Genomic DNA, 57,299 nt, shown 5'->3' on the forward strand with positions numbered 1-57,299 from the left:
CTGCCTGTCACGCAGGAGATCGCGGGTTCGAATCCCGTCAGTTCCGCCATTTTTACTCTGAATAAGGCTCGGTAGCTCAGTCGGTAGAGCAGAGGACTGAAAATCCTCGTGTCGGCGGTTCGATTCCGTCCCGAGCCACCATTCAAAAATTAGCCGGTGTAGCTCAACTGGTAGAGCAACTGACTTGTAATCAGTAGGTTGGGGGTTCAAGTCCTCTCGCCGGCACCAGTTTCATATGGAGGATTAGCGAAGTGGCCAAACGCATCAGACTGTAAATCTGCTCCCTTACGGGTTCGGTGGTTCGAATCCATCATCCTCCACCAGTTTTTAGGGGCATAGTTTAAAGGTAGAACAACGGTCTCCAAAACCGTTGGTGTGGGTTCAATTCCTGCTGCCCCTGCCAATTATAACATTGTAGTATCATGATAAAGAATAATATTATGGCGGTCGTGGCGAAGGGGTTAACGCACCGGTCTGTGGCTCCGGCATTCGTGGGTTCAAGTCCCATCGATCGCCCCATTACATTCTTTATCACTGCTGGGGATTAGCCAAGCGGTAAGGCAACGGACTTTGACTCCGTCATGCATAGGTTCAAATCCTATATCCCCAGCCATTTATTTGCGGACGTGGCTCAGCGGTAGAGCATCGCCTTGCCAAGGCGAGGGTCGCGGGTTCGATTCCCGTCGTCCGCTCCAATATATACGGCGCCATAGCCAAGTGGTAAGGCACAGCTCTGCAAAAGCTTTATCCCCAGTTCGAATCTGGGTGGCGCCTCCATTTTTTTATAAGCGGGAGTGGCGGAATCGGCAGACGCACAGGACTTAAAATCCTGCGGTAGGTGACTATCGTACCAGTTCAAGTCTGGTCTTCCGCATATTTATTTTTTTGCCCTATCTTAGCTAGATAGAGAATTTGACTACGAATCAAAGGTCCGGAGTTCAAAATTCTTAGGGCACATATAATAGAATAAGCCGGTGTGGCGGAATTGGCAGACGCGCGCGACTCAAAATCGTGAGGGAAACCGTGGGGGTTCGAGTCCCTTCACCGGCATAGATCCATAAGGGTGATATTACTGAATTCAGTAATATCACCCTTATTTTGTTTTTTCATAGATCTCATAAATATTAGCTTGTGATTCGTGGGATTTTGTGGTGTATGTGGAACTTAAGAAAGTAATAGGGCATAATCGGTCTATTGGTGTTTTATAAAACGGAGATATGTTTATTGATCTGAGGTTTATTGATCTGAGGTTGGTTTTATTCAAGGTATACCTTGAGATGTCGTGAAGGTCTTGGATGATCCCCGACCTGAGTCTAGGATAAAAAACCGTCCCCGGTCCGTTTTATAAAGCGCAAGAATCACCTAAAATAAAGACATAAGAAACACGTAGTAAACGAAAGAGGCGGTGATAACAAATTATGAGGTATACAAAAGAGAAAAACTTGGCCATCATTTTGATCGCCATCGGAGCATTATTGTTACTTGGTAAATTTATTCCTTTTCTCGGATTTATCTCTGGAACGATTATGAGCTACCTAATACCGGTGATTATGATTGCGATCGGATATTACGGTATTAAAAGAGGGAATGCGCTTTTTGGGTACATCATACTGATTATCGGCGTACTTAGCTTGCTCAGTAAACTTGCATGGCTTCTCGGACCGCTTCTTGCAATCGGGCTTATCATCTTCGGTATATCCATGTTAAGAGGTAGAGGATTAAAACGGTATTAAAGAAAGAGGAATAGAGAAAAGGGAGGTAAACAAGAATGAGTGTGTTTCGCCGAATGCGGGATATAACCGCAGCTACGATTAACGAACATTTAGAGCAAAGTCAAGATCCAGTGAAAATGATCGACCAGTTTCTAATGGATACAAGAAATGAGATCGGTGAGGTAGAAAAACTGCATGCTCAGTATTCACGTCATACAAGACAATTGAAGCAGCAGGTTGATGACGCCAAAGCTATGATTAATAAACGAGAAGAGCAAGCACTGCTTGCACTCAAAGCAGAAGAAGATCATCTTGCTAAACTGGCTCTCCAAGAAAAAATGCTATATGAAGAAAAGTATAATCAATATATTGGACTTTATGAACAGAGCAGAGATGCTTTAACGGAGTTAGAAGAGCAGCTGAATCACTTAAAGACTGAATACCAAACGGTCTATAGCAAACGTCAGTATTACTATGCACGAATGCAGACGATCCAGCTCCAGCAGCGAATGAATGAACGAGCTGGAAAAATGGGAGGCACTCAAATTCCAGGTATGTTTGGAAGACTGGAAGATCGGGTCTCAGATCTGGAGTATGAAGCAAGAAGTCTTCGTGATCTTCGAAGAGATGAGCAAGAACGTAATTCATTACAGCATTCCGTATCTGACTTACTTGAAAGAGAGCTGGCAAAGCTCAAAAAGAAGCTGGATAACGGAGGAAAGGAGTAACTATTCATGAGTAAGCTATATCGCTCTAGACGTGATAGAAAAGTAACCGGATTACTTGGTGGTTTATCTCAGACGCTGGGTATGGATTCAACTCTGCTGCGGGTAATCTTTATTGTAGTCACTTTCTTTACAGGTGTACCGATCTTTCTGTACTTTCTTGCTGCACTAGTTGTGCCGAAAGAACCTTTCCCGCCTTATGATCCATATGCTCCAGGACCTGGAATGGGTGGGTATCCTGGTGGAGGAGGATTCTCTAACCCTCAGGGCTTTGACTCACAAGGTTATGGAACTCCTAGAGATAATCGTTATAACAGCAATCGTTTTGATAGAGGATTCGGGGCTCCAAAAGAAGATCATTTGGACTCCATGATGGAAGATATCGAGAAAAAAGCATTGAAAAAAGAAAATGAAGAACTTCGTAAAAAACTATCAAGGTATGAGAAGGGAGAATTATAAAATGGGAGTATTTAAAAGAATTAAAGATATGACAAAAGCGTCGGTAAATGAGGTTCTTGATAAAGTAGAAGATCCAATCGTTATGCTCAATCAATACATTCGAGACATGGAAGCAGAGATTCGTGAAGCAGAGGTTACGGTTGCAAAACAAATGGCTAACGAGCGCCGTATGAAACAACGTTTGGAAGAAGCAGAGCGTCTTGGTGGACAACGCGAAGCACAAGCAGAATCTGCACTGATCAATGGTCAAGAAGAAGTAGCACGTAAGCTTCTGGAAGAAAAAATTTACTACGATCAAAAGGTATCTGAATATCAGAATTTGCATGCTGAATCTGAGACTCAAGCGAAAGAACTTGTACAACAACTGCATGATATGAAAGATGAGTTCTACAAAATGCGTAATAAACGTAATGAGCTTGTATCCCGTGCCCAAATGGCAAAAGCAAGAAAACAAATGTCCCAAATTAACAGTGTTCATTCCATTGAGAGCGGCAATGCATCACTAGGATTCCACCGTATGGAAGAAAAAATCATGCAACTGGAAGCAGAAGCAGATGTAATGCGTGTACCTTACAGCTCCAGCTCATATACTCCTAATTCTGTAGATCAGGAAAAACAATTCCAAGTCAATGAGCAGCTGGAAGCATTGAAAAGTAAATTAAATGGAAAAGCTTCCTCTTCTGAAGCTCCAAAAGAATAAACTATCCAATGCAACATAGGATATGATATCCTAAGAATCGTGGAAAAGCCATACGGAGTTCATCCTTCGTATGGCCTTTTTACTGAAAACATGAACTGCTATATGGAATACTATTCTTAGCTTTAATTTATGCATGTAAATTAATGATACATATAACAGGTATACATAACATGGATGAAAAGAGGTAACTCTGTTCATCCATAACAAGGGGGTGTGACGAATGAGTAGAGGAAAGTCGCTGTTTGCTGTTCTGGCAATAGGGATTGGCTTAATGATGTTGCTGGGAAAATTTTTGAGTTTCTTTACTATCGTTGCACTGCTCTTATTGATCTTTGGATATTACAAACATAAATCAGGGGACACCAAAAAAGGTCGAACTTGGATGTGGACAGGAACCGCGATCATTATTCTAGACAATCTTATCCTCGTGGTTGGGATAATGCTGATTTCACTCGGTATTTTTTATTGGAAAGGACGTAAAGTCCAGCCACGTGAAGAATATATAATTCATCAGAACTTTATGTCTAATTATGCATGGGATCAAGCACCTTGGATTCTTCGTAACACCAGTATATGGCATGTTATAGGAGAAGTAGATGCGGATCTTTCTCTTGCTCTTCCTGAAGAAAAAGAAACGGTCATTTATTTACAAGGTGTGATGGGAGATATTGACCTGTCGATCCCTGAGGATTACGGTGTAGAAATTGAAGCCTTTGTACTATTCGGTAGACAAAAGTTTGGAAACGATCAGAAAAGCGGTGGAATGAACAGACTTGTCTACCAATCTCCTGGATATGCAGGAAGTGAATACAAAGTTAAATTTGTAATTTCCTATTTAATTGGAGACCTTGACGTAAAACTAACGTAATACTATCTATAAGAGAGGAGGTTCCGGATGCATTCCGAAAAGACAAAAAACATGGTGACTCGCGGCATGGGACAGGGCATTCTGTTTTCTGTACTGCTGGGAGCTGTCATTATCTATATTCTTTCTTCTTATGGCTATTTAACTCCTTGGTCGACATGGGATCGATGGATTCCGTTCGGAGCAACTCTCGTATTATTGTTAGTAGGTGTGGGTGCTTGCTACGGATTCCTTCAAGCTTATCGAACAAAAGTGAAATTGGAGAGGCTGCGAGAGACATTATTGCAGTGGGAAAAGGGCAGTGTAATGAGAGCTGTTCCTGAGCTAGGAAGTGATGAGATCGGAAGACTGGGAGAGCAACTCTCTCGTATCAGCAAAAAGTGGGAGGAGCAAGTGAGTTCTTTACAGCGCTTGTCCACGAATAATGCACAACTGGCAGAGAAGGCCCGGATCTCCGCGATCGTGGAGGAAAGACAGCGACTTGCTCGAGAACTGCATGATGCGGTATCTCAGCAGCTCTTTGCTATCTCGATGACGGCTACGGCAGTCGGCAGGACACTTGATAAAGATTTTAATCGTGCGAAGAGACAAGTGGCGCTTATTGAGGAGATGTCAGCTGTTGCCCAGTCCGAGATGAGGGCATTGTTGCTTCATTTGCGGCCTGTATATTTAGAAGGGAAACATCTTGAACAGGGCCTTAGAGAGTTGGTAAGAGAACTGCAAGCGAAAGTCCCAATGGAAATATTATTTGAGATGGATGAGAATATTCACTTGGTAAAAGGAGTGGAGAATCACCTTTTTCGCATTATTCAGGAAGCGATGTCTAACACCCTTAGACATGCAAAAGCAGAAAAGATGGAAATTCGGATATTACGAAAAGACAAGGCAGTAAAGGTTGTCATTCGAGATGATGGAGAAGGTTTTGAATTAGATGATAAAAAACAGGCCTCCTATGGTCTTTCTAATATGCAGGAACGTGTGAACGAAATTGGAGGGTCTATCCTCTGGATTACAGCACCGGGTAAAGGAACAAGAATAGAAATTACCGTTCCTGTGATGGATGAAGAAAGTGAGGTAACGCCAGGTTATGGAAGATGAATTGATGGAAAGAAATATCAAAGTGCTTTTGGTCGATGATCACGAAATGGTACGGATCGGCCTAGCTGCCGTGCTGGATACCGAAGAAGGAATTGAAGTAATCGGAGAAGCAGGTAGTGGAGAAGAAGGCCTCCGGCTTGCTAAAGAGTACAAACCTGATGTAGTACTAATGGATCTCGTGATGGACGGAATGGACGGAATCGAAACCACTAGAGAACTGCTAAAACTACAGCCCGATTGCAAAGTTATTGTACTTACCAGTTATTTAGATGATGAAAAGATGTATCCCGTTATTGAAGCAGGTGCATTTAGTTACTTACTCAAAACATCACGTGCTACAGAAATTGCAGATGCCATTAGAGCAGCAGATCGCGGGCAGTCTGTACTGGAATCGCAAGTTGCATCCAAAATGATGAATCGTTTTAGGCAGCCTCCTGCGCAAATAAAAGCACATGAAGATTTAACGGATCGCGAAATGGATGTCTTGCGGTTGCTCGCTCAGGGTAAATCGAATCAAGATATCGCAGATACGCTAATCATTGGGATCAAGACTGTGAAATTTCATGTGACCAACATTTTAGCAAAACTCGATGTAGATGATCGTACACAAGCTGCGATCTATGCTTATAAAAATGGATTAGCAGAATGAATATTCACATATGTAGGGTACGATTCTCATCTTCGGAAGGAAGAAAAGAGATTCGTACCTTTTTCATGTTGAAAAGAGCTTAGGAGAGAGCAATTTAATCCACATTAGATAAGGAACAACAAAGCCAGAGCGGTTAAACCTAAAGCCCAGCCCCATCCAGCTCCCCAGCCGCCCCCATAGCCGTAATTGCCATATCTGCCGTAAGAATTAAAACCTTTGATCTTTGCGTTTGGTTTACGTTTCTTTTTCTTCTTTGTTGTTTCTGTGTTTGGATTTGTCTCAAGAATGCTGGATTTGTATGCTCGGCATGGACGATATTGTTGATTACGACGCTCATCTGCCACGAAGACATGTGTATTATTACATGCTTTAAGTCTACCGTAAATACGCCGGCCGTCTTTAGTTACCGCACAAACCATTTTCCCGCAATGGCGGCTTAGTACCTCTGGAGTTAAAGGATTGACAGGATACATCTCGTACACCTCTTCATTAAATAAGATAGTAGTCGAGATATTTATATTCTTGCAGAGTTGAATAGGTTTGGACGATGGACCAGAGAGTGAGAATAACTCTGCTTAAAAGGATTAAGTACGACAATCAAGGTGAATATTAAAATAAAGGCATCAAAGTGAAGGTTTGATGAATGTTTATTGAAAGTAAAAGATTAGCAGAGAAAGTTCGTAGCTTTCGAAGGAACACTTATGCTAAAATGTCTTCAACATAAATGACTTTTGCTTATGTAGAAAAGGCAATAGTTCACTTGAGACACATTTTAATATACTAAAAAATCTATGATATATAGGGGAAAGAAGGGGCCATGAATACGAATCAACCATTGGAATCACTCAAGACTTCGGGTGCCGTATTTTTTATTTTTGGTGCAACAGGAGATCTTGCTCGGCGCAAGCTATTTCCAGCCATTTACAGTCTGTACCGCGAAGGGAAATTAGCACAAGATTTTGCAGTTGTCGGTTTGGCACGTCGCCCGCGTACACGTGAAGAATTCCGACTTGATGTACATACATCCATCCAAGAATTCTGCCGTTATTCCTGTGATTCAATTGAAAATGAAGAATGGTTAACATTTGCAGAACACTTTGAGTATCAGTCGCTTGATATTAATAATGTCGATGGTTTTCGTGAGCTGCGTGTTCTGACTGAGGAACTAGAAACGAAGTTTGATATTCAGGGTAACCGCATGTTCTACCTGGCTTTGGCTCCTGAACTATTCGGCAGTGTGTCCTATAACTTAAAAGAGGGCGGACTTCTAGAGAGTGCTGGGTGGCACAGACTTGTCATCGAGAAACCATTTGGATACGATCTAGCTTCGGCTGAGAAATTGAATGAACAAATTCGGGAAGTATTCCGCGAGGAAGAGATTTACCGTATAGATCATTATCTGGGTAAAGAAATGGTGCAAAATATTGAAGTTATTCGCTTTGGTAATGCGTTCTTTGAACCTTTGTGGAATAATAAACATATTGCGAATATCCAGATCACACTTGGTGAAACGGTCGGAGTAGAAGAGCGCGGAGGATATTATGACGCCGCAGGTGCACTTCGGGATATGGGACAGAATCACATGTTACAAATGCTCACTATGATTGCTATGGAGCCACCTAGCCGATTGCTTCCAGAAGATATTCGTGATGAGAAGGTGAAAGTTCTTCGGTCACTTCGCCCTTATGCAACAAGCGATGATGTGAAGAATAATGTGGTGCGCGGACAATACACAGCAGGTGAAGTGAGAGGCACTGAACTTCCTGGATATCGTCAGGAGGACAAAGTGGATCCTAACTCCAATACAGAGACTTATTTTGCAGCCCGTGTATTTGTAGATAATTTCCGCTGGGCGGGTGTACCTTTTTATATTCGTACGGGGAAACGTCTTCCTGTGAAAACTACAGAGATTGTAGTCGAGTTTAAATCAATGCCAAACAATGTCTATTTAGGTCAAAAACATAAGCTCGAACCTAACCTGCTCGTTATTCGTGTGAATCCAATGGAAGGAATCTACATTAAGATTAATGCGAAAAAACCAGGGACGGACTCACAAATTGAGCCGCTGGCAATGGATTTCTGTCAGAGCTGTATGATTGGAATTAATTCTCCGGAAGCTTATGAACGACTTATTCATGATGCAACGAAGGGGGATTCTACTTACTTTACTCGTTGGGATGAAGTAGCGACAGCCTGGTCATTCGTGGATCGGATCGCTGCCGCTTGGGCAGAGAATCCAGGCGATATTGAGAAATATCCTGCGGGAAGCTGGGGACCGAAAGCAACAGAAGAGTTACTTGCGAAAGATGGATACTTCTGGTGGCCGGTGAATGGTCAGGACGAAGATAATGTAGTGTGGATCAAAAATCATTAATTTGCATTACAATAATGAAAAAGCAGGTCACTCTCTACGGAGAATGCCTGCTTTTTCTCATTATTGTATAAGACTTATTTTTATAAGGTTTTTGTGCAAGATTTATCGTATAAAGTTTAGGAAGACATAGCCATACCGCCATTTACATGGATACACTGACCGGTCATATAAGAACCTTCGTCAGAAGCAAGCAACACGTAAGCTCCTACATGTTCAGCAGGTTGTCCCGGACGGCCCATAGGTACATTTTGCCCAAAACTTTCTACCATCTCTTCATCCATAGTAGAAGGAATGAGCGGAGTCCAGATAGGACCTGGAGCTACCATGTTTACTCGAATGTTTTTCTTAGCAAGACTTTGGGCCATACTGCGAGTAAACCCAACGATGGCTCCTTTGGTTGAAGTATAGTCAATAAATACTTGGTTCCCCACGTAAGGATTAACGGAAGTCGTGCTGATTATAGAGCTTCCTTCTTTAAGGTGCGGTACCGCATATTTCGTCATATAGAAAACGGAATAGATATTTGTTTTAAATGTTTTATCCCATTGTTCACTCGTAATGTTCTCAATTCCTTCCACTACGAACTGAATCGCTGCATTATTGACGAGGATATCAAGTTTACCGAATTCTTGTACTGTTTTATCTACGATTTCTTTACAAGTGTTCTCATCCGACACATCGCCGGGAAGAAGCAGTGCTTTAACACCTTCTGCCTCAATATATTTTTTGGTTTCTTCCGCATCACCTTGCTCTTGATCGGAGAGATAGTTAATGGCTACGTGAGCACCTTCTTTTGCATAAGCTATGGCAACAGCACGACCAATTCCGCTGTCTCCACCTGTAATAAGAGCCACTTTACCTTTTAATTTTTCACTGCCTTTGTAATCTAGAGGCTGAATGGGACGAGGATCCATTTGGGATTCTACGCCAGGTTGACTCGCTTGTGTTTGTTTTGGAGTTCCATTTTTTTGTTGTTCATAGATATTCATAAGTTGTCATCCTCCATTTAGCTAGTAGGTTGTATCGTAAAATTACCCGTCTCATTTGTTCTAAAACAAAATATTTTCAAGAAATTAATATTTATGGGGAAGGAATATAGGTAAATATATTAGTTGAATGTGGTACAATAGGAAAGTTGACTTAGTGGGATATATCATTCTAGGAATGTAAAATTTGCTTTTGTAACGGAAGGAAGGTGGCACCCTTGTGAGTAACCAGCTACATTTTTTATTATGTTATAGAGACTTGCAGAGGGACTCCTTATAGCCTTCTCGTGAAGAGCCTATATGAAATAGATAATACTGATATTTATATTAATTTACTGAAGGGTAAGAGGGATAACAAAATGAGCAAATCACAAGAACAAGTTATACAGAAAGAAGTCGACAAACGTCGTACGTTTGCGATTATTTCTCACCCGGATGCCGGGAAAACGACACTAACGGAAAAGCTCCTTTTATTCGGAGGTGCAATTCGTCTTGCAGGAACTGTAAAAGCACGTAAGGCTAGTAAGCACGCGACGAGTGACTGGATGGAAATAGAAAAGCAACGGGGGATCTCTGTAACGTCTTCTGTTATGCAGTTTGATTATAATGGACACCGTATTAACATTCTTGACACTCCTGGTCACCAAGATTTCAGTGAGGACACTTATCGTACGCTTACTGCAGCCGATAGTGCAGTCATGCTGATTGACGTGGCTAAAGGGGTCGAGGCTCAGACGATCAAATTGTTCCAGGTCTGCGCGAAACGTGGGATTCCCATCTTTACGTTCATCAACAAATTGGACCGTGAAGGTCAAAGCCCGTTTGATCTGATGGAGGAACTGGAGAACGTACTCGGAATTCGTTCGGTACCAATGAACTGGCCAATCGGAATGGGACGGGAACTGTGCGGAGTATACGATCGGATGAAAAATCAGGTTGAATTATTCCAAGGAGATGACCACTCCAACATCCAAGTACAAAAAGTAGACAGTTATGAAGATCCGGTAATTCGTGAGATGGCGGGTGAGTTCCTGCATGAGCAGTTGAAACAGGATCTAGAGCTGCTGGATGTTGCTGGAGACCCATTTGATTATGAGAAAGTATTAAAAGGAGAATTAACTCCAGTATTCTTTGGCAGTGCGGTAAATAACTTTGGCGTTCAAACGTTCTTAGAGAACTTCCTTGAACTTGCACCTAAACCTGAACCACGTCGCAGTACGGAAGGTATGGTAGAGCCGACGAATGAGAAATTCAGCGGATACGTATTCAAAATTCAAGCGAATATGAACCCTGCTCACCGTGACCGTGTTGCATTCCTTCGGATTGTATCAGGAAAATTCGAACGCGGAATGAGTGTACGCCATGTACGAGCAGGCAAAGAGATCAAGCTGTCTCAACCGCAGCAGTTTCTAGCCCAAGATCGAGATATCGTTCAGGAAGCTTATCCTGGGGATATTATCGGTTTGTTTGATCCCGGCATTTTCCGAATTGGAGACTCGCTAAGTCAAGGCGGTAATATTGTGTTTGATGAATTGCCAACATTCTCTCCTGAGATTTTCTCCAAAGTTACGGTTAAGAATGCTTTGAAACATAAACAGTATCAAAAAGGGCTTGACCAGTTAACCGAAGAGGGAACCATCCAGGTATTCCGTACAGCAAGCTTCGATGAAACCATTCTTGGCGTAGTTGGACAACTGCAATTCGAAGTATTTGAACATCGGATGAAAGCAGAGTATGGGGTAGATGTACAGTTACAACGTATGCCGTATCAGTTTGCTCGCTGGATTATTGATGAGAAAATTGATCCAAGTAAGTTCCGGATTAACTCTGTACTTGTTAAGGATAAGAAAGACAATTATGTTGTCCTATTTGAAAATGAATACGCGATGAGAACAGCAATTGATAAAAATCCGACTGCTCAATTCCTTGAAATGGCGCCTTAAGCAGCTAATTCGTTAGAAGAGCAGGGAATCGACGATATAATAAAAAAATCCTCCGTCCCATGAATATGGGCCGGGGGATTTCTTTTTTTTACAGTAAAAGAAACAGATAAGGATCCTAGGTTAGTGGTACGGGTTTTACCGTCTTTAAATGTGCTTGCGCAACTTTGACAAGTTCATCCCGTTTCTCGGCGGAGAGTTGTTTCCAGATCATTTCAAAAATAGAGCCAAGCCCCGGTAATGCTGCTTCGGGACCGTCAATGGAACCTTCAATCATTTCCTTAAGCTCTTGATCAGTCTTACCGTGCACCTTGTGAACAATAGCTTGGCGCAAATCCATTACGATTGGCATTCGCTTGTCCCTCCAAATTCAGTCTTTTCCTGCATCTATACTGTTCCCCGCACTTCTTGCTTACATTCAAGTTTTTCAGACATTGTGGTATACTACGTAGGATGATAGCACCGCAGGAGGTATCCATATTATGGCTAAGAAGCAATATGCCGTCATCGGTATGGGCCGTTTCGGATCCAGTGTCGCAAACGTTCTTAGCGATATGGGTTTCGATGTGCTCGCCATTGATCGGGATGAGCAAAGAACTCAGGAAATATCGAATGTAGTAACCCACGCGGTTTCCGCAGATTCTACAGATGAAGAGGCACTCAGGGCGCTTGGTATACGTAATTTTGACGTAGTAGTTGTCTCTATCGGGGAAGATATTCAGGCCAGCATTCTGACGACGCTGATTCTTAAGGATATGGGGATTACTACACTGGTTGTTAAAGCGAAAACAGAGCTACATGGCAAGGTGCTCGAAAAAATCGGTGCAGATAAAGTCGTTTATCCAGAAAGAGATATGGGCATGCGGGTTGCTCACCATCTGGCATCTCCTAATATTCTAGATTACATTGAACTATCGGATGATTATAGCATTCTTGAAATGAAAGCATCTTCAAATATGGTAGGGCAAAATTTAAAACAGCTTGATATTCGTGCACGCTACGGTTGCAACGTGATCGCTATTCGGCGAGGGACACAGATGAACATTTCTCCGTATGCGGAAGACAGCATACTTCAAAATGATGTTCTTATCATTGTAGGTCATAAAGATAACCTCAGTAAGATGGAGTTGTCTTATTCGAAATAAGAAATAAATGAACTAGTGAAAGACATAAAGAAGGGAACTAAACATGGAAATTGCTTCTGTTAACAATCCTCGTGTTAAGGATTGGGCTCAGCTTCTCGAGAAGAAGCATCGAACGAGACAAGGAAAATACATTATTGAAGGCATACATCTCGTCCAGGAGGCGCTTCTGCATCAAGCTGAGATCGAATGTATTGCATATGATATGGATAAAGGTATCCCGGGTGAACTTAGCAGGTATGAAGGTACAGCGGGTGTAGAATGGATTGGGGTATCGGCTGCTGTTATTGCTAAATGTACAGATACGGTGACACCGCAAGCGGTGTTTGCTGTTATTCGTAAAGATACTAAGCAAGCGGATGAATTACTCCGTAAACCGGATAGTCTCGTTATTGTGCTGGACCGGCTCCAGGATCCTGGAAATGTGGGCACGATTATTCGCAGTGCAGACGCTGCGGGGGCCGATGGTGTTATTCTAGGACGCGGAAGCGCGGATGTGTATAATCCGAAGACCATCAGGTCAACGATGGGATCGTTTTTTCACCTTCCGGTTGTAGAAGCTGATCTTCGTGTAATCCTTCCCGAGGCAAAAGAAGCAGGTGTAACTCTTGTGAGCACTTCACTTGCAGCAGAACACTCCTGTTACTCGTATGATTTCAAAGGTTCACGCTGGATCGTGATTGGTAATGAGGGAAGCGGTGTATCGGAAGAAGTAAACGAGCTTGTTGATGATGCTGTGATTATCCCAAGCAAGGGACAGGCAGAGTCACTCAATGCGGCGATGGCAGCGACGGTACTTTTGTTTGAAGCAATGCGTCAGCGCCATTACTAACAAATGAAAGCTAGTTAATATCGACTATCCTTGAGCAACTCATGCTCTGGATAGTTTTTCTTTTTGTCTAAAATCATGAAATCAAAGAGCTTAGGTCTATATTTATTTTGGAACTTTTTTGACAGAGAATACGTCTTTTATTACAAGCAGGAAGCATCTTAAGGCAGAGCGAAGGACAACCATGGTATACTATGGAGGCTGAGCTAGAGAGAAAAGAGCTCTGCTATATTTTAGAGGAAAGAAAAAACTGATGATTTACGTTAAAAAGGAGAGTTAAAATGAACATTCTGCGTAAATGGACAGCTCTTGTGCTGTCGGCGCTTCTCATTGTAGCTGTATATAGTCCGATAGCAGCTTATGCCGACGCAGCCGAGGGTGATGTAATTATCATTCTAGGAGAAGATTTAACGAATGATCAAAAAGTAAAAGTGTTGGCTGATTTGGAAGCACCAAGTGGCGCTACTGAGTTAACGGTTACTAACAAAGAGGAACATAAATATCTGGGAAATTATTTATCGAAAGCACAAATTGGCACGAGAGCACTTAGTTCTGCCAAGATTGTGATTGGTAAGGCAGGCAGCGGACTATCGGTAACTACGAATCATATTAACTGGGTAACGAGTGATATGTACCTGAATGCGATGATTACAGCTGGAGTGAAAGATGCACACGTGATGATTACAGCTCCATTTGACGTATCAGGAACCGCGGCACTTACAGGAATCATAAAAGCTTATGAAACAACGACAGATACTAAAATACCGGAAGAACAAAAACAAGTAGCAAATGAGGAAATTGTCAAAACGGCAAAACTCTCTGATTCCATTGGAGCGGAAGAAACAACGACCCTGATGACGAATATTAAAGAGCAGCTTGCAGAAAAACAGCCTCAGACAAGAGAAGCAATGCAGTCCTTAGTGGAAGATACAGCTAACAACCTGAATATTGCGATACCAGAGGCTCAATTAAATGGACTTGTCGACCTCTTCATGAACATGAAAGATGCCAATATTAACTGGAATGCCGTAGGGGAACAGTTAGATCAAGCGAAGCAGCAGTTTACTGATTTCATTGAATCAGACACAGGACAAGGAATTATCGCCAGCATTAAAAATTTCTTCGTGGGACTTATTGATGCAATAAAAGGTTGGTTCTCATCCTAATTATAAAATGCCGAAGTACGTAAAAATGATCTAATCTCATTTTACGCAGCTTCGGTTCTTTTTTTGTGGAATTTTAGGTGAAATCATCCTTAACAAATAACAAAAACCTTCCAATTTTCTCATTCACATGGGATTGGGAGGTTCTTGTGTAGGTCTGTTTTATTGATTCAAATATTTTTCATGCGTTTATAACCATTCTTTAGCCCAGCGTCCAACTGCATTAAGTGCTCGGGCAAGTTCGGTTCCCTTTCGAGTTAAGGAGTATTCCGTGCGTACGGGTCGATCTGCAATTACATTTCGGAGAATAATTCCTTCTTCTTCTAGTTCTTTCATTCGTTCTACGAGTACTCGCTTACTTAAATCGGGAATTAGGGCATGTATTTCACTGAATCGCTTTGGTTCTTCCATCAAGGTGTGAATAATGGGTGCAACCCATTTTCGTCCAATGATCTGGTAGGACTGGGTCACTTTTTCACACATCTTCAAGTAACTTGACATGGATTCTTGGTCCATTGTAAAAGCCCCCTTCACGTAGGATTGTTTACTATAAGTAACTGTGAAATTCAATGGACTATATCACACTTTTTTCAAACGATTTATTAGTATATTTAATAGGATAGCATAGGAAACGTTGCCATAACAGAATAAAATCAATGTTCACAGATTGGACATTTTTTATTGACGAATGTTGTCGGAAGGGTGTATTATGGTTACATAATCTTAACTGGTTACATTTAATAACCTAATAAAAAGAGAAAGTTGATGATTCAGCATTCTACTTTCGATGTTATGTATAGACAGAAGGTGCACGTAACGTTCTTCGCATGCTAATGTCGCACACTATAGAGTAAATATCAGGAGGCAATACGCATGGAAGCAATGACATTTGTCCTGTTCGGGGCTACAGGCGATCTAGCCAAAAGAAAAATATATCCGGCACTTTACAATTTATATGTAGATGAGAAGATGCCAAAAGCATTTTCAGTCATCGGTCTGGGAAGAAGAGAAGTATCCGATGTTGATTTTCAAGCCCGAGTAGAGGAATCATTACATACATTCTCTCGCCGGTCGCCAGAAGATGCAGCTAAGGTTCGCGATTTTTTAGGTGCATTTCGTTATACGTCACTAAATAATAAAAACGTAGAAGATTACAAGAAACTGCTTGAGGTTGTGGAACGCCGTGAACAAGAACTGAGCATTCCGCAGAATCGGATGTTCTATTTGTCCGTAGCACCGGAGTTCTTTGAACCCATCGCTGAAAACATTAAAGAAAGCGGTCTGGGATCAGGAAAAGGCTGGAAACGTTTGATTATTGAGAAACCTTTTGGGCATGACCTAAGTTCAGCACGCCGTCTGAATGAGAAACTCAGCAATACGTTTGCAGAAAATGAAATCTACCGGATTGACCACTTCCTTGGTAAACCTATGGTTCAGAATATGGAAGTCTTTAGTGCGACTAACCCTGTTATTCAAGCTCTATGGGGTAACCACTATGTATCCAACATTCAAATTACAGCAAGTGAAACGGTAGGAGTAGAGGAAAGAGCGGCGTATTATGACCAGAGCGGTGCAGTACGTGATATGTTCCAGAATCATATGTTGCAGTTGCTTATGATGATTGCTTTGCATCTACCGAAGAAATCTTCTCCAGAAGAGATTCGTTTTAAAAAGAAAAGCACAGCAGAGGCACTCATCCCTCTCTTACAGGAAAAACTGAATGAGAACATTGTCCGCGCACAATATCGAGCAGGAGAGCTGCAAGGTAAACCTGTGGTGGCATATGTGGACGAACCTGGTGTTGAGGCCTCTTCTCAGAATGATACGTACTTTGCTGCACGTGTATTTCTTGATGATCCGTTCTGGAATGAAGTTCCTTTCTATATTCGCACAGGTAAGCGTCTTAGTGAAAAATCCACACGGATTATTGTTGAGTTTAAACGACCGCTTAACACGGGAATTCCTGTCGATGAAAATCTAGGTGCCAATTTGCTCATTATTGATATTGGTCCAAAAGAAGGAATCCGCATCCAATTGAATGCAAAAAGTCCAATGCACCACGATACGATTGAACCGATGGAACTCAGCTATAGTTCATCTTACGATAATGTTCCAGAAGCTTACGAGAATCTTATCTTTGATGCTTTACGCGGAGATGCAACCTTCTTTGCACATTGGGATGAAGTAGAATTGTCCTGGAAGTGGGTACAGCCTATTCTAGATGCATTTACAGCAAATGAAGTACCACTTCATTATTATGAAGCAGGTACAGAAGGTCCGAAAGCTGCGGAAGAACTTCTTGCTCAAGATGGTAACGAGTGGCATTAACATTGAATAGCTGATCTTACGCGTTATCCAGCTGATTTAAGCTGATGACATATACAGTTTCACTACATTTTAGATTGAGCATAATTTAGGAGGCACTTGGACATGAAAATAGGATTAATTGGTTTAGGTAAAATGGGACTGAATCTTGGTAGAAATCTGATCGACCATAAGCATGAAGTGGTTGCTTATGATTTGAATGAAAAAGCAGTTTCAGAGATGAAAGAATACGGTGCAACAGGCGTTTCTTCTTACAAAGAAATGGCAGACTCCATGGAATCACCAAGAATCCTATGGATTATGGTACCGCACTCTGTAGTTGATGGAGTAATTAATGATTTGATCCCAATATTGTCCAAAGGTGACATTGTTATTGAAGCAGGTAACTCTCATTACAAAGAATCCATTCGTCGTTATGAGCAGTTGAAAGAACATGGCATCCATTTCATGGACGTAGGTACTTCTGGCGGCATGGAAGGTGCACGTAATGGTGCATGTTACATGATTGGCGGAGACGAAGAAGCATGGAATATCGTTGAACCACTATTTAAAGACACAGCCGTAGAGAATGGTTATCTATATGCGGGTAAAGCCGGCAGCGGACATTTTCTGAAAATGGTTCACAACGGAATTGAGTACGGTATGATGGCATCGATTGGTGAAGGATTTGAAGTACTCGAGAAAAGTGACTTTGATTTTGACTACGAAAAAGTAGCACGCGTATGGAACAACGGTTCGGTTATTCGCTCTTGGCTGATGGAACTTACAGAGCGTGCCTTCTCTAAAGATTCAAACCTGGATGAAATTCGCGGGGTTATGCACTCTTCTGGTGAAGGTAAATGGACGGTTGAAACGGCATTTGATCTACAAGCAGCTACTCCAGTTATCGCACTTTCGCTTCTTATGCGTTACCGTTCCCTTGAGAATGATACGTTTACAGGAAAAGTGGTAGCGGCACTTCGGAATGAATTTGGCGGACATGCTGTAGAGAAAAAATAATAAAATGTTAAAATGTGTTTAAAATATATGCCAATGTTTATATATAAATATTGGCATATATTTATATCTATTAAAATGATCACCTATTAAGTAAAACTATGGAGGGCATGTCATTATGAAATTTTTCTTAGATACTGGGAATGTTGAACAAATTAAAAGAATTCATCGTCTGGGTCTGGTAGATGGCGTAACGACGAATCCTTCTCTAATTGCTAAAGAAGGTCGCGTTTTTAAAGACGTGATCAAAGAAATTACTTCTTTTGTAGAAGGTCCTGTCAGTGCTGAAGTTATTGGTACAAAAGCAGAAGACATGTTGAAAGAAGCAGAAGAAATCGCAACTTGGGCACCGAATGTGGTTATTAAATTGCCAATGACTGAGGATGGTCTTTATGCGACGAATGAACTGAGCAAAAAAGGAATTAAAACCAATGTTACATTGGTCTTCTCAGCAGCTCAAGGTCTCATGGCAGCAAAAGCGGGTGCAACATTCATCAGTCCATTTGTTGGACGTTTGGATGATATCTCAGTGGATGGAATGCAACTTATCCGTGATCTGCGTCAGATCTTGGATACGTATCATCTTCCTGCTGAAATCATTGCAGCAAGTATCCGTAACATTAAACATGTAGAGGATGCTGCTCTTGCGGGTGCGCATATTGCAACAATCCCAGGTACACTGGTGCCAACCCTTTGGAAACATCCACTTACAGATAGTGGAATTGAGCGTTTCCTTAAAGATTGGGAGTCCGTTCCTCAAGATGCTAAACCACCAATGAAATAACTTGAAATTTGTTTAATATGATTCAAGGTGGATAAGAAGAGAATTCCTACGGGAGTTCTCTTTTTTTTTAATACTTTTTTGTATACGATAACACAGACCATCAGGCTTGCTTCTTTTTTATGGTCAGGCTGCATAGATTAAAAGAAGAAACCTCTCTCAAGGGAGGAATGCGTGCATGGCATTCAGAAGATCCAGGTGGAGAAATCAGCATCAAAAAACAGGGGGACACTGGAAAAAGTGGTTACTGATCTTTATGCTTGTGATTGTGATTTTGACGGTGCAATCTGCTGCATACATAGAGCGGAATCTGAAGCCTCCGATTATGCATTTAGCTAAAATCAGGGTGAAGCAGCTGGCGACAGAAGCGATTAACAAAGCCATAACGAGTCAAATTGCAGATGGCAAACCGTCTGATGATCTCATTGAGTGGAAAACGGATACCAAGGGAAAGATTAGTGGTTTTATGTTGAATTACGATGAGCACATGAGAATTACGTCAAATGCATTATCCATTGTTCAAACTACACTACAAGATATGGAGTCATTCAGAGATCACATTCCACTCGGGCAAGCGCTGGGAAGTACGATCTTGTCCTCTTTTGGTCCTAAGGTGCCCATTCGAATTGAACCACAAGGCGCGGTAAAAGTAGATCTTAGCACAAGACAGCAAAATGCGGGAATTAATATGATTTTGGTTGAGGTATACATTCACATCATTGCTGAGGTGGCTGTTGTAGTTCCGCTGGATATGGAACCTGAAATTGTAGACACGGAGTTGCCGATTTCCTACTTACTTGTTGTTGGAGATGTGCCTATGTATTATTACGATAATCAAGGACGTCCTGTAGGAGATAATGGAGCAAGTGCACCCAGCTTAGCGCTTCCTTCTTTACCATCAGCTGCAACACCGAGCACGGGAGTCACAACCCCCGATGCAAGCAGCACCGTCCCCAAGAACGAGGGGAATAGTCAGCTCTATCTGGAAGAGCCGGAACCTCTTTTACCGAGTGGTAATGAGTAAGTGAGAAAGTTAAATCCTTTTAATCGTAAAAAAAGATCGTAAAAAAAGAAAGTGACTTGTACAAGAATCGTCTGTTTTCCAGAGGATGCTTACGTAACAAGTCACTTTATAATTAAGGTGAAATTTTCTTTTTCGTTTTGGCTTGTATAGCTTTACGTTCTTCATTCTCCCAGCGATGCAGGGATGGATAGGGATCAAAAGACCATTCAGTAAGCCCTGTATCCCGGTAAATACCATAATGCAGATGAGGAGGGAATTTACCTTGTGTCCCTGGCTTACCATAACCGGAGCTTCCTACCCATCCAATGGTTTGTCCTGGAGTCACAATACTGCCTACGTGGATACCCTTCTCAAAGCCAGATAAATGCGCATAGTAGTGATAGTGGTTGTCTAGGTCCCTAATCCCCACGCGCCATCCTCCAAATGGATTCCAGCCTTTAATTTCAATTATTCCATAACAAGTACTTCGGACCGTCAAGCCATGATGGGCAAAAAGGTCGGTTCCTTCATGAATTCTCCGTCCACCCCAGCTGCGGCTTGTTCCCCAGGTGCTTCGGTAAGAGTACACGGTACCTAAAGGTAAAGGGAATGCATGCTCCGAAAGCTCAAGCGTATCAAAATGCTTATAGATTCTGGCGAATTGCTGTATTCTTTGTACCGCTCTTGTGTTCTGGTAATAGTGCCAGAGAGAGATACCGATATCGTCTGCGGATATCCCATATTTTGAAGCAACACGAGACATCGTATAAAGTACATCCACATTATTCTGTGGGTCTGCTTTCTGGTCACCCGTTCCATCGAGTCCAATTCCACCAAAGAGGGCAATGGACATAGGATTCTTATCCTGCTGATCTGGATTTAAAATTCCTGCCCATCGGCTGGATTCAAAAAAGATACCTGTTAACCGCTCTTCATGTGCGCGGTCCTTCGGATGTGCTTTTGTCATCGTTCGCTCATACTGATCGATCGCTGCAAGATAGTACCAAGGAACGCCGCTCACAACGCTAATTTGGTCATATAATGCCTTGCGTTCTCTATAAGTATCTTGAGCGCTTGGGGGAGTTACTGGTTTCTCCTGAGCCAAAGCATCAGCTGGTGCAAGTGAGGCAAAGAAAGAGAGAGTGAGTGTGACTTTCAGACAAAGCATTCGCAAGTTATGTTTTTTGTACAACCGTAACAACAGATACGCCTCCTTTCTTCGTTTTCGCTCAAAGTTATGTTTAGGTTCACACAACACTCTTGTTTTTATGCCTTGAAATGAAAAAAAGAATCGGAAGCGTAAAGAAGAAATGATTAGAAATGGAGGTTATTTCCATAAAAATCATGTTATAATGTGTCCGTGCGATAGTTTAATACATCTCTATATAGAAAAGAGGGTACTTCCTTGGGGAGCAAAGTGAAAGAACCTAAACCAGAGTGGATTAAGATAAAACTAACCGCAGGTGAACCGTATCAAGAAATTAAAACAATGATGCGTTCAAAAACCCTTCATACGGTCTGCGAAGAAGCACGTTGTCCTAATATTTATGAGTGCTGGGCAAATCGTACAGCAACTTTTATGATTCTTGGAGATATTTGTACAAGAGCCTGCCGATTCTGTGCAGTAAATACGGGGCTGCCTACTGAGCTTGATTTAGAGGAGCCGGAACGTGTTGCTGAAGCAGCAGAACAGATGAATTTACAACATTGTGTAGTGACGAGTGTAGCGAGGGATGACCTAACCGATGGAGGGGCTTCCATTTTTGCCGAAACCATCAAAGCGATACGCAGAAAACTGCCTTTATGTAGTGTTGAGGTACTCATTCCTGATTTTCTAGGGAATAAAGAGGCACTGCAAATCGTCATGGATGCAAAACCTGATATACTTAATCATAATATTGAAACGGTAGAACGCCTGTCTGATCAGGTTCGTGCCAAAGCTAAGTATGAACGTTCTCTTGAATTACTCAAAAGATCAAAAGAAATGAATCCAGATATTCCAACAAAGTCAAGTATTATGCTGGGGCTTGGGGAAGAGTGGGATGAAATCCTTCAGACAATGGACGATTTGAGAGCAGTCGATTGTAATATTATGACGATTGGGCAATATCTACAACCTTCGGACAAGCATTTATATGTAAAAAGGTATGTAACACCTGAAGAATTCGCGGAACTAAAAAAAGAAGGCTTGGCCCGAGGATTCAGTCATGTTGAATCAGGACCTATGGTTAGAAGTTCATATCATGCACATGAACAAGTAAAGTCTGCCGCGAATGCAAATAATGTAGTATAGTAGGAGTAAGCCTTTGCATGAAGAAGAAGGCGGTTCGGATAGAAGGGAAGGAAGACGGTTTTGATTCAGATCAGCGGCAAAACTTATGAAGTCTTGCAGGACTATAGAAACGGTTGGAATCCGGAAGCCTTTCGTGATCGGTATAGCGATGTCCTTGAACGATACGATTATATTATTGGGGATTGGGGCTATAATCAACTGAGACTTAAAGGATTTTACCGAGAGAACCATCCGAAGGCGAATAAAGATACTTCGATTACGGGTATGGTTGATTATATTAACGAATATTGTAATTTTGGTTGTGCCTATTTTGTACTTCATAAGCAAAAAGAGCAAAAAGAACCTAAGGATTCAAAAGAGAAAGAATCTAAGGAGCCTAAGGAATCCCAACCAAAAGAGGCAAAAGAGCTTAAAGAACCTAATGAGCTTAAAGAACCGAAAGAGCCTAAAGAGCCAAAAGAACCAAAAGAACCTAAAGAGCATAAAGAACATAAAGAACATAAAGAACCTAGAGAGCGCAAGCTCTCTAATGAGAACAAGACAAAAGAAGAAGTTACAGCAAAAAGCGGTTCCTGAGCAGGAACCGCTTTTTGCTGCAGCTTAATCCAGAAAGGCTGTACGAACTCGATCCCAAAATGGATAAGGACGATATCTTGCAAAACTAACTTTCTGTCTGGAAACCTGGCACCTTACAGATATAAGATCATCAATTGTCATATTGACGTGATCAATTGTAAGCAGCAGTCTTTGGGATTTTCTGGAGAAAATATCGCAATGATGATGCTTGGGCAGTACGATAGGCGATCCCAGCGTACGGTAGACTCGGTTATTAATGGAGGCAATCTCAGCAATTTGCATCGCTTCAATCGTGGGGTGAATCATTGCTCCGCCAAGTGCTTTGTTGTAAGCTGTGCTGCCGGAGGGAGTGGATACGCAAATGCCGTCACCACGAAACATCTCAAAAGTAATATCATTAATATCGACTTGAGCTACAACTGTTCCATCGACACCCTTGAGGGTAAACTCATTAAGTGCAACCATAGAGGTAACTCCTGATTTTCGGTGGATCTCCAAATCAACTAAAGGATACTCCACAATACGTGGCTGCAACTGCTGACTCGTATCTAGACCGTTACTCATAAGTTTGATCAGCTCATGAAGCTCATCCGCTTTCCAGTCTGCATAAAAACCAAGATGACCTGTATGAACACCAACAAAAGCAATATCCGGGATTTGATCTATAAACGTATGAAAAGCTTGTAGCATGGTGCCATCGCCGCCAATAGAAACAACGATCTCTGGAGATTTGGCATCAAGTATAAATCCCTGCTCTTCAGCGAGGCGGTGGAATTGCTCGGCCAAATCCATAGATAAAGAGTCTCCTCTGTCCTGAACATAATATCTCAAGATGAAAGCTCCTTTGTAATAAGTATAACTTGATGATATCCAATTTCAGGACAGAAAACAATCGCTGCAACACATTTCCTTTAATCTTGAAATTTTGCAGTGAGCTGTTTAATCCATACATAGACAGTGGTTATCATCATTAATCCGCCAATTAAAATCACAGTAATTGCTAATTGTGATGGAAGCAGATGGATCCCCGTAAGGAGAGAAGCAGAGTCGGAAGGATCAGACCCATTTAACGTATCTACCGTCTTCATTATTGGGTTCCAGCACAAGAATACAATTACGGCTGCAAGGATCGCATGAACCGCTCTTGCAAACATAAACGGTAAATAACGTAGCGGTGTAGAGTTCAGGATGCTTACGACCTGAGCATGAACCGATAACCCTCCCCAAGAAAGAATAGAGGCAGCCGCAGCAGCTTTATAGATGAGGGGGACCCCCTCTAAAGTTCCGGCATACCGAGCACCGAGGGTAACTTCAAACAATCCTCCAACAAGTGACTGAGATAATTCAGTAGGCAATCCAAGGAATAAGAGAACTTGTTCAAGCCAGCGGTACATCCCATTCATCAGTCCAGCTTCCGTAAATAATTCGAGAATGACTGAAAAAAATACGACAAGTCCGCCGACTACGGTCATCAGCTGTAAAGAAGAACGGATTGCTTGCTGCACAAGTTGTCCAAGAGAACGTCCATCGCTCTCACGAGCTTGGTGCATTGCATGAAATGCATGCTTCAGACGGTTAGCTTCCTTAGGTAAAGCTTCCGTATTGAGCTCCGAAGAATCTTTGAGACCATGAAACCGCATGAGAAGACCAACAATAAGTCCAGATCCATAATGAGCAATAGCTAGAACCGCTGCCAGAGCAGGCATGTGAAAAAAACCAACAGAAACTGCCCCGATGAGGAATATAGGGTCAGATGTGGTAGTAAAAGCAACGAGCCGTTCTCCTTCTTCTCGTGTGATTTGTTTTTGTTCCCATAACTTAGCTGTTAGTTTAGCTCCAACAGGGTATCCCGAAGCATAGCTGATCGCGGCAACAAAACCGCCTGTTCCTGGAATTCGAAATACGGGTCTCATAAATGGGTGAAGAAGAGTGCCCATGAAGTGGACGATGCCAAGTCCAAGAAGCAGCTCCGATATGACAAAAAAGGGAAAGAGAGAAGGGAAGAGAACCTCCCACCAAATGGAAAGACCTCGAACGCCGGACTCCCATACGGATAAAGGATAGATCACCATTAACATGCATATACTGAGTAGACCGAAGGTAATCAAAAGTGGTAAGGCTAGACGCTTCATATGCCATGGTTCGCCCCTTTTTCTAAAAGCTGTTCGCTGGTTATGAATACTATATGAGCCAAGGTGGACAAACAGGACAAAAAAAATAGAAAGCGTTTGCAAATTTACTGTAATTTAAGGAAATGTATGCTAATATAAATAGTAATTAGTGAATAGATCTAAAGTCCTCTTTTGATATGCCTGGTTTCTATTATCTAAAGGATGGAGTGATGTCGTGATGGGAGTAATTGCAGGGATACTCGTCTGCGCTATTGTATATGTAATGCGGGAAGCGCATATCCATCCCGGTGAAGAAGACTGGCGGAGTTATTAAGGATCAACTGAAATATATACCTAAGGCAAGAACAGCTGTTATGAGACAAGAGTCCTAGATAGATAGGAGCTCTTGTCTTTTTTTGTTATACTAGAGCATGAACTTTAGCATGAGAAAGAAGGCGAGAGGAATGGATCCGAACAAAACGCTTTATGAGAACTTGGGAGGCGCTGAGGGTGTAAAAGCACTTGTAGAGGCTTTTTATCCGAAAGTACAAAAAAATGAATTGTTATCTCCGCTTTTTCCAGAGGACATTACTCCAGTTATGGAGAAACAGTATATGTTCTTAAGTCAATTTTTCGGAGGTCCTTCTCTGTATTCTGATGCAAATGGGCATCCGATGATGAGAGCAAGACACTTACCTTTTCCTGTTACCGAAGAGCGGGCTCAGGCTTGGTTATCTTGTATGTATGAAGCTTTAAAAGAAATGGATATACCGGAGACGGTTGCCGAATTTACCATTCAGCGATTATCTGGTCCGGCCTATCATTTTATTAATACGCCCTCCTAAATGATGAAGAAAAGCACCAGTTTTCACCGGTGCTTTTCTGTCATAAGGATCTTAAACGCTGATCAGCGAGCAGATAATCCTGATCGTTATCGAGTAATGTTACCCGGTTTTTGCAGCACGGAAAGACAAGCAGGTGTTTCTTCCCTTCATGTATTAAAGAAAGCTGTTTTGGTTTCAACGGAAGTAATACATTCTCAGCCGAGCAGAAGGGACACTCCTGAACATAAATGTCACCCATTACAATGTCATAGGGCCATGTATTTTCAAATGGGATCATATATGGTTATCCTTGTCTTGGTCTGTACTTATATCGGCATCCTCTGCTGCTGGAGAAGATTCTTCCTTAGCCAGTTCAGCCAGCTTTTGCATCAAGATATGTTGCGGCATATGCATAAGATGCTCAATAGGAACACCTAATTTTTTAGATAACGTAACGGCTGTCTCTGCAGAAATCTGTAAAGGTCTCATTTATATTTCCTCCTGAATGTTACACATTGAATTTAGGTAAAGACTGGAATCAATAGAAGCATAATTCTGATATAGTATTAGTTATACACCTTGAACAGGGGTTGTTCAAACCTGTTTCTCGATGTTTTTTGAAAAATAAATAAAAAAGGTGGTAAAAGTATGAGTAAAACACTGCGTCAAACATGGGATTTGGAAACAATTTTTAGCGGGGGTTCCTCATCGGAAACCTTTGCTGTTTATCTTAAACAACTCGAGCAGGATATCGCAAGTCTAAACACACAAGTGGCTGATGCAAAAGTTCCTGTGACAGTGGAAGATACATATGTTTATGATGGAATGATTGATCAGCTTCAAGATATTATTGCACGATTGTCAGAAGGCTCTGCCTTTGTATCCTGCCTTGGTGCAGAGAATCAAGACGATAAAAAAGCGGTACAACTCACCGGCAGAATTGCTTCCCTGCATGCTCAGTTAGCGAGTGTGAAGACTAGGTTTGACAGCTTGCTTCAGCAAACGGATGACGAAGTATGGACAGGGTGGATGAAGCGCCCTGAGATCATGCCCATCTCTTTTGTTATGAATGAGAGCCGCCAAGAAGCAAAAGAAAAAATGGCACCTGAACTGGAAAGCTTAGCACTTGATCTCGCAGTGGACGGATATCACGGTTGGGGAGATTTCTATGACACGATCGTAAGTAAAGTGCGGGTTCCTTATGAAGAGAATGGGGAAACGACATACTTGTCGGCGGGACAAGCGGCGAACAAATTACAGCACCCTAATCGCGAAGTACGTGAATCGATGCTGGTGAATTGGGAAAAAGCTTGGAGTGAGGCAGCAGACTATTGTGCTGACACCCTAAACCATCTCGGTGGTTTCCGTTTGAAACTATATGAGAGAAGAGGATGGGATTCCGTTCTCAAAGAACCACTTGCGATTAACCGAATGTCTGCTGAGACTCTTGATGCAATGTGGGATGTGATTACGCGCGCGAAACCAGCTCTTGTAAAATATCTGGAACGCAAAGCAAAGCTTCTCGGCGTTGAGCAGTTATCCTGGGCTGATGTATCTGCACCTATAGGTGAATCTACAGGAACAATTACTTATGATGCAGCAGCAGAGAGTATTGTGTCTCAGTTCCGTAAATTTAGCCCACGCATGGCTGACTTTGCACAGATGGCCTTTGATAAACATTGGATTGAGGCAGAGGATCGCCCAGGTAAACGTCCAGGTGGATTCTGCACATCACTTCCTGTAAGCAAGGAAACGCGTATTTTTATGACGTATGCAGGTACTGCCTCTAATGTGTCTACACTAGCGCATGAGCTCGGACATGGTTATCACCAGCATGTAATGGATGATATGGAGATCTTGAATCAAAGCTATGCTATGAACGTTGCAGAAACGGCTTCTACTTTTGCAGAGCTGATTGTAGCAGATGCACTGATCCAAGAAGCAGATGAAAAAGAGAAGCTTGCGTTACTGGAAGAAAAAATTCAAAATACCGTTGCTTTCTTTATGAATATTCATGCACGGTTCCTTTTCGAGACACGTTTCTATGAGAAACGTAAAGAGGGTCTTCTTAGTGCATCTGATTTGTCTGAGTTGATGGAAGAGGCGCAGCGTGAAGCATTCTGTGATTCTCTTGGTTCCTATCATCCTACATTCTGGGCATCGAAGCTGCATTTTTATATTACAGGAGTCCCTTTTTATAATTTCCCTTATACATTTGGATTCATGTTTAGTACTGGGATTTATGCACAGGCACAAAAAGAAGGAGCCACATTTGCTGAGAAATATGACAATTTATTGCGGGATACGGGCCGGATGACCGTAGAGGAACTTGCTGAAAAACATTTAGATACGGATGTAACAAAACCTGATTTTTGGCAGGGAGCTGCTGACTTATGTATCGCTGATATTGAGCAATTCCTTCATATGACCGAAAACCTGCAATAGACTTCGAATAAATAGGACCTTAGCAGCAATGCTGAGGTCTTTTTTTCATTAAAGTTATTGATTTTCGCCATAATTTTGTCGAAATATGATTATAGAATAAAAAAACCATTATTTTTCGCATAAAATTGTTGTAAAATAGAAAAATTTGACATATACTGAGTCACAGGCCCTATACCTATATAGGCTAAAAGTATAAGAGGATGGTGTATATGATCTCACTTGATCAGCTTTCTCTACCTAGACAATTGGATATTGTCTTTAGAGCACTTGATGAGGAACTTACAGGTCTTGATTCAGGAATCGTTTTTGTGCAAATTCGAAATAATGTAATAGGTAAATTCGGAATTAGGCATTATCCGGTACCTATGAAGAAAGTGATGGAGAGTTCTTCCAAGGGACTTACAGAAACACAGCGGTCTTCTTTCCGTCTTATGGCCCTGGAATCACTAAAGTTAAAAAAGCACTGGACACATGGAGAAATTACTTATGATTTTGCCGTTAGAAATAACATGATTGTTGTAGATTCAACTTTAGAGTCCAATTATAATTTGGCTAGTTTAATGATTCGCTACCCGCGTACTACATACACAGACATTCAAATAAATCCATCATAATAACAAAGCGGCCCTCTCTTATAAAGAGAAGACCGCTTCGTTTAACCCGCTTAGATTCCTCGCGTGGAACCTAGCTAGATTTATGAGAAAATAACGACATTATTGACGACCAGACAATTGCTGTTCAGCGATTTGTACCAGACGTTTTGTGATATAACCTCCGAGAGATCCAGTCTCACGGGAAGTATAGTTACCGTAGTAACCATCTGCAGGAATTGTTACGCCCAGCTCTTGTGCTGCTTCCAATTTCAGTTGTTGAAGTGCAGCATTCGCTTGTGGCACTACCAAATTATTAGAACGAGATCCTGATGCCATGTGTTGTCACCTCCTTTTGTGCTTTGTGAGATTAGTATGGTTTATGGAAGAGAAAATATACTCAAAAAAGTAGCAGGTAACAAGTGGAAATGAAGAAGAAACTTCGAGGGTAATTCCTGAGGTAAAAACAAATAGCTTAATATCAGTGAGTCTTAAGGGTTTGAAGGTATATACCACAAACAGACAGCTGTATCAGCTGTCTGTTTGTAACATATGCTTTTTATTAATTTGAATCAGGAGGCTGAACAATCTCAATCTGTGTTAAGAGTTCAACGGTCTGACCTGGCTCCATATGTATGAGTCCTGTGAAGTCTGCATCTCTCTTCATATTTGGAGCATCGGGCAACCAAGTATAAGGTTCGATACACAAATAATCACTGCTTTCCCCTTTGGTAAATAACACCCAATGTAAAAAAGAATCCTTATTCGCTGTATATTTAATGGCGTAACCATCATTACGCGTTAGATAAGCAGTGTCTTGTTCTCGATTAGACCTAAATATGGTATCTAAATTCTGTCCTTCGAGATTTATTCCATTGGGCAGGCTGGCAAGAGAACCTAAGTCCTCTAAATCGCCTGTTGGCAGTAATTCATCATTTAGCGAATAAATTCCATTTACCGGAAGTTTAATATTCCAACGATGTGGTTCTTCATCAAGCATAAACCAAGTGTGATATCCCATACCAAACGGTGCTGCATAATCACCTTGATGGGTTACACGAAGTTGTTGTGTCAGAGTAGAACCTTGCAGTCTAAAGGTCATTGAGAATGTCATAGGAACAGGAAAATGCTTCATCCAGAGTTCATCTTCACTTGTCTTCAACTCCGTTGTTACGGTGCATCCATCGTCATCTTCTTCTATGTCACTGACGCACCAAGGCTGTGTACGATGAAGTCCATGAATATGGTTATTATTTACGGAATTTTGAGCAAATTGATACTCTTGGCCTTCATATTCAAAGTGACCCAGGTGGATACGCCCCGGGGGGATCAGCATCGGAACACCAAAATGGTAAGGTTTCTGAAGATAAAAAGCGAGATCCTGTTCGTCAGGTTTACGAACGACTTCCCGGTTTTGAATACGATCATAAATGGATATAATATTGTTACCGAGGCGGGGTAGCAGGGTGACTTCAAGATCACGACTGTGCAAAATATAGGTGTCATAGCCGTTCCAAAGCCCTTTGGTCACTTGTTTCATCTTTTTTTGCTCCTTTTCCCACGAAAGATCTTAAACATCTTACACGTAAGTCTATCATAACAGATAATTGTATCTGTAGTAAAAAGGCACCTGAGATTCACGAATGAAATTTATGTATTTTTTGCTTCTCATATTTCATGTTGACATTAGAACTTTATCATGATTATGATAAGGCAAGTATATAACTTATAATCGTTGATAGGGATAAGTAAGCTTAGTGATGGCAACTTGCAGAAAGCCGATGGTTGATGCGAATCGGTGTTGCTGACTTTGACTGAATGGACCCTGGAGAGCCCGACTTAACGAGAAGCGATGCTTCTTTAGTAGGTCAGGACGACTAATCCGCGTTAAGGAAGATAAGGTTGCTTATGCGTGTTTTTATGTTCTAATAAGCAGCGAATTAGGGTGGCACCACGGTCTCACGTCCCTTTCACGGGATGTGGGGCCTTTTTGTATTTTGTTATATTCTTGAAGGATATGAATTGTAGGAGGAATAGAAAATGAAAACGGTATTCTCGGGTATTCAACCTAGTGGAAAGCTAACGCTAGGGAATTATATTGGGGCAATGAAAAATTTCGTTAAGTTACAAGACGAATATCATTGTAATTTTGTAGTTGTAGACTTGCATGCTATTACGGTTTCACAAGACCCTGCTGCGCTCTACGAACAATCTAAAGACGTTGCTGCGTTATACTTGGCAGCTGGAATCGATCCGAAGAAAGCGAATGTGTTCTTGCAATCTCATGTACCTCAGCACGCAGAACTCGGATGGATGCTGACCACGCTGACAGCGATGGGTGAACTTGAACGGATGACGCAATTTAAAGATAAATCAGCAGGCAAAGAATCCGTAGGTGCAGGACTTTTTGTATATCCTTCTTTGATGGCAGCTGATATTCTGCTCTATAATGCGGATCTTGTGCCGGTTGGAGATGACCAGAAACAGCATATGGAACTGACAAGAGATCTTGCTCAGCGATTTAACCGTCGTTATGGAGAGTTCTTTACGATTCCTGAGATCTATACACCAAAAGTCGGAGCACGGATTATGTCACTGGATGATGCGTCTAAGAAAATGAGTAAAAGCAACCCAAATCCAGGAAGCTATATCTCGCTTTTGGATACACCTAAAGATATTCGTAAAAAAATCAGCCGTGCAACAACAGATTCGGACAGTACGGTTCGATTCGATCCTGCAAACAAACCGGAGATCAGTAATTTAATGAGTATTTACAGCGAATGTTCCGGACTCTCTCTGCAAGAGATTGAAAAACAGTACGAAGGACAGATGTATGGGGCTTTCAAAAAGGAACTTGCAGAAGTGGTGGTTTCTGTTATTGAACCGATGCAAGAGAGATTCCGTGAAATTCGTGAGTCTGATGAACTCATGCGCATTCTAAATGAATCTGCTGAGCGAGCAAGAGAGATCGCTACTGCAAATCTGACAGAAGTGAAGAAACGGATGGGTTTTGTTGTCTAAACTTTAAGACCGGTTAAACTCAGCCCGATTCCTTTTTGCCTTAATGACGAATCCCCAACCAATATTACAGATGGCTAAAATACTAAAAAGTAGAGCTAACCATAAGGAATGGCTAAGTGAAACTGCAGTGACGATAAGTAATATAATAGAAGAAGCGGCAAACCAAAGAGACAGACCTTTACTCATGTGAACGTACCTCCAGAAAAATATTTTTAAAAAGAAGTATAGCTTTTCGAGAGAGAGCCATAATAATCTTGCAAGCTTGCAACAGCACATATTACGCGCGAAGCGAAAGGAGATTACACACATGGCATCAGGATCTCGTTCTAACAATTTGGTAGTTCCACAAGCGAACGCTGCACTTCAACAACTGAAAATGGAAGCTGCTCAAGAACTGGGCGTAACAATTCCGGCGGATGGTTACTACGGTAACTACACTTCCCGCGAAACAGGTTCACTCGGGGGATATATCACAAAACGTCTGGTACAAATTGCTGAACAGCAATTGTCCGGTCAAAGCAAATAGATGTAATTCAACAATCAAAATAGTGGGCTTGGGCGGTATATCTACCGTCCAAGCTTTTTGTGTTGCCTATGTAGCTGATTTTGCATGAAAGCGGTATATTACGTCAAGCATAAAAAACGGCCTCCGGGGGGGGAGGCCGTTTCTCTTTTGATATTTAGGTGTGAGAGCCAAGGGACAATTTTTTCTCCATCTTATCCTCACTAAGCCAACCTACATAAGTGCTGATCGGTTCATAATTTCTGTCCATGACCATACAAGCAACAAAAGGGTACTGTTTACGATGCCGATACCTTACATCTCCCCATCGAACAAAATAACCAAAACTTAATTCTTCAACTTCTGCAACAGCAAAAGAGGTGAAATAAAGAAATGCCTGAATGTCTGGGTGAGATTTAGAAATCTCAACAGCAGGATGATCTGAGGAAACAGCGTGCTTACTCCAAACGAGGAGATGTCCATCTAATTTCCCGATTTCGTAGCTGCCGTCTTTGTGAGCTTTGACCACATGCCAGCGATTTAAATGAATCGTAGGGATAACATAATACTTATCTTCAGGTGCTGATGAGGTATCCATCTTTCTTACTTGTTTTGTTTTGGAATAATGAACTAGTGTGCGCCAGATGTAATAAAGAGCCAAGAATGAATATAAGACAATAAAAGTGGGTGCAGGATCGAAAATCCCAAAGAACCAGCATAAAATAGCGATCACATGGGTTGTAAAGAGAACCGGATCAAAAATATGAATGATGTTCCACGAAATCCATTTCTCTGTAAAAGGACGCATAGCTTGTGTTCCGTATGTATTAAATACGTCGGTGAATACGTGAACACATACGGCTATTCCGGTCCATAAGGCAACATGGAGGATCGGTACGTCTCGGAATATCAAGGAAATAACGGCGGTAATCAGCGCTGTCCATATAAATAGAAAGGGGATTGAATGCGTTATTCCTCGATGATTCCTTATATAGGAAGCATTATTTTTTTTAATTCGAAGAACCGTATCAAGATCGGGAGCTTGTGATCCTGCAACGGTGCCAACCATGACAGCAACAGCCAGTTCTGGATTTGAGGCCACGACAGGGTCAACGAAGCTTAGGCCAGCAAGACCAAAGCCCATAACAAAATGTGTAGCTGTATCCATGTAGGTACTCTCCTTTTTGATAATCGAATCATAAATTCTATGGAATTTGTTATTTTGTATTCTGAAGATATTTAATTATTTAATTCCCTGCTTATAAGATCTCTATTCAAGTAAAAAAAGATAGAATGATCGTATTTTGACATAAAGGGTTATGATATTCCAATAACTTACCTCACAAATAGGAAATTTGTCATAGCCTATTCATAATTGAGTGATCTTTGTCAAAGACTTTCCTTACTTGTTATGATAAAATTTATATCGGAGGCAATAATTTTTTCTCCAATAAGACGTTATCGTAAGGAGGATTTACAAGCGTGAATAATAGATATCAGGCATCTTCCGATACAGCAGCTATTCCTGCACGGCCTACGCCCCCGCAAGAATCTGTAACATGGAAAGATTTTGTAGTTTTGACAAAGCCGGGCATCCTGAGAACAAACCTAGTTGCAGCATTTGGTGGTTTTTGGCTTGGATCTCAATGGGATGTTGATTATTTAAGAATGATTATTACCATGATTGGAACAATGCTCGTAATGGCCTCTTCCTGTGTGTTCAATAATTATTTTGATCGTGAATTAGATAAAAAAATGGAACGAACTCGTAATCGCGCACTACCCACTGGGAAACTTAGCCCGAAGGTAGTGCTTACTTATGCGGTCAGTTTAGGAATTCTGGGACTTCTTGTTTTGTTTACCTATTCCGGCTGGCTTGCAGGCGTCCTTGGTATTTTTGGGATGTTCATTTACGTCATTATTTATACTTTATGGCTCAAGCGTTCATCTACATGGAGTACATCCATAGGCGGATTCTCCGGTGCGGTACCACCCGTTATCGGATATGTAGCTGCATCAGGAACACTTGATCTTGGCGCTCTACTATTGTTTGCTTTGTTGTTTCTATGGCAGCCACCACATTTCTGGGCACTGGCGATTCGCAGGGTAGAAGATTACCGTGCTGCAGGATATCCGCTTCTTCCTGTGGTCAAAGGGATTGAACGTACAAAAATTCAGATGATTCCTTATCTAATCCTTCTGGTTCCTGTTCCCATTCTCATGTATGTGTACAATTACACAGGTCTTGTGTTTATGATTGTTTCGCTAATCCTGTCACTCATATGGTTATTTTACGGCTTCCAAGGTTTCAAAGCAAAAGATACCGATGCCTGGGCCAAAAAAATGTTTTTCTTTTCCATTAACTACCTAACAATTAGTTTCCTTCTTATGATTCTAGATACAGTTCATAAATAAGCAGAAACAGACGATGTTTCAAAAACGATATCTATTTTTATTACACCAAGGAACTTTACATTAATCATGAAATAAAAGGGAGACCCGCTCCAAACCGGATGGCCTCCTCCTTTTTTTACTCTATAACTTCAAAATTGTTACATAGTTGGATTGATTTTATAATACCTATAGGTGCATTCATCAGGAATAACCATTTATGAAAGAAGGAGCGGATCTTCTTGATTTTTAAAAAGTACATATGGACTTGGATTTTACTATTGATCGCAGCAGTGATGGCAGGTTATCTCATTTATAATTCGCTCGATTTTGGAAAAGAGGAGTATCCAAAGTTAGGCAAAGTAGAAACTTTCTCAATGGAGAATGTAGATGGAAGCAAGGTTTCTCTAGAGGATACGGAAGGGAAGACACGTCTGTTTTATTTCTATTTTACAAGTTGTCCTGATGTATGCCCGGTAACGACCTTCAGCCTGTCTCAGGTTCAGGAACTGCTGAAGGAAGATGAAACGTTTGGCAAGAAAGCTTCTTTTGTTTCCATATCATTTGATCCGGAAGTGGATACGAGAGAAACCATCAAAGCTTTCGCAGATCGGTTCAAAGCAGATTATTCTGGATGGTATTTCCTAAGAGGAGATGCAGAAGAGACAAAGCAGTTAGCAAGAGAATCATTCAAAATTCTCATTGAAGGAAATAGTGTGGATAATTTCGTACATGCTAATCTTATTGCATTAGTAGATCAGGACAACAATATCCGCAAAATCTATAATGCCTCTAATACAGAAGAAGCTGCGCCGGAGATCATTGCAAGAGACGTTAGGAATGTAGTGAGTGAATAAGTTTATCTATGTATTGAGAAAGCTGTGTCCATTAAAAGGAACAGCTTTTTTTACTTATCAAAATGGCTGGTGAAGTCAGGATAGATAATGTATTCATCAAGCCCTGCTTTTTCTAACTGGGCAATAAGATACTCATCAGGCGTACCTTCCACCCCAGCATAACCTCGTCTTGTATAAATATGTTCTGCATCCGGGAAGGTATCTCTGAGTTCACCTCGAATGCGTTTTCCAGAACTGTCATTATCCATAAACAAATAAACTTCATCATATTTAATCTGTTTACGAAGTTTTTCCAGCTTCATGCTGTTCAGTGTTCCATACGTGCACAAAATAGAAATATCGGGTTGTAACAACCGACGGAGTTTGCTGCGATCATTTTTGCCTTCGACAATGACATGAATCGGCATCGTATGCTTCACCTCTTGTTTTATTCGCGTATGGACTCGAAATTCCCCGGGAAATGTTTATGTTCTATTTTATCGCAAAGTAAGGATTTCATGCAAAAAAGATCAGTCTATGATTGGACTGATCTCAGATTGTAGGCAAACTAGTCGCCGCTCGTTTGCCTAGAGTCTTATTTATTAGATGTGTTTTGGTTCCGGAGTAAGTGCGGCAGTGCGTACCTGTTTAGAAAAAGGTAAGAATAACAGACCGATCATGAGGACAAGGAAAGCTAGGAAGTAAGGGGAAATCTCCATTCGAATCTGCCCGGCGGCAATGGGACCTACAAAAGAACCTAATGAAGTGGCAATGGACTGAATGGAGAAAATCCGCCCAAGCCTGGCTCCGCCACTTAACTGCACAAACATGGTCGCTAGTGCCGGGAATATGATTCCTTTGGATGTACCAAGGACATAGAGGACAAGCCACAAAGGCATTTCAGGTACAGAAGCCAGCAGAAAGAAGCTGATTGCCATCAGTAATACGCCTGCCGCAAGACGAAGCTTTGTCGAATAACGATTGAGGAACAACATACTGAGTGTAGTGAGTGCTCCTAAACTGATGATGGAGAATAGCAGGCCTGTTGATAAAATGGAAGCTGATCCGCTGCCTCTTAGAGGGAGTTCAAAGAAAAGAACGCCTTGAGAGCATGCGATAACTAGCGGTAAAACAAAATAACGCCAAGATATGGGAAGAAAACGACCTTCCATAGGAGGCAGCACTTTGGCACTCTGCGTACTGGCTTCCTTCACAGCAGGTATGGTGAAAAACGCCATAAGACCAGTGATGACCAGTAAAATCCCAAGAATCTGAAAAGTCCCGGAAAAGCCAATACCTGCAACAATGAAGGCGCCCGCTGCGGGAGAGACCACAGAAGCCAGTGTATGGACTACACCATGTCCTGACATATACTTTCCTTGCGTAGTTGGATCAGACGACAACTGAGCAAGCAGAGTCATACAGGCAGGAGAGAGAAAGGCAAGAACAAATCCGCTGAGTGCCCGTAAAATAAGCAGTTGCCACGGGGTATCAACATAGGCTTGAAGCAACAATAGAATTCCAGCGGTCGTTAGACTGAAAATAATATAACGCTTGCTTCCGTGCTTATCGATTTTTGTGCCTGCAATCAGATTTCCCGGTAGATGAGTTAAGGAATAAATCCCCATCATCCAACCAATAAAGGTGGGAGCTGCGCCTAATGAAATTGCAAAAGGCGTAAGAATCGGATACTGAGCATGTAAATCAAAGAAGGCTAAAAAAAGAAATAAATAAAGCCATATGGCCGTTTTCAAGGAAACAGCACCTCCCATTTCAATATATAGCTAGAACATCGTATGATATACTTGTACGCCTAATGGGACAGTCTTATACCGTATTTTTGCGTAAACGCGTGCTTAGCTGACAGCAGTAAAGGTAATCATGTATAATATTCGGGAACTCATATCAATGGAGTTCGGGAGGTGGATGATCATAATGGATTTAGAAATATGGAAAGAGTTCGTTCAGCAAAATTGGCTGGTTATTATTGTTGCTTTGATATTGTTGTTTATCGTCATTAATGTGCTTAAGACGGTACTCAAGTGGGCTATCGTTCTTGTAATTGTGGCCGCACTGATCATATACAGCGGTGTTTCTTTAGACCAGATCAAAGATGTGGTTACGGATGTAAGTTCGTCTACTGTAGAAACGGTGAAAACAGAGGCACAAGAACTAATGCAGAACGAAGCGAAGCAAGCTACTTATGTTCTTCACGAGGACGGGACGTTTACGATTACGAGCCCTAATGTGGAAGTTACAGGAGAACAAGGTAAAGATAAAGTGAAAGTAAGTCTGCGCGGTGTATCTGTAGGTGAATGGAGTATTAATAATGCCGCTGTGAAACAGTACATGGAAACCGCACAAAACTAAATAAAGATAAATATAAGTATAGGTATAACAGGGGTGAAAACATGTTCGAATCATGGATCGATAGCCTATTGAACGGAAATGTGGTCACGCTTGTTCTATTGGTCATTCTCCTTGTTTCACTGATTCAAGGATTTGCAAGAGGAGCTTCACGCTCAGCAGGAGCGCTGGTAAACCTGATAACGGAAGGGATGTTTACCGTCATCGGTCTAGCTAGTGCTTTTTTCCTCTCCATGAAGTTATCTCCAATGGTTCAAACGTGGCTAGCACAATACAGTGAGAACATTCCTAATCGAGATTTGAAAGTATGGGAGCAAATTTATTATACTGCCATTACCGGGCTGACTGATTTTCCGTTAATGCGATTTGCTGTTCTTTTTATGATTAGTTATGCAGTGATACGTTTTGTTCTTTCTGTAATTGGTAGTTTGCTTACAGGGCTTGGCCTAGGTAGGACAAATGCCAGATCTCGTAAGGACCCAGGAATGATTAGCCGCCTTCTTGGTGCTGCTTTCGGAGTTGTTGTCGGTATAGCGAGAAGCATACTGGTAATAGCACTGTTATTTATAGTAGTGAGTCTATACCCGGGAAGTACATTCAGCAATTATGTGGAATCATCCCCTTTGTATCAGCAGGGTGCCAAGAAAGTAATTGAACCGCTCTCGGGAACGCTGATTAAGGAACGGCTTCCTGTCATTACCCAAGCGGCAAAGAATGAACTAACTGGCATGATGCATAGAAGATATGAGGTGATTGATCGGAGTATCCCTAAGGATATCGAAGGAGCAGCTTCTAAAGTGACAGAGAATGCAGTCACTGATGAAGAAAAAGCAAAGGCGCTCTATCAATGGGTAGGTACTCGTGTTGGGTATGATTACGGTAAAGTAGAGGACTACGAGCAAAGAGGCATCTGGAATGAGCAAACACCGCAGGATACATTTCGAACGATGAAAGGGGTTTGCATTGACTATGCAAGGCTATACGCGGTTATGGCCCGATCAGAAGGACTCGATGTAAAAGTCATTACAGGTCTTGGATATAATGGACAAGGCGGATACGGTGCTCATGCCTGGAACGAAGTGTATTTAAGCGAAACAGATGAGTGGGTACCTCTTGATCCAACTTGGGCGAATAGTGGGAATTGGTTCAATCCATCTAATTTCTACGACACCCATATCAAAGATCAGTCCTTATAATGTACTTGTTAAACCGTAGTTAGAAAGGATAGTTTTGGAATGAGCAAAGAGGGAACAGACCCGTATATGAAAAAAGTGATTGCAAAGGAGAAGAGATTTACTTTCAGGCTTAATGTCTTTTTCCTGGCAACCTTTTTGATCTTTGGTGCATTGATCATCAGGCTGGCATATCTGCAGCTGGTTCAGGGTCCTACGCTAAAAAAAGAAGAAGCAAGTGTCGCAACGAAAAGTGTATCTCTTTCACCCATTCGGGGAACGATATTCGACTCTACGGGTGAGAATCGGCTCGCCTATTCGACCTCAACTCAGTCTTTGTATGTGAGTTTAGATAAAAACTACACCCGTGAAGAAAACAAAGACGAATTAAAAGAACTGGTTTCGGGTCTCAAGCATGTTTTTGACCGGTATGGTGATTCGAGCAAAACAATGACAGAAGATGAAATTGAGGAAGCTCTTGATATATCCTATCGCAAGAATTACGGATATACGCCGAGAAGAATCAAGACAGATCTGACTGACGAAGAAATCGCCTATTTTCTATCCCATAAGGATAAGTTTCCAACCGTAGAAGTGGTGGAAGAAAATGTGAGACGTTATGACGAGGATACCGTTGCCGTACAAACGGTAGGATATATGAAACCATTCCGTTCCGTAATTGATCCGGATTATGGACTCGGTTATTATCTGAAGGCCAAGGAAGAAACCGACCCTAAGCTTCAATATCTGGATGATGAGGAAGTCGGATATGATGGTATAGAGCTTATGTTTCAAGAGGAGTTAAGAGGGACGAAAGGTGTTAAGACCTTCCCAGTGAACTCACAAAATCAAATTTCTGGTGAAGCAGAAATTACAGCTCCTAAAAAAGGGAATAACGTATGGTTATCTATTCATAAAGATGTTCAGTTGGCTGCTGAGCAGGCAATCATGGACCAATTGGAATATTTGCAAACAACAAGTAATTCTAGTATTAAAGCTCCAAACGCCAAAACGGGATTTGCAGTTGCCATGGAAGTGGACACAGGCAAGATCGTAACCATGGCGAGTATGCCTGACTATGACCCAAACATTTGGACAAAAGGAAGCATGTCACAAGAAGAACTTAATAATATTGCTCCTTATGCTTCAAATGGCGCCATTCGTGAAGTGTATCAATCCTACAGCAGCAAAGAAGAGAGTTATAAACACCCATCTTCCACCGTGCTGCTCGGTTCCGTTATTAAGCCGTTATCAGTTCTCATTGGTCTTCAAGAAAATCTATTTACGACTTCTACTTTATATAATGATGTGGGGGTAGGGAAGTTTGGTAAGAAAGGTTATGAAACTTCCGTTCGAAATTCGGGGAGTCACGCTTACGGTTTGATTGACCCTGCATTAGCTATTGAACATTCTTCCAATGCATTCATGGTAGAAATGGTCGGAAATAAATTATATGAGAAGTATGGCGCAGATGGCGTTGATGTATGGGATAAATATATGAAGGAATTTGGGCTAGGGGTATCGACAGAGAGCGGTATACCTAATGAGCAGTCTGGTCTGCGCGAATATATAAATGAAGCTGAGAATAGCAGTTCGCAATCAGCGCTTGCCTATGCTTCATTTGGGCAGCAAGGGAAGTATACAACACTCCAGCTTGCTCAGTATGCGGCCATGCTTGCGAATGAAGGAAAACGACTGAAACCCCAAATTGCAAGCAAGATTACGGATGTAGAAGGTAATGTTGTAAAAGAATTTGGTGCAGAAATACTAAACACCGTTGAGTTTGATTCTTCTTTCTGGGATGAAATCAAAGCAGGGATGAATAGTAATGCTCAAGGATTTGAGGGGTTTCCGTATGATTTTGCTCGCAAAACCGGAACATCTCAGCAAAGTGTAGGCGGTGAACTGGTAGAAAACGGCGTCTTTATTACATTTGCTCCTAGAGATAACCCGAAACTTGCGATTGCTGTTGTGGTGCCTGAAGGAGGATTTGGTTCTGTCAGTGCAGCGCCTATTGCACGTAAAATTTACGATGCTTACGATCAGTATATTGGACTTGACGGAACACCCAAAATTCAAGATTCACAAGATCAGAGCGATGCTTCCGAACAAGATAATTCTGCTGAATAGGCTGTGAAATATCCATATGCAATATGTTATGACAAAAACCGTGTGTGCCATGTGATTGAGGCGCACGCGGTTTTGTCGTTTTATGACGAAATTGTAATCAGCAAAAGAGAAATTTGGAACACAGTTGTGGTAGAATGAAAAAGGATATCTATGGAACAGAAAGAAAAGTGAGGTATGGTATGACTCAGCAGCAAAATCATGAAAAGGAAGAACTGTCTAATAAGCGCCGATTTAGTTTTCGTCTGAATTTTTTCTTCTTTAGCTCTTTTATTATTTTTTCTATTATTATCATTAGGCTTGCTGTGCTTCAGTTTGTAGAAGGGCCAGAGCTCGCACAGCAGGAAAGCGGCAGTGTGACTAAGAATATACCGCTGCTTCCGGTAAGGGGTTCCATACTTGACTCTACGGGTGAGGTAAAACTTGCTTATTCAGAGCCTATTCAGTCACTGTATATTACTTTATATAAGAACTATAGTAAGCCGACAGACGGTTCAGTAAATCCAAACCATGAAGAGGCATTGGAGATGGCTGAGCGTCTTGCTGAAGTATTTGAGAAGTATAAAGACCCAGACGCGGAAACATTAACTGCAGCTGATATCGAAAAGGCAATGGACCTTAATTATCGGCAAACGCATGGTTATACACCTAGGCTGATTAAAAGTAACTTATCAGAAAAAGAAATTGCTTATTTTTTGCAGCATAAAAAAGAGTTTCCTGGCGTCAGCGTAATCGAAGAGACGGTAAGAAAGTACGATGAGGATACAGTTGCTGTTCAGGCCATCGGCTATCTTAAAACGTTTAAGACCTCAAAAACACTAGAGAAATATAAACAAATAGATGAAACGAACAAAGATCAAACCGAACCAGGGCTAGTGTATTCGGAACTGGAGTCTGTTGGTGTAGACGGCCTTGAAATGCAGTATCAGGATGAACTTCGTGGTAAAGCAGGGTATAGTCAAATTCCAATCAATCCACTGAATCTTCCAGAAGAAGGAACTGTTATCCAGGCCCCTGAAAAAGGAAAAGATATTGTATCTACCATTAATAAGGATATTCAGGTGGAAACGGAACAAGCCATTATGGATCAGCTCGATTGGCTGCATCGAAATCCTGTCTCTGGTAAATTACATCCTAATGCAACAACCGGTTATGCTGTTGCGATGGAAGTAGATACAGGTAATATTGTGGCAATGGCGAGTATGCCGGATTATGACCCCAATGATGAATGGGATTATGACAAAATCAAATACATTTATCGTAACGGTACAACAGAATCGTACCCGCCGGATGACTCGAGAAGACGGATGGAATCAACGGTTCTCTTAGGTTCTACAATTAAACCACTTAGTGTATTAATTGGTTTAAAAGAAGGACTATTCAGTACCAATACGGCTTATCAAGATGTAGGGTATGCCCTTTTTGGTCGAGACGACTCTAGAGTACGAAACTCACAGAATCATGTGTATGGTCTTCTTTTCCCAGATACAGCTATTAAGCACTCCTCGAACGCGTTTATGGTGGATATGGTCGGTGAAAAACTGTATAACAAATTCGGAAGTAAAGGTATTGATATCTGGGATCAGCATATGAAAGAGTTCGGTCTAGGCGTTGAGACAGGCGTAGATTTACCGCGTGAATTTAAGGGGCAAATCGAGTATAAGAATGAAAAGGAAACAGCTCTTTCCCGGCTTGCCTTTGCATCCTTTGGACAGCAAGGGAAGTATACGACTATGCAGCTTGCTCAGTATACAACGATGCTTGCTAACAAAGGAAAAAGATTAGAACCACATCTTGTCAAAGAGATTCGCGATTCGGAAGGAAATGTAGTTAAGAAGATTGAACCTAAGGTACTCAATGAAGTGGATTTTGCAGACGAGTACTGGAATACAGTTCACCGCGGAATGTCAACCAATGTGGATATGGCCTTCTCAGGTTTCCCATATGATTTTGCTCGGAAAACAGGTACTTCGCAGCAGGATATTTTTTATAACGGGACAAAAAACCGGATTGATAATGGTGTGTTTATTGCCTTTGCACCGCGTAATAATCCGAAACTGGCTGTAGCTGTCGTTATTCCAGAAGGTGGATTTGGTTCCAGCAGCGCAGCTCCTATTGCTCGTAAAATATTTGATGCTTATGATAAAGTGTACGGTCTCGATGGGGTTCCAAAAGGGAACCCGCAAGATCCTGAAGAAATTTCACAGAATGAATAGTAGATTGATAAGAAAGACGTCTTTTGCATAAAAGCAAAGGGCGTCTTCTTTTTTGTACAATAGTGGTAAATGTTGGTATAATTAGAGTATATGTACAGTTGTTGTTTTATCTATGGGGGGACTACGAATGAATCGTTATGAACAGGACGAAGAGAATATAAAGATTGAGCGGAGACGGACTTTTCGTATGAATATTTCCTTTTTCGCTGTTTTTATTTTATTTTGTGTTCTTATCGTAAGACTTGCATTTATACAGTTTGTGGAAGGGGAGGAACTGGTGAATCTAGAACGAGGAGAGAATAAAAGAGCAGTACCCATGATGCCGATCCGTGGGACGATCTATGATTCTACTCATACCCCACTCGCTTATTCAGAGCCCTCGCATTCTTTATATATTTCTTTATATGAGAATTATGGATTGTCTAACGGGATTCCTGCAGCGGGAAGAATTGAAATGAATTTGATGGCCGAGAAAATAGCAGATATTTTCAAAAAATATGGAGCCAAGGATGCCCCGGAAATCACTGCCGGGCAGATTACCGAGAGCCTTGATCTTAACTATTCCAAATTCGGAGGTTATGTTCCACGTCTCATCAAAAGCAATTTATCAGATAAAGAAGTAGCCTACTTTTTACAGAATAAAGATCAGTTTAAAGGGGTTCAAATCATTGAAGAAACGGTGCGTAAATATCATAAAGATACACTTGCTACGCAAACCGTTGGATACCTGTTTAAGTATAAAGGAGCCAAGGATGATCCTTTCTATAAGAAGATTAGTGAACATAATTCAGAAGTGGGTCTAGAAAATCCAGGTCTTTTTTATCAAGAGAATGAGAATGTTGGCTTTGGCGGGCTTGAATTACAATATCAGGAGGAACTGCGCGGAGAATCGGGCTATCAGCTAATACCAGTAGATATGCGTAATATGCCAACAGGTCCAGGGGAGCTGGTGCCGCCTAAAAAAGGGAACGATCTATATACAAATCTGCATAAAGATGTGCAGCAGATAACGGAACAGGCTATTACAGATCAGATTAAAGCGCTGCGTACGAGTGGAAGAAAGGAATCACAAAATGCAAGAATGGGCTTCGCAGTAGCGATGGAAGTGGATACGGGAAATGTAATAGCTATGGCAAGCATGCCCGATTATGATACAAATGTATGGGAGAATGGGAGTGTTACTCCTAAAGTATATAACGAAATAAAAAATGTGTACCAAAACGGTACGATTCGTTCTTTTTTTCCTACAGATCAAACCAACACAACAGAATCCGTCGTTCTGCTGGGTTCAACCATTAAACCTCTGAGTGTTCTCATAGGATTAGAAGAAGGACTCATCAGCCCATCAACCGTGTATCAAGACAAGGGATATGCTGTATTTGGACGTGATGGCAGAGTAGGTAACTCAGGCGGTTCAGTAATGGGGAGTTTGACACCTCGTGAGGCAATTCGAAGATCATCCAATGCTTTTATGGTGAATCTGATTGGGGAAGGGCTTTGGGAACGTTACGGCAGCAGCAAGGCGATCGAAGTCTGGGATGAATATATGAAAAAGTTTGGGCTTGGGGTAGAAACTGGGGTAGATCTACCCAATGAATACCGAGGAAATATAGAATATAAGAACGAAAAGGAAACAGCTCTCTCACGGCTCGCGTTCGCCTCTTTTGGACAGCAGGGAAAATATACGACCATGCAGCTTGCTCAGTACGTAGCCATGCTTGCAAATAAAGGAAAACGTATGGAACCTCATATTGTCAGCGAGATTAGAGATTCAGAAGGCAATGTCATCCGTAAAATAGAGCCAAAGGTACTGAATGAAGTGAAGTTTAGTGATGCGAACTGGAATCTGATTCGCAGTGCGATGGCAACCAATGTGGGGACAAGTTTTGATGGATTTCCTTATGATTTTGCTAGGAAAACCGGTACATCTCAGCAGGACATATTCTATAAAGGAACCAGAAAACGAGTCGATAATGGAGTGTTCATTGCCTTTGCTCCTCGTGAAAATCCAAAACTTGCGGTCGCCGTTATGATCCCAGAAGGCGGCTTCGGATCGGTCAGTGCTGCCCCGATTGCTCGTAAAATCTTCGATGCATATGATATGTATTACGGTTTGGATGGCACACCTAAGAAACAGAAGGCAACCGAAGAGAAATAAAGATAGGTGTATTTATATATAGGCTATAGTGTATTTCAGCCAAAACTTAGACAAGCAAGAGAAAATTTCTCTTGCTTTTTTACTTTGTCTCCCATAAAATTTGCCTTAAGGAAACTTAATTGTGCATATATAAATTAATTGCAGTGGGGTAAACAACTTGTACCAGGTAAATAATTAAACCGGGATGGAAACCACCTATTATCACCTAAGATCACCCAATTAACTTGCGGAAGGGAAGAGTGAACAATGAAAAAAAAGAGGAAATGGGACCGAATGCTTATAGCTTTTGTCGTAATGAGTTCAATACTGGCTTTAACAGCATGCGGTGGTACATCAAGTAAAGCGGGGGGGAATGAAGAGACAGGGAAACTAAAAATCACGACTACAACAGGCATGATTGCAGATGCTGCTAAAGAAGTTGGCGGAGATCATGTAGAAGTAACAGGGCTAATGGGACCAGGAGTGGACCCCCATTTGTATAAAGCCTCTCAAGGAGATATTAAAAAATTGGAACAAGCGGATCTCATTTTATATAACGGATTGCATCTTGAAGGAAAGATGTCTGATATTCTACTCAACCTAGGCAAGTCTAAGACCGTGACTCAAGTGACGAAGGATATTCCAGAAAGCGAGCTGCTGATGGTTCCTTATGGGGATAAGGAGGAGGCGGATCCTCATGTATGGTTTGATGTGACAAAGTGGATACAGGTTACGGGTACAATTCGGGACACTCTTACTCAGGCAGATCCGGAACATGCCAAAGACTATAATGACCAGGCGGATGCGTATATAGCCAAGCTGCAAGATTTACACAAAGAAGTCAGCGAAAATATTGCATCCATTCCGAAAGCTTCTCGGGTACTCGTCACTGCACATGATGCTTTTGGCTATTTTGGTCAGGCTTACGATATTGAAGTACTTGGTTTACAAGGAATCAGCACTTCTGCCGAATATGGAGTAAACGATGTTAGTGAGCTGAGAGATTTTCTTGTAGACAACCAGATTAAAGCGGTCTTTGTAGAATCTAGTATTTCACCTAAAGCGATGGAAGCGATCGTAGCCGGGGCAAAAGAGAAAGGACATACAGTTACGATTGGCGGTGAATTATACTCCGATGCGATGGGCCAAGAAGGAACCGAAGAGGGAACGTATATCGGTATGGTAAAACATAATACGAAGGTGATCGTGGAAGCTTTGAAATAGGATGCGCAGGGATAAGAGGAGTGGAGAAGATGGGCATTTTAAGACAGAAAGACACTGTGAATGAAACAGAATCGAATCAAGAGCAATTCCCGTTTTCTGTTCAGCATCTGGCCGTGGCCTATCATAAAAAACCGGTGCTTGAAGACATCACATTCTCTGTACCGGAAGGAAAATTAATAGGAATATTAGGACCGAATGGAGCCGGAAAGTCCACGCTCATCAAAGCAGCGCTGGGTCTAGTGCCCTCCCTCAGTGGGGAAGTCAAAATCTATGGAAAACTCTATAAAGAACAGCGCAAAAAAATTGGATATGTACCCCAGCGAGAATCCGTGGATTGGGATTTTCCAACGAATGCCCTTGATGTAGTGATCATGGGGAGGTACGGAAGACTGGGCTGGTTTAAGAGACCTGGGAAGAAAGAAAAGGAAATCGCAATGGATTGTCTGAAAAAAGTAGGCATGGCTGATTTCTGCCACCGTCAGATTAGTCAGCTGTCCGGCGGACAGCAGCAGCGTGTATTCTTGGCAAGAGCCCTTGCGCAGGATGCGGATATATATTTCATGGATGAACCCTTTGCAGGCGTGGATGCGACAACAGAGAAAGCGATCATCGCCTTGCTGAGCGAACTGAAAGAACAAGGGAAGACAGTGCTTGTCGTTCATCATGACCTTGCTACAGTAGAGGAATACTTCGATCATGTCATACTGCTGAACGGAAAGTTAGTGGCAGCAGGTCCAACATCAACTACTTTTACATCAGAGATGCTTCAAAAAACATATGGCGGCCGTATTGCTATGATTGGTCAGTCAGCCGCTACAGAGAAGTGGAAGGAGTAGTATGTATGATGACCTGGATATTCTCCATTATGACAGACCCCAATGCAAGGTGGATCATGCTTGGTTCAATGCTGCTTGGGTTTAGCAGCGGAATGGTGGGTTCCTTTACTTATCTTCGTAAGCAAAGTCTAATTGGAGATACGTTAGCCCATGCTGCTCTCCCAGGGATCTGTATTGCTTTTATGCTAAGCGGGGTAAAATCAACTTTCTTATTTATGCTGGGGGCACTCGTTTCGGGAATGATTGCGACCGTCGGAATATCAGTCATAACGAAGTATTCCCGTATAAAACAAGACACTGCACTTGGAGTTATATTGTCCGTTTTTTTTGGAGTAGGAGTTGTGTTGTTAACCCGCATTCAGCACGGGGATTATGGAAGTCAGAGCGGACTGGATAAGTATATGTTTGGTCAAGCGGCTTCTATGGTTAGAAGTGATGTCTATACGATGCTTGGTGTTTCTATTTTTCTGCTTGTTGTATGTTGTCTTTTATTTAAAGAATTCAAGTTAATTAGTTTTGATCCGGGATTTGCTAGTGGAATGGGGTATCCTTCTGGGTTACTTGCGCAGCTATTGCTGTTCCTTACAGTAATTGCCGTCGTAGCAGGTGTTCAGATTGTGGGTGTGGTGCTTGTTGCTGCACTTCTCGTTACTCCCGCTGCAGCGGCTAGATATTGGACACACCGGCTGGGTCTAATGGTTGCACTGGCTGGATTATTCGGAGCACTTAGCGGAGTGATTGGTACGGTGGTTAGTGCAACTACACCCGATTTGCCTACAGGACCGGTAACCGTACTCGTTGCCACCGGATTGTTTGCTATCTCTGTTCTTTTTGCTCCTGATAGAGGATGGATTGCAAGAGCCTTTCGTGAACGGAGAGTAAGGACAGCATATCATCAGCAGTCAAGTAAGCCGCAGGCAGAGATCAGGAAGTAGAGGGGGATCATCATGTCAGGACTTTGGATAATACTCACCGCAATACTGGTTTCCTCCGCCTGCGCGCTTCTCGGGACTTTTCTAGTGCTTAGAAAGATGGCAATGGTCGGAGATGCGATTAGTCACGCTGTGCTGCCAGGGATTGCAGTTGCCTTTCTCATCAGCGGCCGTGAGTCGCTGTGGATTTTGGCGGGGGCTACTGCTTTTGGACTCATCGCTGTTTTTCTCATTCAAATGTTACAAGGGGGCGGTCTATCGTCCGATGCCTCGATTGGGATTGTATTTACGGCGCTCTTTGCCGCAGGGGTTATCTTGATTAGCTTGAATGCACAAAATATTGATCTTGATCTTGACCATGTACTTTTTGGAGAAATTGCTTATGTTCAGTGGGATCAGCTGGCTTTGGGCGGTGTTGATGTGGGACCAAGGGCGGTATGGATGCTTGGGATCACCCTGTTTGTCATATTGGTCTTACTAACTTTATTCTATAAGCAATTCAAAATTTGCTCCTTTGATCCAGCACTTGCTGCAGCAAGCGGCATTCCGGTGGCACTCTTTCATTATTTACTCATGGGAATGGTCTCCATGACTTCGGTTGCATCTTTTGACAGCGTAGGCGCTATTCTCGTTGTCGGGATGCTCATTGTTCCTGCGGCAACAGCCTATCTATTGACGGATCGCCTTGGGATCATGCTGACTTATAGTGTTCTCATCGGAGCAGCAAGTTCCGTTGCTGGATATTATATGGCCTTCTTGCTTGATGCTTCGATTGCGGGGTGCATGGTGGCCTCGGCAGGAGGGTTATTCGTACTTGCTTTTCTGTTCTCGCCGCTTCATGGTGTTGTCGTTCGGAGATTCCTGCGAGGCAGGGGAAGCAGGGAAGTACAGCTGTAATATGGAATATAATACGAAATGCATAGCAATAAAATAATATCATAGGTAAGAGCAGGTGAGGCCGCCTGCTCTTTTTACATGTCTTACATATGACTTAAACCATGTAAACCTCTTTTGTTGCAATTCCTAGTTTATGATAAAATGCGATATGTATTGTGATTCATAAACGAACAATAAAGATAAAGAATGGATGGATAAGAGAACAAAAAGGAGGAAACTTATTTTGAATAATCAATATCGATATAAATTACTTGCGCTAGATATGGACGGCACGCTGCTAACCGATGAACATGAAATTTCTCACGAGACGTCCAGCTGGATTCATAAGGCAATGAAAGCGGGTATACATGTATGCCTATCTACAGGACGTGCTGCTCATCATGCGCTTCCTTATGGTCAGGAACTTGGCCTGGATACACCGATGGTTACCGTGAACGGAAGCGAAGTATGGAAATCACCGAATGAGCTGCATGTAAGAACCTTGCTTGATCCAGAACTTGTATCTAAAATGCATCAGATCGCGATTAAGCATAATTGCTGGTTCTGGGCTTATTCGGTAGATAAGTTGTTTAACAGTGAGCGTTGGGTGGATTCCATTTACGATCATGAGTGGCTGAAATTCGGTTATACAACCGAAGATAATGATGTCCGCCATCAGATTTTGATGGAGCTTCAAGATTTGGGTGGTCTTCAGATTACGAATTCTTCAACAACGAACCTCGAGATTAATCCGGCGGGTATTTCTAAAGCCAGCGGGATTCAGGAAGTATGTAAACTGCTCGGAATTACAATGGAAGAGGTAGTTGCGGTAGGCGATAGTCTGAATGATCTTGCTGTCATTGAGGCAGCAGGTCTTGGAGTCGCAATGGGGAATGCACAGGAAACGGTAAAAGAAGCAGCAGATCTCGTAGTCGGCACGAACAATGAAGATGGAATTGTGGAAGTGATACGAGACTATATTTTGAAGGAGGCATAATCGCCTGATGACAATCCTTGGTTGGATTCTTGTTATTCTATTATTTGCGATTGGACTTGCGGGAGCGATTTTCCCTATTCTGCCTGGTGCTCTCGCCATTTACTTTGCCTTTTTTGTATATGGATGGTTCTTCGGATTCGAATCATTTGGAGTCTGGTTCTGGATAATCCAGACACTAATCGTCGTGGTGCTGTTTGTTGCAGACTACGTCGTTAATGCCTGGGGCGTCAAGAAATATGGAGGTTCAAAGCTCTCGACCACACTCAGTACCATTGGTGTCATTATCGGACCTTTTGTTATACCGGCCTTTGGACTTGTTATTGGACCCTTCTTAGGCGCTTTTGTCGGGGAACTGATTGGCGGATCGACGGTCCAAAAGTCCGCCAAAGTTGGATTTGGTTCGGTGTTAGGTTTATTTGCAAGTACCGTCATGAAGATCATCTTGCAAGTAGCTATGGTGATTATATTTTTTATTTGGATTACAGTTAATTAAAATTAGGTTCCTAAACGTTTCGTTCGGGGGAAGGAAGAAGGGAATTACGTCTTGTCTAAAAAGGAATCATTCATCAAGGGTACGATTATCCTTGCTGTGGCAGCTCTTGTTGCCCGGCTGCTTGGGCTTGTCCAGCGCGTTCCGCTTGAACACTTGCTTGGAGATGTGGGGGACGCCTCTTTCGGGGTGGCGAACAGTGTATACCTAATGCTGCTTACGGTGGCCACCGCAGGTATTCCGAGTACGCTCAGCAAAATGGTTTCCGAGCGCTATGCGCTGGATAAACCTGCGGAAGCAAAACGAATTTATCAAGCGGCTCTTATTTTCTCCGCATTTGCTGGGATTGTTATGACGATACTGCTATGGACACTCGCTCCGTTTTACGCAACGTATGTTGCCCAAGTTCCGGAGTCGGCTTTGGCCATTCGTGCACTGGCTCCGGCGCTATTATTATTCCCGACGATTGCCATGATGCGCGGCTACTTCCAAGGTCGCAACAACATGACAGCAGGCGGAATCTCGCAGATTGTCGAACAATTTGCACGGGTTGGTACGGCAATCCTGCTTGCTTATATCCTATTAAGAGCAGGATATGGAGATACTGAGGTTGCAGCAGGTGCAACGTTCGGGGGAGTGCTCGGCAGTGTCGGTGCATTCGCAGTAATGCTGTATTTTACTCGGAAACAGATTCGAAAAGACCGAGAACTTGGTCTCCATGATCTGCAAACGGCGCGAATTCCGTTATCTCGGATCTATCGTGATATTTTCACACTTTCTATACCGATTGTATTGTCATCATTAGCTGTACCCGCCGTTAACTTTATTGATTCATCCATTATTAAACCCCTGATCAGCAGTCAGGTCGGCTCAGACACGGCTACGACAATACTTGGTATTTTGACCAACCGGGCTCAGCCTGTTGCGGGAATTCCGCCGATCCTGGCGATTGCACTCAGTACATCATTGATCCCTATTATCTCGGCAGCATTCGCGAGGAAAGATGAAGTTCATCTGCGTAATCAAGTGACCCTCGCTATGCGGATCGCGATTATGACAGGGATGCCGATGGTTATTGCTCTCTGTGTAGCTGCTTATTCAATTAATGGTCTCCTGTTTAGTAGCTTGGATGGCAGCGGAATTGTTGCTTTACTGACGTTCGGGACGATTTTTCAAATTACAATGATGACTTCCAACTCCATTCTACTGGGTATCGGTAAACCAAGAATCACCATGGTAACCGTGTTTATCGGGATTATGGTGAAGTTGTTGTCCAGCTTTATCCTTGCTCAGTTCTTTGGAATCTATGGAATCATTATCTCAACGGGTCTTGCTTTCTTTGTGATCACAATTCTCAACATTCGTGTACTTAAAAAGACAGTTGCTTTCTCCATTCTCGGTAAGAGATGGATTGGCTTTCTGATTACCGTTATTATTTCCAGTGCGATTGGATATGGACTTCATCAGCTTGGGCTGTCTATGGTAGATATGATGCCTGCAAGAGTGGCATTTTTAATAAACTGTATCATCGTTGGAGTTGCGGTAGTCATCAGTTATTTTGTTCTGCTTATTGCGATGCGCGTACTTCGTCAGGACGAGCTTGCGAACTATCCGCGGATCATTCAGAAGGTGCTTGGGCCTTTGATGAGATTACAGCGAGGTAATAACCAAGGCAGCAGAGGATAAGGTATAAAGAACGATAGCTCTTTAAAGGGCTTCGTTCTTTTTTTATAGATTCTTATTGGTATTTCTTATTTCGCTCAGATCATGAACAATTCCAAGTTTCCATAGAGCGAACCGGTGCCGGTAACTCACATCAAATATACGTGGTCTCCTTGGAAGGTTGAGGTGGCCCAGTGTGTCTGTATGAGGGGTATGCGTAAGCCAGTCTTCACGAGTTATTTTCTCATAGGGCATATCATACCAAGCTTTATATAATGTAGGACTATATATTTTATTGTCTCTAGAAAGCACCTCTTTATTACTTAGTGCAGCTGTGAGAAGGGGGTCCTCTCGTTTCTGACCATATAGGGAAGTGTAATATTTAGGCCAATATTCACTTCGGGAACCTTCATGGGGGATTTCTTTAGAAAAGGCAGTGGCTCTCTCTAGTACCTGCGAATACCCGAATAACAGGGCATACAGTGCTTTGCCGAACTCAATCCGTTCATGCAGTTTATTGAAATGATTCATCGTCAAACCGACCAATTCCTGATCCACACCAAGCGGAATAATAATATGATTAAGCCCAGCCAGTTCATGGGAACGAAAAGAGAGGGTAGCCATGACATGATGCTGATAATAGGGATTGCGAATGACCCGGTTCTCGATATAATTTTGCTCGTTAATAATGAGACCAACGGTCAAGATCTCACTGTTACGTTCAAGCCAGAATTGTTCCCAAAAAGGACTCATAAAGGCAGAAACATGAAACTCAGATAACAAATGAAAATAGCTTCGACCTTTTTCTCGGCTTTTCATATATAACATCAGCTGCGGATAGGCATCTTGAAAAATAAGTGCATTACACCGTTCTAAGAGAAGATAAACTTGTTTATTATCCTGACTTTTAAGTACATTCTGCAAAAGATCGCTCTTTAAATCGGTCATATTGTAGCCGCCGTTACGAGATACCAAATGAGCAAGCAGGGCCCAGTGAAGTTCCGGGTAGGCTTCATAGCAAGCCAAATAAGCAGCCGTTCTTGTTAGATTACTTTGATTATGCTGCTGAGTTTGTTCCATGATCTCGCGTACCAGTTCCAGCTCTTCGACGCTATAAGGATCGAGCTGACTGCTCCGCATGGAAGCGGGCTGAACTCCGCTGGCTCGTACACTGGCAAGTGTTTGTTCCAGCTCGTTCTGTATCCAGGAAGCAGATGAAGCTGGCCAAGTGAGTGGACGAAGCGGATGACGGAGCCATTTCGATGAACGAATAGCAGCCTGTTTACCGCGAATCACTTCTGCTGCAGTTATAGGCAAGGTCTTTACCATTTGCCAAATTGCGTCGAAAGAATGGACAGAAGATTGCTGACTTTTCATCTTTTTCTTGCCTCCTCTTTTGCTACAGACTTTGCCTAGTTATATAATAGTATGTACGAATGATTTGACTTCCACTCGTCAAGAATGATTCACTAAACCAGAAGATCTATACGAGCTGTAAACTAGAGAGGATGAATAAGGATGAAAAAAATTACTTCTAAAGCGGAATTCGATGTTTTAACCCAATCTTCTAATTTGACGGTTGCTGTCTTTAAAGCAGACTGGTGCGTAGACTGCAGATTTATCGATCCCTTCATGCCGGAGGTAGAGCAGGAGTTTTCTCAGCTGCTTAGCCTGATTGAAGTCGATGTAGAACAAACCGGCGATCTAAGTCAGGAACAGAACATTCTAGGAATCCCTAGTTTTGTGGCTTATGCAGATGGACGCGAGCTCATTCGTTTCGTAAATAAAAATCGCAAATCACGTGAGGAAATTGTAGAATTCCTTAAGCGGGCGGTTGAAGTGTATCAAACACTGCGCAGCTAGAATAATCATAATAAAACACCGTTCTTTTGATTAAAAAAGAGCGGTGTTTTTTTGTGCTGGACCGTGCTGAATACCATAAATATGGATAGGATCTGAGGAAACAATGCAAAATGTTACGTTTTAACAGCCGTTAAGATATTGTCACAATCCCCTCATGTTTCGAATTCTTTTATCCGTTATAATAATGAGAGTTGCTGAGCATTGCTTATATAATCAGCATGCGGAGAGTTTTTCCGCCACATCATATAATTGCAGGTGAATAAGGTTGAAGCATATCAGACTTTTAAAATGGTTTAGTTTTGTGACTACGCTGTTCATGTTTTTTGCCACATTTGGCGGCGGGGTAGTTACACGTACGGATTCGGGCCTTGGCTGCGGAAATGAGTGGCCATTATGTCATGGGGAATTTGTGCCTGCACATACACTAGCTTCACTCATTGAATATTCACACCGGATTGTCAGTACGTCAGCAGGGCTGCTGTCCATTACCACATTTGTACTCTTTATACTGTTCGCTAAACAGCGCCGTGATCTACAAATCTTTTCACTGTTAACATTATTCTTCGTTGTTATTCAAGGGATGATGGGAGCACTCGCCGTTGTATTCTCCCAAGTACCTGCTGTTATGGCACTACATCTTGGTTTTGCCATTATTTCGCTTGCAAGTTCCTTGATGACTACCCTTGGTGCAAGGCAAGAACAAAAATTTGGCGGACTCGCTAAGTTCGACAGCCTGCCGCGGGTAAGCAAACAATTTCGTAATTTAGTGTGGCTAACGATGATTTATTCTTATATCGTTGTTTATACAGGGGCTTTCGTCAGCCATACCGAGTCTGCAGGCGGCTGCAGTGGGTTCCCGCTCTGTAATGGAGCCGTGATTCCTGAACTTTCAGGCGGCGTAGCTGTAGCGTTCCTGCATCGTGTTGCTGCATTTTTCCTTGTTGTCATTATTGCAGTCCTCAGTTACTATGCTTATCGTTATAATAAAGGGAACAGGGAGTTACAAATGCTTGGGATTACCGCGATCTCTCTCGTAATTATACAAGTGTTGTCCGGTGTAGGCCTGATGCTGACAATGGATCGTCCTGAAATTTACATGTTTGTGGTACTTGCTCATATGACCATTATTTCGGTATTGTTCGGGCTTCTTGCCTACATGAGTTATGTAGTATGGAAACTGGCTAAGCCGGCAGGTATTCATCGCTCATAAAAGGCAGTTAAATAAATGGATACAATAGATGTATCTTGGAAAAAAATAGCGGGACAGTGTACAATATAGGTTGGTGCCTGTCCGAAGGCTACATAGGTAAATGACAAAGTCCACGAATTCGATTTCGCAGGGCTTTGTTTTATAAAGGGGGATCTTCCACATTGATTTATTCAAATTTACGTGAGTTTGTAACCAAATTACAACAGGAAAAAGACCTTGTTATTATCGACGTGCCTGTTGATCCTTACTTAGAGATAGCAGAAATTCATAGACGTGTCATCGAGGAGCAGGGACCTGCGTTGTTATTTACAAACGTAAAAGGAACTCCTTTTCCGGTACTCACGAATATGTTCGGAACCAGTCGTAGAGTAGATATGGCATTTGGACCAAGACCTGAAGAACTTATGAAATCCATTGTGGGTGCAACGAAAACGCTTGTGCCTCCTACACCCAAAGCACTCTGGAATGAACGAGGCTTGATTAAAGAGGCGCTAAAAGTGGGATTGAAAACAGTGCAGCGAAGTGATGCACCCATTTTATCTGCCAATCAAACGGAAACCCCGCTAAGAATGCTTCCGAAGGTAACGAGCTGGCAGCTGGACGGAGGTCCATTCTTAACATTACCGCTCGTTTATACAGAACATCCGGATGATCATAAAGATCACAACCTTGGGATGTATCGAATTCAGATTTATGATGATCATACAACAGGTGTGCACTGGCAAATTCAAAAAGGCGGCGGATTCCATTACCATGAAGCGGAACAGCGCGGACAAGGGTTACCGGTATCTGTCATTCTGGGTGGACCTCCCGCTCTCATTGCGTCTGCAATCGCTCCTGTCCCGGAGAAGCTTCCTGAACTGCTCATGGCTTCTCTGATTATGGGAGACAAGCTGAAAATGGTTGATGACCCGTACGGGGGACACCGCATGCCGGCTGAAGCAGAATTTGTAATTAAAGGAATAGTGCCGCCTCACGAGCGTAGAATGGAAGGACCATTTGGTGACCATTTCGGTTATTATTCGTTGGCTCATGAGTTTCCAATCTTGAACGTGGAACGGATGTGGCACCGCAAAGATGCGATTTATCCGATGACGATCGTGGGTAAACCACGTCAAGAGGATTATTATCTCGGAGAATTCGTGCAGCGCTTATTATCTCCCGCTTACTCCATTGTCATGCCGACGGTGAAAGATTTGTGGGCTTATGCGGAAAGCGGAGTTCATGCGCTTGCTTCTGCTGTTGTACGGGAAAGCTATTCGCGTGAGGCATTAGTTTCCGGATTTAGCATACTTGGACAAGGTCAGTTGTCATTGACCAAATTTTTGATTTTAACTGATCAGGCCATTGAATTATCTAACTTTACGACATTAATTGAAACGGTACTCGAACGATTTGATCCGAAGACGGATCTGTTCATTTTTGATCATACTTCACATGATACGCTGGATTATACCGGTCACAAGCTGAACCACGGAAGTAAAGCCATCTTAGTGGGTGTTGGAGAGAAAGTCCGCGATCTTCCTCGCACATACGAAGGTGGATTTGTGAATGAAATATCCAATATCACACCTTATTGCGGCGGGGTACTGCTTGTAGAGGGAGCATCCTATGAGGAAGAACCAGAACTTGCAGGCCGGCTCGTAGAACGTTTTGGGGCACTCGAACAGACTTGGCCGCTCGTCATTCTGGTCGATCATGCACAAGAAACAGCGAAGAATCAGATGTCCTTTTTATGGACCGTGTTTACTCGCTTTAATCCAGCAAGTGACATGTATGCAGATACTTCAGTGAAACGGAATCATATTGGTTACTCCTTGCCAATCGTGATTGATGCGCGGATGAAGCCAGGTT

General features: G+C 42.2%; 56 protein-coding genes, 10 tRNA genes and 1 other annotated feature (1 of these 67 running past the window's edge). Of the genes, 50 read left to right on the forward strand and 16 right to left on the reverse strand.

All coding sequences use genetic code 11. The features are described from left to right. Positions 1-65 precede the first annotated feature (65 nt). The 17 genes from GQY27_RS12045 (at position 66) to GQY27_RS12125 (ending at position 6,208) form a co-directional block, all read left to right on the forward strand. Positions 66-141, forward strand: a tRNA-Phe gene (locus tag GQY27_RS12045). 11 nt (positions 142-152) lie between these two features. Continuing rightward, positions 153-228, forward strand: a tRNA-Thr gene (locus GQY27_RS12050). Positions 229-237: 9 nt separating this feature from the next. Continuing rightward, positions 238-323: transfer RNA gene (locus tag GQY27_RS12055), tRNA-Tyr, on the forward strand. A 6-nt stretch (positions 324-329) separates the two neighbouring features. Then, a tRNA-Trp gene (locus tag GQY27_RS12060) sits at positions 330-403 on the forward strand. Between the two features lie 40 nt (positions 404-443). Further along, positions 444-519 (forward strand) — tRNA-His (locus GQY27_RS12065). A gap of 19 nt (positions 520-538) precedes the next feature. Continuing rightward, positions 539-613 (forward strand) — tRNA-Gln (locus tag GQY27_RS12070). 7 nt (positions 614-620) lie between these two features. Then, a tRNA-Gly gene (locus GQY27_RS12075) sits at positions 621-695 on the forward strand. Between the two features lie 8 nt (positions 696-703). Then, positions 704-777 (forward strand) — tRNA-Cys (locus tag GQY27_RS12080). Between the two features lie 11 nt (positions 778-788). After that, positions 789-874, forward strand: a tRNA-Leu gene (locus GQY27_RS12085). A gap of 96 nt (positions 875-970) precedes the next feature. After that, positions 971-1,050 (forward strand) — tRNA-Leu (locus tag GQY27_RS12090). A gap of 368 nt (positions 1,051-1,418) precedes the next feature. Then, complete coding sequence (locus tag GQY27_RS12095) at positions 1,419-1,733, forward strand: LiaF transmembrane domain-containing protein (RefSeq protein ID WP_160034653.1); 315 nt, start codon at positions 1,419-1,421, stop codon at positions 1,731-1,733. Positions 1,734-1,768: 35 nt separating this feature from the next. After that, positions 1,769-2,440 (forward strand): PspA/IM30 family protein, encoded by a 672-nt coding sequence (locus GQY27_RS12100; protein WP_160034655.1) that lies wholly within the window; start codon positions 1,769-1,771, stop codon positions 2,438-2,440. A 6-nt stretch (positions 2,441-2,446) separates the two neighbouring features. After that, the gene (locus GQY27_RS12105; protein WP_160034658.1) at positions 2,447-2,896 is read left to right on the forward strand and encodes a PspC domain-containing protein; all 450 of its coding nucleotides are present in this window, start codon (positions 2,447-2,449) and stop codon (positions 2,894-2,896) included. 1 nt (position 2,897) lies between these two features. Then, a complete protein-coding gene (locus GQY27_RS12110; RefSeq protein ID WP_160034660.1) occupies positions 2,898-3,596 on the forward strand; it encodes a PspA/IM30 family protein in 699 nt (232 codons plus the stop codon). 220 nt (positions 3,597-3,816) lie between these two features. Next, a complete protein-coding gene (liaF, locus tag GQY27_RS12115; RefSeq protein ID WP_160034663.1) occupies positions 3,817-4,464 on the forward strand; it encodes a cell wall-active antibiotics response protein LiaF in 648 nt (215 codons plus the stop codon). Positions 4,465-4,491: 27 nt separating this feature from the next. Continuing rightward, entirely contained in the window at positions 4,492-5,559 is a 1,068-nt protein-coding gene (locus GQY27_RS12120) for a sensor histidine kinase (protein WP_160034666.1), read from the forward strand. Between the two features lie 4 nt (positions 5,560-5,563). Then, the gene (locus tag GQY27_RS12125) at positions 5,564-6,208 is read left to right on the forward strand and encodes a response regulator transcription factor (protein WP_160034958.1); all 645 of its coding nucleotides are present in this window, start codon (positions 5,564-5,566) and stop codon (positions 6,206-6,208) included. Positions 6,209-6,312: 104 nt separating this feature from the next. Here GQY27_RS12125 and GQY27_RS12130 read toward each other — a convergent pair whose 3' ends face one another. Further along, positions 6,313-6,681, reverse strand: coding sequence for a hypothetical protein (locus GQY27_RS12130; RefSeq protein ID WP_160034669.1), 369 nt, complete (start codon positions 6,679-6,681; stop codon positions 6,313-6,315). A 344-nt stretch (positions 6,682-7,025) separates the two neighbouring features. On the opposite strand from GQY27_RS12130, the gene zwf (GQY27_RS12135) reads away from it, so the two are divergent. After that, complete coding sequence (gene zwf, locus GQY27_RS12135; RefSeq protein ID WP_160034672.1) at positions 7,026-8,582, forward strand: glucose-6-phosphate dehydrogenase; 1,557 nt, start codon at positions 7,026-7,028, stop codon at positions 8,580-8,582. Between the two features lie 116 nt (positions 8,583-8,698). Here zwf (GQY27_RS12135) and GQY27_RS12140 read toward each other — a convergent pair whose 3' ends face one another. Then, positions 8,699-9,571, reverse strand: coding sequence for an SDR family oxidoreductase (locus GQY27_RS12140; RefSeq protein ID WP_160034674.1), 873 nt, complete (start codon positions 9,569-9,571; stop codon positions 8,699-8,701). A gap of 356 nt (positions 9,572-9,927) precedes the next feature. Here GQY27_RS12140 and GQY27_RS12145 point away from each other — a divergent pair, with 356 nt between their 5' ends. After that, positions 9,928-11,511 (forward strand): peptide chain release factor 3, encoded by a 1,584-nt coding sequence (locus GQY27_RS12145; RefSeq protein WP_160034677.1) that lies wholly within the window; start codon positions 9,928-9,930, stop codon positions 11,509-11,511. A 115-nt stretch (positions 11,512-11,626) separates the two neighbouring features. Here the strand turns inward: GQY27_RS12145 and sspI are convergent, their stop codons facing one another. Next, on the reverse strand, positions 11,627-11,860 hold the full coding sequence (sspI, locus tag GQY27_RS12150; protein ID WP_160034680.1) for a small acid-soluble spore protein SspI: 234 nt from the start codon (positions 11,858-11,860) through the stop codon (positions 11,627-11,629). A 121-nt stretch (positions 11,861-11,981) separates the two neighbouring features. On the opposite strand from sspI, the gene GQY27_RS12155 reads away from it, so the two are divergent. The 3 genes from GQY27_RS12155 to GQY27_RS12165 all read left to right on the forward strand — a co-directional run bounded on the left by GQY27_RS12155 (position 11,982) and on the right by GQY27_RS12165 (position 14,645). Further along, on the forward strand, positions 11,982-12,653 hold the full coding sequence (locus GQY27_RS12155; protein WP_160034960.1) for a potassium channel family protein: 672 nt from the start codon (positions 11,982-11,984) through the stop codon (positions 12,651-12,653). Positions 12,654-12,696: 43 nt separating this feature from the next. Then, positions 12,697-13,482, forward strand: a complete 786-nt coding sequence (locus GQY27_RS12160; protein ID WP_160034682.1) for a TrmH family RNA methyltransferase — start codon at positions 12,697-12,699, stop codon at positions 13,480-13,482. Positions 13,483-13,760: 278 nt separating this feature from the next. Beyond that, positions 13,761-14,645: a DUF1002 domain-containing protein gene (locus GQY27_RS12165; RefSeq protein WP_160034685.1), complete on the forward strand. Its 885-nt coding sequence runs from the start codon at positions 13,761-13,763 to the stop codon at positions 14,643-14,645. A 186-nt stretch (positions 14,646-14,831) separates the two neighbouring features. Here the strand turns inward: GQY27_RS12165 and GQY27_RS12170 are convergent, their stop codons facing one another. After that, entirely contained in the window at positions 14,832-15,143 is a 312-nt protein-coding gene (locus GQY27_RS12170; protein WP_160034962.1) for a winged helix-turn-helix transcriptional regulator, read from the reverse strand. 372 nt (positions 15,144-15,515) lie between these two features. Here GQY27_RS12170 and zwf (GQY27_RS12175) point away from each other — a divergent pair, with 372 nt between their 5' ends. The 4 genes from zwf (GQY27_RS12175) to yunB all read left to right on the forward strand — a co-directional run bounded on the left by zwf (GQY27_RS12175) (position 15,516) and on the right by yunB (position 19,768). After that, a complete protein-coding gene (gene zwf / locus GQY27_RS12175; protein WP_160034688.1) occupies positions 15,516-16,970 on the forward strand; it encodes a glucose-6-phosphate dehydrogenase in 1,455 nt (484 codons plus the stop codon). Positions 16,971-17,072: 102 nt separating this feature from the next. Next, positions 17,073-17,966, forward strand: coding sequence for a phosphogluconate dehydrogenase (NAD(+)-dependent, decarboxylating) (gene gnd, locus GQY27_RS12180; protein ID WP_160034690.1), 894 nt, complete (start codon positions 17,073-17,075; stop codon positions 17,964-17,966). A gap of 115 nt (positions 17,967-18,081) precedes the next feature. Beyond that, a complete protein-coding gene (gene fsa, locus GQY27_RS12185) occupies positions 18,082-18,747 on the forward strand; it encodes a fructose-6-phosphate aldolase (RefSeq protein ID WP_160034692.1) in 666 nt (221 codons plus the stop codon). A gap of 175 nt (positions 18,748-18,922) precedes the next feature. After that, a complete protein-coding gene (gene yunB / locus GQY27_RS12190) occupies positions 18,923-19,768 on the forward strand; it encodes a sporulation protein YunB (protein WP_160034695.1) in 846 nt (281 codons plus the stop codon). A gap of 112 nt (positions 19,769-19,880) precedes the next feature. On the opposite strand, the gene GQY27_RS12195 is transcribed toward yunB, so the two are convergent. After that, complete coding sequence (locus GQY27_RS12195) at positions 19,881-20,915, reverse strand: M23 family metallopeptidase (protein ID WP_160034964.1); 1,035 nt, start codon at positions 20,913-20,915, stop codon at positions 19,881-19,883. A gap of 237 nt (positions 20,916-21,152) precedes the next feature. Here GQY27_RS12195 and lipA point away from each other — a divergent pair, with 237 nt between their 5' ends. Together lipA and GQY27_RS12205 are read left to right on the forward strand one after the other, a co-directional pair. Beyond that, positions 21,153-22,040, forward strand: coding sequence for a lipoyl synthase (gene lipA / locus GQY27_RS12200; RefSeq protein WP_160034698.1), 888 nt, complete (start codon positions 21,153-21,155; stop codon positions 22,038-22,040). A gap of 60 nt (positions 22,041-22,100) precedes the next feature. Further along, positions 22,101-22,616, forward strand: a complete 516-nt coding sequence (locus tag GQY27_RS12205) for a YutD family protein (protein WP_160034701.1) — start codon at positions 22,101-22,103, stop codon at positions 22,614-22,616. 24 nt (positions 22,617-22,640) lie between these two features. Here the strand turns inward: GQY27_RS12205 and GQY27_RS12210 are convergent, their stop codons facing one another. Continuing rightward, positions 22,641-23,447, reverse strand: coding sequence for an NAD kinase (locus GQY27_RS12210; RefSeq protein ID WP_160034704.1), 807 nt, complete (start codon positions 23,445-23,447; stop codon positions 22,641-22,643). An 80-nt stretch (positions 23,448-23,527) separates the two neighbouring features. Further along, on the reverse strand, positions 23,528-24,748 hold the full coding sequence (gene spoVV, locus GQY27_RS12215) for a dipicolinic acid transporter SpoVV (protein ID WP_160034707.1): 1,221 nt from the start codon (positions 24,746-24,748) through the stop codon (positions 23,528-23,530). Between the two features lie 443 nt (positions 24,749-25,191). Here spoVV and GQY27_RS12220 point away from each other — a divergent pair, with 443 nt between their 5' ends. After that, positions 25,192-25,572: a globin domain-containing protein gene (locus GQY27_RS12220; protein ID WP_160034709.1), complete on the forward strand. Its 381-nt coding sequence runs from the start codon at positions 25,192-25,194 to the stop codon at positions 25,570-25,572. Between the two features lie 40 nt (positions 25,573-25,612). On the opposite strand, the gene GQY27_RS21745 is transcribed toward GQY27_RS12220, so the two are convergent. Together GQY27_RS21745 and GQY27_RS12230 are read right to left on the reverse strand one after the other, a co-directional pair. After that, positions 25,613-25,849, reverse strand: a complete 237-nt coding sequence (locus GQY27_RS21745; RefSeq protein ID WP_160034711.1) for a hypothetical protein — start codon at positions 25,847-25,849, stop codon at positions 25,613-25,615. Then, positions 25,846-26,040 (reverse strand): YycC family protein, encoded by a 195-nt coding sequence (locus tag GQY27_RS12230; RefSeq protein ID WP_160034714.1) that lies wholly within the window; start codon positions 26,038-26,040, stop codon positions 25,846-25,848. Before GQY27_RS12230 ends, GQY27_RS21745 begins: the two co-directional genes overlap by 4 nt. Positions 26,041-26,199: 159 nt before the next feature. Here GQY27_RS12230 and GQY27_RS12235 point away from each other — a divergent pair, with 159 nt between their 5' ends. Together GQY27_RS12235 and GQY27_RS12240 are read left to right on the forward strand one after the other, a co-directional pair. Next, entirely contained in the window at positions 26,200-27,996 is a 1,797-nt protein-coding gene (locus GQY27_RS12235; protein ID WP_160034717.1) for a M3 family oligoendopeptidase, read from the forward strand. 209 nt (positions 27,997-28,205) lie between these two features. Next, positions 28,206-28,610, forward strand: coding sequence for an O-methyltransferase (locus GQY27_RS12240; RefSeq protein WP_160034720.1), 405 nt, complete (start codon positions 28,206-28,208; stop codon positions 28,608-28,610). A 99-nt stretch (positions 28,611-28,709) separates the two neighbouring features. Here GQY27_RS12240 and GQY27_RS12245 read toward each other — a convergent pair whose 3' ends face one another. Beyond that, complete coding sequence (locus GQY27_RS12245; protein ID WP_160034722.1) at positions 28,710-28,925, reverse strand: alpha/beta-type small acid-soluble spore protein; 216 nt, start codon at positions 28,923-28,925, stop codon at positions 28,710-28,712. A 223-nt stretch (positions 28,926-29,148) separates the two neighbouring features. Then, the gene (locus tag GQY27_RS12250) at positions 29,149-30,126 is read right to left on the reverse strand and encodes an aldose 1-epimerase (RefSeq protein ID WP_160034725.1); all 978 of its coding nucleotides are present in this window, start codon (positions 30,124-30,126) and stop codon (positions 29,149-29,151) included. A 186-nt stretch (positions 30,127-30,312) separates the two neighbouring features. Beyond that, positions 30,313-30,558: a binding site (T-box leader), on the forward strand. A 68-nt stretch (positions 30,559-30,626) separates the two neighbouring features. On the opposite strand from GQY27_RS12250, the gene trpS reads away from it, so the two are divergent. Further along, positions 30,627-31,607: a tryptophan--tRNA ligase gene (trpS, locus tag GQY27_RS12255; RefSeq protein ID WP_160034727.1), complete on the forward strand. Its 981-nt coding sequence runs from the start codon at positions 30,627-30,629 to the stop codon at positions 31,605-31,607. Between the two features lie 3 nt (positions 31,608-31,610). Here the strand turns inward: trpS and GQY27_RS12260 are convergent, their stop codons facing one another. After that, positions 31,611-31,793, reverse strand: coding sequence for a hypothetical protein (locus GQY27_RS12260; RefSeq protein ID WP_160034730.1), 183 nt, complete (start codon positions 31,791-31,793; stop codon positions 31,611-31,613). Positions 31,794-31,914: 121 nt separating this feature from the next. Here GQY27_RS12260 and GQY27_RS12265 point away from each other — a divergent pair, with 121 nt between their 5' ends. Beyond that, on the forward strand, positions 31,915-32,133 hold the full coding sequence (locus GQY27_RS12265; protein WP_160034732.1) for an alpha/beta-type small acid-soluble spore protein: 219 nt from the start codon (positions 31,915-31,917) through the stop codon (positions 32,131-32,133). Between the two features lie 154 nt (positions 32,134-32,287). Here GQY27_RS12265 and GQY27_RS12270 read toward each other — a convergent pair whose 3' ends face one another. After that, the gene (locus tag GQY27_RS12270; RefSeq protein ID WP_160034734.1) at positions 32,288-33,277 is read right to left on the reverse strand and encodes a metal-dependent hydrolase; all 990 of its coding nucleotides are present in this window, start codon (positions 33,275-33,277) and stop codon (positions 32,288-32,290) included. A 314-nt stretch (positions 33,278-33,591) separates the two neighbouring features. Between GQY27_RS12270 and cyoE the strand changes: the two genes are divergently transcribed. Together cyoE and GQY27_RS12280 are read left to right on the forward strand one after the other, a co-directional pair. Next, positions 33,592-34,524, forward strand: coding sequence for a heme o synthase (gene cyoE, locus GQY27_RS12275; RefSeq protein WP_160034737.1), 933 nt, complete (start codon positions 33,592-33,594; stop codon positions 34,522-34,524). A gap of 221 nt (positions 34,525-34,745) precedes the next feature. Next, the gene (locus GQY27_RS12280; RefSeq protein WP_236570586.1) at positions 34,746-35,357 is read left to right on the forward strand and encodes an SCO family protein; all 612 of its coding nucleotides are present in this window, start codon (positions 34,746-34,748) and stop codon (positions 35,355-35,357) included. 50 nt (positions 35,358-35,407) lie between these two features. Here the strand turns inward: GQY27_RS12280 and GQY27_RS12285 are convergent, their stop codons facing one another. Then, complete coding sequence (locus GQY27_RS12285) at positions 35,408-35,764, reverse strand: toprim domain-containing protein (protein ID WP_160034740.1); 357 nt, start codon at positions 35,762-35,764, stop codon at positions 35,408-35,410. Between the two features lie 174 nt (positions 35,765-35,938). Further along, positions 35,939-37,090, reverse strand: coding sequence for an MFS transporter (locus GQY27_RS12290; RefSeq protein ID WP_160034743.1), 1,152 nt, complete (start codon positions 37,088-37,090; stop codon positions 35,939-35,941). 181 nt (positions 37,091-37,271) lie between these two features. Between GQY27_RS12290 and GQY27_RS12295 the strand changes: the two genes are divergently transcribed. The 12 genes from GQY27_RS12295 to GQY27_RS12350 all read left to right on the forward strand — a co-directional run bounded on the left by GQY27_RS12295 (position 37,272) and on the right by GQY27_RS12350 (position 52,396). Then, on the forward strand, positions 37,272-37,706 hold the full coding sequence (locus tag GQY27_RS12295; RefSeq protein ID WP_160034746.1) for a hypothetical protein: 435 nt from the start codon (positions 37,272-37,274) through the stop codon (positions 37,704-37,706). Between the two features lie 41 nt (positions 37,707-37,747). Beyond that, complete coding sequence (locus tag GQY27_RS12300) at positions 37,748-38,899, forward strand: transglutaminase domain-containing protein (RefSeq protein ID WP_160034748.1); 1,152 nt, start codon at positions 37,748-37,750, stop codon at positions 38,897-38,899. A 39-nt stretch (positions 38,900-38,938) separates the two neighbouring features. Next, complete coding sequence (locus GQY27_RS12305; protein WP_160034751.1) at positions 38,939-41,005, forward strand: peptidoglycan D,D-transpeptidase FtsI family protein; 2,067 nt, start codon at positions 38,939-38,941, stop codon at positions 41,003-41,005. Positions 41,006-41,184: 179 nt separating this feature from the next. After that, positions 41,185-43,218 carry a peptidoglycan D,D-transpeptidase FtsI family protein gene (locus GQY27_RS12310; protein ID WP_160034754.1) on the forward strand — a complete coding sequence of 678 codons (2,034 nt, stop codon included), beginning with the start codon at positions 41,185-41,187 and terminating at the stop codon, positions 43,216-43,218. Positions 43,219-43,345: 127 nt separating this feature from the next. Next, on the forward strand, positions 43,346-45,376 hold the full coding sequence (locus GQY27_RS12315) for a peptidoglycan D,D-transpeptidase FtsI family protein (protein ID WP_160034757.1): 2,031 nt from the start codon (positions 43,346-43,348) through the stop codon (positions 45,374-45,376). A 246-nt stretch (positions 45,377-45,622) separates the two neighbouring features. After that, positions 45,623-46,579, forward strand: coding sequence for a metal ABC transporter solute-binding protein, Zn/Mn family (locus GQY27_RS12320; protein ID WP_160034759.1), 957 nt, complete (start codon positions 45,623-45,625; stop codon positions 46,577-46,579). Between the two features lie 29 nt (positions 46,580-46,608). Continuing rightward, positions 46,609-47,415: a metal ABC transporter ATP-binding protein gene (locus tag GQY27_RS12325; RefSeq protein WP_160034762.1), complete on the forward strand. Its 807-nt coding sequence runs from the start codon at positions 46,609-46,611 to the stop codon at positions 47,413-47,415. Positions 47,416-47,420: 5 nt separating this feature from the next. Then, a complete protein-coding gene (locus GQY27_RS12330; RefSeq protein WP_160034764.1) occupies positions 47,421-48,350 on the forward strand; it encodes a metal ABC transporter permease in 930 nt (309 codons plus the stop codon). Between the two features lie 12 nt (positions 48,351-48,362). After that, on the forward strand, positions 48,363-49,244 hold the full coding sequence (locus GQY27_RS12335) for a metal ABC transporter permease (RefSeq protein ID WP_160034767.1): 882 nt from the start codon (positions 48,363-48,365) through the stop codon (positions 49,242-49,244). A 223-nt stretch (positions 49,245-49,467) separates the two neighbouring features. Continuing rightward, positions 49,468-50,220: a Cof-type HAD-IIB family hydrolase gene (locus GQY27_RS12340; RefSeq protein WP_442950903.1), complete on the forward strand. Its 753-nt coding sequence runs from the start codon at positions 49,468-49,470 to the stop codon at positions 50,218-50,220. 7 nt (positions 50,221-50,227) lie between these two features. After that, entirely contained in the window at positions 50,228-50,713 is a 486-nt protein-coding gene (locus GQY27_RS12345) for a DUF456 domain-containing protein (RefSeq protein WP_160034770.1), read from the forward strand. A gap of 51 nt (positions 50,714-50,764) precedes the next feature. Continuing rightward, positions 50,765-52,396 carry a putative polysaccharide biosynthesis protein gene (locus GQY27_RS12350; RefSeq protein WP_160034772.1) on the forward strand — a complete coding sequence of 544 codons (1,632 nt, stop codon included), beginning with the start codon at positions 50,765-50,767 and terminating at the stop codon, positions 52,394-52,396. 42 nt (positions 52,397-52,438) lie between these two features. On the opposite strand, the gene GQY27_RS12355 is transcribed toward GQY27_RS12350, so the two are convergent. Further along, a complete protein-coding gene (locus GQY27_RS12355) occupies positions 52,439-53,749 on the reverse strand; it encodes a DUF2515 family protein (RefSeq protein WP_160034775.1) in 1,311 nt (436 codons plus the stop codon). 141 nt (positions 53,750-53,890) lie between these two features. On the opposite strand from GQY27_RS12355, the gene GQY27_RS12360 reads away from it, so the two are divergent. The 3 genes from GQY27_RS12360 to GQY27_RS12370 form a co-directional block, all read left to right on the forward strand. Continuing rightward, entirely contained in the window at positions 53,891-54,235 is a 345-nt protein-coding gene (locus GQY27_RS12360; RefSeq protein WP_160034777.1) for a thioredoxin family protein, read from the forward strand. A gap of 265 nt (positions 54,236-54,500) precedes the next feature. Further along, the gene (locus tag GQY27_RS12365) at positions 54,501-55,445 is read left to right on the forward strand and encodes a COX15/CtaA family protein (RefSeq protein ID WP_328803000.1); all 945 of its coding nucleotides are present in this window, start codon (positions 54,501-54,503) and stop codon (positions 55,443-55,445) included. Positions 55,446-55,606: 161 nt separating this feature from the next. Next, positions 55,607-57,299: the 5' portion of a UbiD family decarboxylase gene (locus GQY27_RS12370; RefSeq protein ID WP_160034779.1), read on the forward strand. 83 nt of this gene lie beyond the right edge of the window; only the first 1,693 of its 1,776 coding nucleotides appear in the window; the start codon lies at positions 55,607-55,609; the stop codon falls past the right edge of the window.

This window comes from Paenibacillus sp. An7, from assembly GCF_009870785.1.
Classification (GTDB): Bacteria; Bacillota; Bacilli; order Paenibacillales; family Paenibacillaceae; genus Paenibacillus.

Excerpts from the sequence above, each read along its gene's own strand:
- GQY27_RS12095 (WP_160034653.1), top strand. The coding sequence starts at position 1,419 with ATGAGGTATACAAAAGAGAAAAACTTGGCCATCATTTTGATCGCCATC.
- GQY27_RS12100 (WP_160034655.1), top strand. The coding sequence starts at position 1,769 with ATGAGTGTGTTTCGCCGAATGCGGGATATAACCGCAGCTACGATTAAC.
- GQY27_RS12105 (WP_160034658.1), top strand. The coding sequence starts at position 2,447 with ATGAGTAAGCTATATCGCTCTAGACGTGATAGAAAAGTAACCGGATTA.
- GQY27_RS12110 (WP_160034660.1), top strand. The coding sequence starts at position 2,898 with ATGGGAGTATTTAAAAGAATTAAAGATATGACAAAAGCGTCGGTAAAT.
- liaF (WP_160034663.1), top strand. The coding sequence starts at position 3,817 with ATGAGTAGAGGAAAGTCGCTGTTTGCTGTTCTGGCAATAGGGATTGGC.
- GQY27_RS12120 (WP_160034666.1), top strand. The coding sequence starts at position 4,492 with ATGCATTCCGAAAAGACAAAAAACATGGTGACTCGCGGCATGGGACAG.
- GQY27_RS12125 (WP_160034958.1), top strand. The coding sequence starts at position 5,564 with ATGGAAAGAAATATCAAAGTGCTTTTGGTCGATGATCACGAAATGGTA.
- GQY27_RS12130 (WP_160034669.1), bottom strand. The coding sequence starts at position 6,681 with ATGTATCCTGTCAATCCTTTAACTCCAGAGGTACTAAGCCGCCATTGC.
- zwf (WP_160034672.1), top strand. The coding sequence starts at position 7,026 with ATGAATACGAATCAACCATTGGAATCACTCAAGACTTCGGGTGCCGTA.
- GQY27_RS12140 (WP_160034674.1), bottom strand. The coding sequence starts at position 9,571 with ATGAATATCTATGAACAACAAAAAAATGGAACTCCAAAACAAACACAA.
- GQY27_RS12145 (WP_160034677.1), top strand. The coding sequence starts at position 9,928 with ATGAGCAAATCACAAGAACAAGTTATACAGAAAGAAGTCGACAAACGT.
- sspI (WP_160034680.1), bottom strand. The coding sequence starts at position 11,860 with ATGCCAATCGTAATGGATTTGCGCCAAGCTATTGTTCACAAGGTGCAC.
- GQY27_RS12160 (WP_160034682.1), top strand. The coding sequence starts at position 12,697 with ATGGAAATTGCTTCTGTTAACAATCCTCGTGTTAAGGATTGGGCTCAG.
- GQY27_RS12165 (WP_160034685.1), top strand. The coding sequence starts at position 13,761 with ATGAACATTCTGCGTAAATGGACAGCTCTTGTGCTGTCGGCGCTTCTC.
- GQY27_RS12170 (WP_160034962.1), bottom strand. The coding sequence starts at position 15,143 with ATGTCAAGTTACTTGAAGATGTGTGAAAAAGTGACCCAGTCCTACCAG.
- zwf (WP_160034688.1), top strand. The coding sequence starts at position 15,516 with ATGGAAGCAATGACATTTGTCCTGTTCGGGGCTACAGGCGATCTAGCC.
- gnd (WP_160034690.1), top strand. The coding sequence starts at position 17,073 with ATGAAAATAGGATTAATTGGTTTAGGTAAAATGGGACTGAATCTTGGT.
- fsa (WP_160034692.1), top strand. The coding sequence starts at position 18,082 with ATGAAATTTTTCTTAGATACTGGGAATGTTGAACAAATTAAAAGAATT.
- yunB (WP_160034695.1), top strand. The coding sequence starts at position 18,923 with ATGGCATTCAGAAGATCCAGGTGGAGAAATCAGCATCAAAAAACAGGG.
- GQY27_RS12195 (WP_160034964.1), bottom strand. The coding sequence starts at position 20,915 with ATGCTTTGTCTGAAAGTCACACTCACTCTCTCTTTCTTTGCCTCACTT.
- spoVV (WP_160034707.1), bottom strand. The coding sequence starts at position 24,748 with ATGAAGCGTCTAGCCTTACCACTTTTGATTACCTTCGGTCTACTCAGT.
- GQY27_RS12220 (WP_160034709.1), top strand. The coding sequence starts at position 25,192 with ATGGATCCGAACAAAACGCTTTATGAGAACTTGGGAGGCGCTGAGGGT.
- GQY27_RS21745 (WP_160034711.1), bottom strand. The coding sequence starts at position 25,849 with ATGATCCCATTTGAAAATACATGGCCCTATGACATTGTAATGGGTGAC.
- GQY27_RS12230 (WP_160034714.1), bottom strand. The coding sequence starts at position 26,040 with ATGAGACCTTTACAGATTTCTGCAGAGACAGCCGTTACGTTATCTAAA.
- GQY27_RS12235 (WP_160034717.1), top strand. The coding sequence starts at position 26,200 with ATGAGTAAAACACTGCGTCAAACATGGGATTTGGAAACAATTTTTAGC.
- GQY27_RS12240 (WP_160034720.1), top strand. The coding sequence starts at position 28,206 with ATGATCTCACTTGATCAGCTTTCTCTACCTAGACAATTGGATATTGTC.
- GQY27_RS12245 (WP_160034722.1), bottom strand. The coding sequence starts at position 28,925 with ATGGCATCAGGATCTCGTTCTAATAATTTGGTAGTGCCACAAGCGAAT.
- GQY27_RS12250 (WP_160034725.1), bottom strand. The coding sequence starts at position 30,126 with ATGAAACAAGTGACCAAAGGGCTTTGGAACGGCTATGACACCTATATT.
- trpS (WP_160034727.1), top strand. The coding sequence starts at position 30,627 with ATGAAAACGGTATTCTCGGGTATTCAACCTAGTGGAAAGCTAACGCTA.
- GQY27_RS12260 (WP_160034730.1), bottom strand. The coding sequence starts at position 31,793 with ATGAGTAAAGGTCTGTCTCTTTGGTTTGCCGCTTCTTCTATTATATTA.
- GQY27_RS12265 (WP_160034732.1), top strand. The coding sequence starts at position 31,915 with ATGGCATCAGGATCTCGTTCTAACAATTTGGTAGTTCCACAAGCGAAC.
- GQY27_RS12270 (WP_160034734.1), bottom strand. The coding sequence starts at position 33,277 with ATGGATACAGCTACACATTTTGTTATGGGCTTTGGTCTTGCTGGCCTA.
- GQY27_RS12285 (WP_160034740.1), bottom strand. The coding sequence starts at position 35,764 with ATGCCGATTCATGTCATTGTCGAAGGCAAAAATGATCGCAGCAAACTC.
- GQY27_RS12295 (WP_160034746.1), top strand. The coding sequence starts at position 37,272 with ATGGATTTAGAAATATGGAAAGAGTTCGTTCAGCAAAATTGGCTGGTT.
- GQY27_RS12300 (WP_160034748.1), top strand. The coding sequence starts at position 37,748 with ATGTTCGAATCATGGATCGATAGCCTATTGAACGGAAATGTGGTCACG.
- GQY27_RS12305 (WP_160034751.1), top strand. The coding sequence starts at position 38,939 with ATGAGCAAAGAGGGAACAGACCCGTATATGAAAAAAGTGATTGCAAAG.
- GQY27_RS12310 (WP_160034754.1), top strand. The coding sequence starts at position 41,185 with ATGACTCAGCAGCAAAATCATGAAAAGGAAGAACTGTCTAATAAGCGC.
- GQY27_RS12315 (WP_160034757.1), top strand. The coding sequence starts at position 43,346 with ATGAATCGTTATGAACAGGACGAAGAGAATATAAAGATTGAGCGGAGA.
- GQY27_RS12320 (WP_160034759.1), top strand. The coding sequence starts at position 45,623 with ATGAAAAAAAAGAGGAAATGGGACCGAATGCTTATAGCTTTTGTCGTA.
- GQY27_RS12325 (WP_160034762.1), top strand. The coding sequence starts at position 46,609 with ATGGGCATTTTAAGACAGAAAGACACTGTGAATGAAACAGAATCGAAT.
- GQY27_RS12330 (WP_160034764.1), top strand. The coding sequence starts at position 47,421 with ATGATGACCTGGATATTCTCCATTATGACAGACCCCAATGCAAGGTGG.
- GQY27_RS12335 (WP_160034767.1), top strand. The coding sequence starts at position 48,363 with ATGTCAGGACTTTGGATAATACTCACCGCAATACTGGTTTCCTCCGCC.
- GQY27_RS12345 (WP_160034770.1), top strand. The coding sequence starts at position 50,228 with ATGACAATCCTTGGTTGGATTCTTGTTATTCTATTATTTGCGATTGGA.
- GQY27_RS12355 (WP_160034775.1), bottom strand. The coding sequence starts at position 53,749 with ATGAAAAGTCAGCAATCTTCTGTCCATTCTTTCGACGCAATTTGGCAA.
- GQY27_RS12360 (WP_160034777.1), top strand. The coding sequence starts at position 53,891 with ATGAAAAAAATTACTTCTAAAGCGGAATTCGATGTTTTAACCCAATCT.